47 protein-coding genes, 1 tRNA gene, 2 pseudogenes and 1 CRISPR repeat array are annotated in these 43,374 nt (G+C 53.8%); of the genes and pseudogenes, 22 read left to right on the top strand and 28 right to left on the bottom strand.

What is annotated here, in order from left to right; genetic code table 11:
- Nucleotides 1-42 precede the first annotated feature (42 nt).
- Nucleotides 43-551: a CRISPR direct-repeat array (repeat unit 28 nt; unit sequence TTTCTAAGCCGCCTGTGCGGCGGCGGAC).
- Between the two features lie 131 nt (nt 552-682).
- Genes cas6f through NP590_RS20610 form a run of 8 tightly spaced genes read right to left on the bottom strand, consistent with a single transcriptional unit; the run spans nt 683 to nt 7,396 of the window.
- Entirely contained in the window at nt 683-1,321 is a 639-nt protein-coding gene (cas6f, locus tag NP590_RS16730) for a type I-F CRISPR-associated endoribonuclease Cas6/Csy4 (protein ID WP_256603782.1), read from the bottom strand.
- Between the two features lie 8 nt (nt 1,322-1,329).
- A complete protein-coding gene (gene cas5fv, locus NP590_RS16725) occupies nt 1,330-2,346 on the bottom strand; it encodes a type I-Fv CRISPR-associated protein Cas5fv (RefSeq protein WP_256603780.1) in 1,017 nt (338 codons plus the stop codon).
- Between the two features lie 8 nt (nt 2,347-2,354).
- Nucleotides 2,355-3,335: a type I-Fv CRISPR-associated protein Cas7fv gene (gene cas7fv, locus NP590_RS16720; RefSeq protein ID WP_256603779.1), complete on the bottom strand. Its 981-nt coding sequence runs from the start codon at nt 3,333-3,335 to the stop codon at nt 2,355-2,357.
- Nucleotides 3,336-3,361: 26 nt separating this feature from the next.
- A complete protein-coding gene (locus tag NP590_RS16715; RefSeq protein WP_256603778.1) occupies nt 3,362-3,757 on the bottom strand; it encodes a type II toxin-antitoxin system VapC family toxin in 396 nt (131 codons plus the stop codon).
- Complete coding sequence (locus NP590_RS16710; RefSeq protein WP_256603777.1) at nt 3,757-3,987, bottom strand: hypothetical protein; 231 nt, start codon at nt 3,985-3,987, stop codon at nt 3,757-3,759. Before NP590_RS16710 ends, NP590_RS16715 begins: the two co-directional genes overlap by 1 nt.
- A 37-nt stretch (nt 3,988-4,024) precedes the next feature.
- On the bottom strand, nt 4,025-6,994 hold the full coding sequence (locus NP590_RS16705; RefSeq protein WP_256603776.1) for a CRISPR-associated endonuclease Cas3'': 2,970 nt from the start codon (nt 6,992-6,994) through the stop codon (nt 4,025-4,027).
- Between the two features lie 49 nt (nt 6,995-7,043).
- Complete coding sequence (locus NP590_RS16700) at nt 7,044-7,274, bottom strand: hypothetical protein (RefSeq protein WP_256603775.1); 231 nt, start codon at nt 7,272-7,274, stop codon at nt 7,044-7,046.
- Complete coding sequence (locus tag NP590_RS20610) at nt 7,271-7,396, bottom strand: hypothetical protein (RefSeq protein WP_371927315.1); 126 nt, start codon at nt 7,394-7,396, stop codon at nt 7,271-7,273. The genes NP590_RS16700 and NP590_RS20610 overlap by 4 nt, the downstream gene beginning before the upstream one ends.
- 225 nt (nt 7,397-7,621) lie before the next feature.
- Here NP590_RS20610 and NP590_RS16695 point away from each other — a divergent pair, with 225 nt between their 5' ends.
- Both NP590_RS16695 and NP590_RS16690 read left to right on the top strand, forming a co-directional pair.
- Nucleotides 7,622-7,876, top strand: a complete 255-nt coding sequence (locus NP590_RS16695; RefSeq protein ID WP_256603774.1) for an AbrB/MazE/SpoVT family DNA-binding domain-containing protein — start codon at nt 7,622-7,624, stop codon at nt 7,874-7,876.
- Nucleotides 7,863-8,285 carry a type II toxin-antitoxin system VapC family toxin gene (locus tag NP590_RS16690; protein ID WP_256603772.1) on the top strand — a complete coding sequence of 141 codons (423 nt, stop codon included), beginning with the start codon at nt 7,863-7,865 and terminating at the stop codon, nt 8,283-8,285. Before NP590_RS16695 ends, NP590_RS16690 begins: the two co-directional genes overlap by 14 nt.
- A gap of 15 nt (nt 8,286-8,300) precedes the next feature.
- Here the strand turns inward: NP590_RS16690 and cas1f are convergent, their stop codons facing one another.
- From cas1f to trxB, 5 genes are all read right to left on the bottom strand, one after another.
- Nucleotides 8,301-9,260, bottom strand: a complete 960-nt coding sequence (cas1f, locus tag NP590_RS16685; protein WP_256603771.1) for a type I-F CRISPR-associated endonuclease Cas1f — start codon at nt 9,258-9,260, stop codon at nt 8,301-8,303.
- Between the two features lie 349 nt (nt 9,261-9,609).
- Complete coding sequence (gene efpL / locus NP590_RS16680) at nt 9,610-10,176, bottom strand: elongation factor P-like protein EfpL (protein ID WP_256603770.1); 567 nt, start codon at nt 10,174-10,176, stop codon at nt 9,610-9,612.
- 3 nt (nt 10,177-10,179) lie between these two features.
- Nucleotides 10,180-10,899, bottom strand: a complete 720-nt coding sequence (locus tag NP590_RS16675; RefSeq protein ID WP_256603769.1) for an arginyltransferase — start codon at nt 10,897-10,899, stop codon at nt 10,180-10,182.
- Nucleotides 10,896-11,588 carry a leucyl/phenylalanyl-tRNA--protein transferase gene (gene aat / locus NP590_RS16670; RefSeq protein ID WP_256603768.1) on the bottom strand — a complete coding sequence of 231 codons (693 nt, stop codon included), beginning with the start codon at nt 11,586-11,588 and terminating at the stop codon, nt 10,896-10,898. The genes NP590_RS16675 and aat overlap by 4 nt, the downstream gene beginning before the upstream one ends.
- Nucleotides 11,589-11,633: 45 nt before the next feature.
- The gene (trxB, locus tag NP590_RS16665; protein ID WP_256603767.1) at nt 11,634-12,590 is read right to left on the bottom strand and encodes a thioredoxin-disulfide reductase; all 957 of its coding nucleotides are present in this window, start codon (nt 12,588-12,590) and stop codon (nt 11,634-11,636) included.
- 173 nt (nt 12,591-12,763) lie between these two features.
- On the opposite strand from trxB, the gene NP590_RS16655 reads away from it, so the two are divergent.
- From NP590_RS16655 to NP590_RS16605, 11 genes are all read left to right on the top strand, one after another.
- A complete protein-coding gene (locus tag NP590_RS16655; protein WP_305888723.1) occupies nt 12,764-15,076 on the top strand; it encodes a DNA translocase FtsK in 2,313 nt (770 codons plus the stop codon).
- A 6-nt stretch (nt 15,077-15,082) separates the two neighbouring features.
- Nucleotides 15,083-15,277: a hypothetical protein gene (locus NP590_RS16650; protein ID WP_256603766.1), complete on the top strand. Its 195-nt coding sequence runs from the start codon at nt 15,083-15,085 to the stop codon at nt 15,275-15,277.
- Between the two features lie 11 nt (nt 15,278-15,288).
- Nucleotides 15,289-15,555, top strand: coding sequence for a SemiSWEET transporter (locus NP590_RS16645; RefSeq protein WP_256603765.1), 267 nt, complete (start codon nt 15,289-15,291; stop codon nt 15,553-15,555).
- A 13-nt stretch (nt 15,556-15,568) separates the two neighbouring features.
- Complete coding sequence (locus NP590_RS16640; protein WP_256603764.1) at nt 15,569-16,831, top strand: cobyrinic acid a,c-diamide synthase CobB; 1,263 nt, start codon at nt 15,569-15,571, stop codon at nt 16,829-16,831.
- The gene (gene cobO, locus NP590_RS16635) at nt 16,828-17,364 is read left to right on the top strand and encodes a cob(I)yrinic acid a,c-diamide adenosyltransferase (RefSeq protein WP_256603763.1); all 537 of its coding nucleotides are present in this window, start codon (nt 16,828-16,830) and stop codon (nt 17,362-17,364) included. The genes NP590_RS16640 and cobO overlap by 4 nt, the downstream gene beginning before the upstream one ends.
- A 65-nt stretch (nt 17,365-17,429) precedes the next feature.
- Nucleotides 17,430-17,840 (top strand): ketosteroid isomerase-related protein, encoded by a 411-nt coding sequence (locus NP590_RS16630; protein WP_256603762.1) that lies wholly within the window; start codon nt 17,430-17,432, stop codon nt 17,838-17,840.
- A gap of 134 nt (nt 17,841-17,974) precedes the next feature.
- A complete protein-coding gene (locus NP590_RS16625) occupies nt 17,975-18,337 on the top strand; it encodes a hypothetical protein (RefSeq protein ID WP_256603760.1) in 363 nt (120 codons plus the stop codon).
- A 365-nt stretch (nt 18,338-18,702) separates the two neighbouring features.
- Complete coding sequence (locus tag NP590_RS16620; RefSeq protein ID WP_256603758.1) at nt 18,703-19,032, top strand: cold shock domain-containing protein; 330 nt, start codon at nt 18,703-18,705, stop codon at nt 19,030-19,032.
- 51 nt (nt 19,033-19,083) lie between these two features.
- Nucleotides 19,084-20,163, top strand: coding sequence for an AI-2E family transporter (locus NP590_RS16615; protein ID WP_256603757.1), 1,080 nt, complete (start codon nt 19,084-19,086; stop codon nt 20,161-20,163).
- Nucleotides 20,160-20,936, top strand: coding sequence for a DUF3530 family protein (locus NP590_RS16610; protein WP_256603756.1), 777 nt, complete (start codon nt 20,160-20,162; stop codon nt 20,934-20,936). Before NP590_RS16615 ends, NP590_RS16610 begins: the two co-directional genes overlap by 4 nt.
- Nucleotides 20,937-20,964: 28 nt before the next feature.
- A complete protein-coding gene (locus NP590_RS16605; protein WP_256603755.1) occupies nt 20,965-21,201 on the top strand; it encodes a TIGR02647 family protein in 237 nt (78 codons plus the stop codon).
- Nucleotides 21,202-21,209: 8 nt separating this feature from the next.
- Here the strand turns inward: NP590_RS16605 and NP590_RS16600 are convergent, their stop codons facing one another.
- Complete coding sequence (locus tag NP590_RS16600; protein ID WP_256603754.1) at nt 21,210-21,611, bottom strand: DUF6164 family protein; 402 nt, start codon at nt 21,609-21,611, stop codon at nt 21,210-21,212.
- 45 nt (nt 21,612-21,656) lie between these two features.
- Between NP590_RS16600 and NP590_RS16595 the strand changes: the two genes are divergently transcribed.
- The 3 genes and pseudogenes from NP590_RS16595 to NP590_RS20680 form a co-directional block, all read left to right on the top strand.
- Entirely contained in the window at nt 21,657-23,363 is a 1,707-nt protein-coding gene (locus tag NP590_RS16595) for a SpoIIE family protein phosphatase (RefSeq protein ID WP_256603753.1), read from the top strand.
- Between the two features lie 166 nt (nt 23,364-23,529).
- A pseudogene (locus tag NP590_RS20685) lies at nt 23,530-24,010 on the top strand (ISNCY family transposase); the annotation flags it as partial.
- 5 nt (nt 24,011-24,015) lie between these two features.
- Nucleotides 24,016-24,264: pseudogene (locus tag NP590_RS20680) on the top strand (ISNCY family transposase); the annotation flags it as partial.
- 214 nt (nt 24,265-24,478) lie between these two features.
- Here NP590_RS20680 and NP590_RS16585 read toward each other — a convergent pair.
- A complete protein-coding gene (locus NP590_RS16585) occupies nt 24,479-25,279 on the bottom strand; it encodes an arylamine N-acetyltransferase family protein (protein WP_256603752.1) in 801 nt (266 codons plus the stop codon).
- A 525-nt stretch (nt 25,280-25,804) separates the two neighbouring features.
- Between NP590_RS16585 and NP590_RS16580 the strand changes: the two genes are divergently transcribed.
- Complete coding sequence (locus NP590_RS16580; RefSeq protein WP_256603751.1) at nt 25,805-25,975, top strand: hypothetical protein; 171 nt, start codon at nt 25,805-25,807, stop codon at nt 25,973-25,975.
- Between the two features lie 74 nt (nt 25,976-26,049).
- Here NP590_RS16580 and NP590_RS16575 read toward each other — a convergent pair whose 3' ends face one another.
- Entirely contained in the window at nt 26,050-26,457 is a 408-nt protein-coding gene (locus tag NP590_RS16575) for a PepSY-associated TM helix domain-containing protein (RefSeq protein WP_256603750.1), read from the bottom strand.
- The gene (locus tag NP590_RS16570) at nt 26,405-27,097 is read right to left on the bottom strand and encodes a class I SAM-dependent methyltransferase (protein ID WP_256603749.1); all 693 of its coding nucleotides are present in this window, start codon (nt 27,095-27,097) and stop codon (nt 26,405-26,407) included. The genes NP590_RS16575 and NP590_RS16570 overlap by 53 nt, the downstream gene beginning before the upstream one ends.
- Before the next feature lie 72 nt (nt 27,098-27,169).
- On the opposite strand from NP590_RS16570, the gene NP590_RS16565 reads away from it, so the two are divergent.
- Both NP590_RS16565 and NP590_RS16560 read left to right on the top strand, forming a co-directional pair.
- Nucleotides 27,170-27,246, top strand: a tRNA-Asp gene (locus tag NP590_RS16565).
- 140 nt (nt 27,247-27,386) lie between these two features.
- Nucleotides 27,387-27,815, top strand: a complete 429-nt coding sequence (locus tag NP590_RS16560) for an Hsp20/alpha crystallin family protein (RefSeq protein ID WP_256603748.1) — start codon at nt 27,387-27,389, stop codon at nt 27,813-27,815.
- A 143-nt stretch (nt 27,816-27,958) separates the two neighbouring features.
- Here NP590_RS16560 and NP590_RS16555 read toward each other — a convergent pair whose 3' ends face one another.
- Nucleotides 27,959-28,459 carry an NUDIX hydrolase gene (locus NP590_RS16555; protein ID WP_256603747.1) on the bottom strand — a complete coding sequence of 167 codons (501 nt, stop codon included), beginning with the start codon at nt 28,457-28,459 and terminating at the stop codon, nt 27,959-27,961.
- Between the two features lie 69 nt (nt 28,460-28,528).
- Here NP590_RS16555 and NP590_RS16550 point away from each other — a divergent pair, with 69 nt between their 5' ends.
- Nucleotides 28,529-29,158, top strand: a complete 630-nt coding sequence (locus NP590_RS16550; protein WP_256603746.1) for a TetR/AcrR family transcriptional regulator — start codon at nt 28,529-28,531, stop codon at nt 29,156-29,158.
- Here the strand turns inward: NP590_RS16550 and lplT are convergent.
- The 6 genes from lplT to NP590_RS16520 all read right to left on the bottom strand — a co-directional run bounded on the left by lplT (nt 29,100) and on the right by NP590_RS16520 (nt 38,582).
- A complete protein-coding gene (gene lplT / locus NP590_RS16545; RefSeq protein WP_256603745.1) occupies nt 29,100-30,272 on the bottom strand; it encodes a lysophospholipid transporter LplT in 1,173 nt (390 codons plus the stop codon). The two genes, NP590_RS16550 and lplT, sit on opposite strands and share 59 nt — an antisense overlap.
- 6 nt (nt 30,273-30,278) lie before the next feature.
- On the bottom strand, nt 30,279-32,432 hold the full coding sequence (locus NP590_RS16540) for an AMP-binding protein (protein WP_256603744.1): 2,154 nt from the start codon (nt 32,430-32,432) through the stop codon (nt 30,279-30,281).
- Between the two features lie 203 nt (nt 32,433-32,635).
- Nucleotides 32,636-33,718: a VPLPA-CTERM sorting domain-containing protein gene (locus tag NP590_RS16535; protein ID WP_256603743.1), complete on the bottom strand. Its 1,083-nt coding sequence runs from the start codon at nt 33,716-33,718 to the stop codon at nt 32,636-32,638.
- Between the two features lie 121 nt (nt 33,719-33,839).
- Nucleotides 33,840-35,909 (bottom strand): IPT/TIG domain-containing protein, encoded by a 2,070-nt coding sequence (locus tag NP590_RS16530; RefSeq protein WP_256603742.1) that lies wholly within the window; start codon nt 35,907-35,909, stop codon nt 33,840-33,842.
- A gap of 268 nt (nt 35,910-36,177) precedes the next feature.
- Nucleotides 36,178-37,959, bottom strand: a complete 1,782-nt coding sequence (tfpB, locus tag NP590_RS16525) for a type IV pilus assembly ATPase TfpB (protein ID WP_256603741.1) — start codon at nt 37,957-37,959, stop codon at nt 36,178-36,180.
- Nucleotides 37,960-38,027: 68 nt separating this feature from the next.
- Nucleotides 38,028-38,582: a response regulator gene (locus NP590_RS16520; RefSeq protein ID WP_256603740.1), complete on the bottom strand. Its 555-nt coding sequence runs from the start codon at nt 38,580-38,582 to the stop codon at nt 38,028-38,030.
- A 45-nt stretch (nt 38,583-38,627) separates the two neighbouring features.
- Here NP590_RS16520 and NP590_RS16515 point away from each other — a divergent pair, with 45 nt between their 5' ends.
- Nucleotides 38,628-39,350: a DUF6901 family protein gene (locus NP590_RS16515; RefSeq protein WP_256603738.1), complete on the top strand. Its 723-nt coding sequence runs from the start codon at nt 38,628-38,630 to the stop codon at nt 39,348-39,350.
- Here NP590_RS16515 and NP590_RS16510 read toward each other — a convergent pair.
- Both NP590_RS16510 and NP590_RS16505 read right to left on the bottom strand, forming a co-directional pair.
- The gene (locus NP590_RS16510; protein WP_256603737.1) at nt 39,328-40,146 is read right to left on the bottom strand and encodes a hypothetical protein; all 819 of its coding nucleotides are present in this window, start codon (nt 40,144-40,146) and stop codon (nt 39,328-39,330) included. The two genes, NP590_RS16515 and NP590_RS16510, sit on opposite strands and share 23 nt — an antisense overlap.
- 233 nt (nt 40,147-40,379) lie before the next feature.
- Nucleotides 40,380-40,847 (bottom strand): hypothetical protein, encoded by a 468-nt coding sequence (locus NP590_RS16505; protein ID WP_256603736.1) that lies wholly within the window; start codon nt 40,845-40,847, stop codon nt 40,380-40,382.
- Between the two features lie 383 nt (nt 40,848-41,230).
- Here NP590_RS16505 and NP590_RS16500 point away from each other — a divergent pair, with 383 nt between their 5' ends.
- A complete protein-coding gene (locus NP590_RS16500) occupies nt 41,231-41,779 on the top strand; it encodes a Slp family lipoprotein (RefSeq protein WP_256603735.1) in 549 nt (182 codons plus the stop codon).
- Nucleotides 41,780-41,893: 114 nt separating this feature from the next.
- On the opposite strand, the gene NP590_RS16495 is transcribed toward NP590_RS16500, so the two are convergent.
- Together NP590_RS16495 and NP590_RS16490 are read right to left on the bottom strand one after the other, a co-directional pair.
- Entirely contained in the window at nt 41,894-42,547 is a 654-nt protein-coding gene (locus NP590_RS16495; RefSeq protein WP_256603733.1) for a pyridoxamine 5'-phosphate oxidase family protein, read from the bottom strand.
- Between the two features lie 37 nt (nt 42,548-42,584).
- Nucleotides 42,585-42,992, bottom strand: coding sequence for a DUF805 domain-containing protein (locus NP590_RS16490; protein WP_256603731.1), 408 nt, complete (start codon nt 42,990-42,992; stop codon nt 42,585-42,587).
- Between the last annotated feature and the right edge of the window lie 382 nt (nt 42,993-43,374).

The raw sequence follows: 43,374 nt of genomic DNA, 5'->3' as shown, positions 1-43,374 counted from the left end.
GGCGGCGGACGGCAACAAATAGCTTCGCCATCAAAATATACCTTTCTAAGCCGCCTGTGCGGCGGCGGACGGACTCGGCCAAGTCCTCGGGAAATAAGGAGTTTTCTAAGCCGCCTGTGCGGCGGCGGACTGGGTTATTTTGCTGCATGCCTTGATAATAAATTTCTAAGCCGCCTGTGCGGCGGCGGACCGATGGATTGGCGGATATCGAATCCGGCATGCTTTCTAAGCCGCCTGTGCGGCGGCGGACTCGATCGCGGCCATTCAGCCGCCAAAGCGCTGTTTCTAAGCCGCCTGTGCGGCGGCGGACATAGCGGGCGGCAATGACAGCAGCGGTAGAACTTTCTAAGCCGCCTGTGCGGCGGCGGACCGGCTCACGTTAAATGATTGGTTATGCACTGATTTCTAAGCCGCCTGTGCGGCGGCGGACTCGGGTTGACCGACGGATTATGGTGCGTCACTTTTCTAAGCCGCCTGTGCGGCGGCGGACAGCCCTGGAAGAACTCAAACAACCCATCAAATTTTTCTAAGCCGCCTGTGCGGCGGCGGACTGATTATAAATAAACGGGAAGCCGGCTGCGACAAGGGCTGCGGCTGGATAAACCCATTTTTACCATCCGCAAAACCCTTGGTCGTAACCGGCTGATTTAGTTCGTATTGTTAAAGAGCAAAAAAAATTGGGTCAAAATTCGGGAACGGTGGCAACGCTGCTCAGGCCGTAGGCGCTGAAACTGCCGGCCACCGGCGCGGCGGCGGCAGTTTTGGCTATCCACAAACAAAAGGTCTGGCCGCCGCTCTTGCTTTGCAAGCGAATGAACGGCCAGGGCACGGAAGGCTTGAGCATGTCGCAATAGCGAAATGACAGCGGGTAAGCGGGATTCTCGCTCGCCGCCCGCAGTTCCACCGTCATGTTCAACGCGGTCGCCAAATCGACGCCGTGACGCTTGGCGTAGCGCCGGGCCAGCCGCTCGGGATTGGTCTTGGGCTGCACCCGCCGGTAAACCGCATACCCCAGCAGCTTGTCCGGCACTGGCCGGATGCCGGTGCAATGCACGTAGTCGCTCAGGCGCGCCAGACGTTGCGGGGCGTTAAAGCGTTCCAGTGTGGCTTGGTCGGCGGCGAACAGGCGGATTTTGTCGCCCAACACGCCATATTTGTCGCCCATTTTGTATTCCGGTAGCGATAAGCCAATTGGAACACGCTTGTTTTCGTCTTGATTTTCCACGAAGCCAAGATGGAGTTGTTCGAATACTCGGGACCAAAGTTTGAAAAGATTGAAATCAGGGGCAGGCAATAAAGTGAGCTCAATGTAGTGTTTCATAAGTCCCCTTAGATGCGAATATCTTCGACATAGGCCAAGCCTTTTTTGCCCAAGTAAAAACTGGAAACCCCTGCACAATCGATTTTTTCTTGCAGGTCTATGGCATCTGCTCTTGAAATATTGAGGTTGATTTCTAGGACACCACTCGCTTTGGTAAGTAGTTTGGTCACTTCGCCTTCGCCCTGGATGCGTTGTTTTAATAGATAAGGATTGCCAAAAATGATTTTTTTATGACCTGTGGTATACCGATCCATAAAATCTTTTTTGGTAAATCCCCGTTTTGAAATGCCACTTAAACCACCCGATTTTGTGACAACATTTCCCAAATCAAATGTTGCAGCCAGTTGTTCTAACTGAAGGTATAAGGCCGAGGTGTAAAAGGTAATGGGCGGCATTTGTCCTTTAGCGGTCAATTTATAATCCACATCTGGAAATTTGGTCTTCAGACGAGTTAAAACTGCTTGGCATTTTTCATCTAACTCAACCGGTTTTAAGCTGTTAATCTCTTCTAATTGACCAATCACCACGATAGGATCAAGTTCTACCTCGGTATCTGCGCCTATGTGTGGATTTAGGCAGAATTCCAACAGATCAGGAAAATCCAAAAATAATACGCCCCATAATTGACTGGAAAACTCGGAATTAAACGCGGCATCTTGGGCTTTAATCATTCCGGTAAATGAGTTTTGGTCATTACTGCCAGTTATATTGCGGATATAAACCAATTCCTGGGTATTTTCTGGTATGTCTTTAATACTGTCTTCCGTTAATATGCGTTCAATTTCCCTGAAATAATAATCGTCAGAACTTCTTGCTTGATACAGTTTGCGTTGCTCGCCGATTAATCGGTTTAGTATGCCCATGACGGTGTCTTTGCTGATTTGCCTGTCTTTGTAATTGCCGTCTTTTTTTAATTCCGTCATGGACGCAATAAATTTTCTGCCGCCCTGGGGAATCGGCTCATTATTCGAGCCGTCTAAAAATGAATTGCGCCATGAGGCTTCGTGGCGAATTTTGATAAACATAAATCACCTCAAACGCCTTCAAAATAAACGGCGTAATCGCTTTGCGGCGTAGGAGAGGTGTTACCAGCTTCGGCGCGTTTGATTCGCATCATTTTATGGCTGTCGTTGTAATCCACTTGTACTTCATCCACGTACATATAGCCTTTGGCTTGCCTGATACTCAATTCACTGATCATGCGTAGCGTTTCTTTTACCAAAATATCGATGGCTTCGTTGTCTAACAGAATGCCGCATTCGCCATCCTTAAAAATCGTGCCTCTGCGGACATAGTTTTTGTGAAAGGTGGCTTTGGGGTTACGGCTGGGGTCTATGCTTTTAATAAAGTCTTCAATGGCTTGGGCAACACGTTCGCCATCGCCTTCTTTAATGACCATGGCAGGGCGGTCAAATTTTTTATCCAGCGCGATAAATTGAAGCTGCTCGATGCTGATTGAGCCACAGCCGTAATACTTGGTTTCGCCAAAAGTGGTTTTGGAAAAGAATGAAGTGCTGGCAACGTCTTTACCCTTTTCATCGACGCCTTTTTCTTTGGTGCCAGAGCGCCCCATTTGCTCAAAATTGCCTTGTTTAAAAGTGTCAACAAAATCTTCTAACAACAAAGCACTAGTACGCTTGCATTGATCGCCTTGAGGGATCACATAGCCACGAACAAGCCCTGTCATGGAAGCAAGCAACTCGATGAGATTTTTGTTGTTAGCAAAGTGCAAATCAAACGCTTGATCTCTAAATAGGTGATGTGGGATACAATTTTGACTGATATACATGGGGTTTTTGTCAAAATCGATTTCTGATGGGTCTTTTTTGAGTTTGTAACCTTTTTCGCTTTCTTTGCCCGTCAAGTTGGTATATCCCCGGAGCTTGGGCATCGAATGGTTATCGATAATGCGCCCATCGCTTTGTAATGTCGTTGGCCCGTTCCAGTTAACCACGCCATAACCTAAGGCGGTAATTTTGAAATCTACGCTTCTAATGCCGGTAATTTTATTCATTGCTTTCTCCTTGAAATTAAATTGTGTCAGTTAAACCAATCTTCTAGCTGCAAGCCATCAATGCGCGAAAATTCTTTGGTATTGTGCGTTACCAAGGTGGCCTGATTAGCCAAGGCAATTCCAGCAATCATCATGTCCAGCGGGCCAATAGGGGTGCCCGCTTTTTCTAAACTGGCCCTGATTCGAGCGGTAATGGCGGCTTCATGTTCGGTAAACGGCAATACGCGCACGACCGTGAGTAATTCATTCAGTTGGTTGCTCCGTTTTTCGGGTGAACTTGATTTGGCAATGCCGACTTGCAGTTCATACAAAACCACCGCAGGCAAGGCGATTTCATGAGGCGGCAAGCTAAATAAACGGCTGGCAACCTTGCCTATGCCTTTAAAAAAATAAATCACGGTGTTGGTGTCGAGGGCAAACATCAAAAATCTTCCCTGGCAATATCTTGGCCTTCAGCCGCGCGTAATTCCTCCGCGAAGGGGGCATCTTGCCACGTCCCGGCTAACGCCTTAATGGACTTTGGCCAGCCGGTCGCCGTTTTTTCATCAATTATCCGGCGTAACCATTGCTGGGTAGAGAGCCCCGCTGTTTTGGCGGCGGCGTTAATTTTGGCTTCCGTGGTTTCGTCGATTTCTAGTAACAGTTGTTTCATGATGACCTCGGTATTTGTCGATAAATTTGGGTATAGCTTAATCCTCATTCGAGGTTAACTGCTTGATGGAAATTGCGCCGATAGGCTGTTTGTCGCATTCGGCATAATAAATTGCCCAGGGATGCCGACCTGTTTCTCTTCCAGCGTTGTCCAAGTCTTCCTTCGTGTAGCTTAGGTAAATTGGACTTTCCGGGTCTCTGGCTTCATTCAAAAGCATGAAATCCTTGAATGGCGCTTTTCCTCCCATGATTTGATGGTGCTTTTTAGCCATGTGCGCGAGCAAGCTTTTTTCGCTATTACCGTAGCCTTCAATCAGTTCTTTCTTGGCAGTGATGTTATCTATCTGCTCGTTATCGCTGATTGGCATTTGATAGGCGTAGCGATTTTCGAATTGGTATTGGTCAAGCCCACTCACAGAGCATACCGCCAATTGCACAAAACGATTATCGCCACGCAAGGAATTTTTGCTGATTTTGCCGCGTTTGTTAGCTGTCTCCTTTTTATTTTGGAACAAGCGGATAGGGTCAATGACTCTATCGCTAATTAAGCTAACGCTTTTTTGTATCGCTTTTAGCAAGTCGTTCTCGATTTCTTTTCTGGTGGTTTCATTGAAGTGAAACTCACGATAAAACTCATAAATTTGCGGCAGACGTAACGGCTTTTCTACCATCAATTTGGCTTCCAGAAATTCACGCCATGCCTTAGCTGAGGCGAAGCTGTTCATGCTCGATAAAAATTTACCGACACCGTTCGTCCCTTTGAATTGGGTGGGTATAGCAATTAGATAACGGTTGACGGCGGCGTTTTCGCCAAAGCGGTCTAAACGCCCCAACCGTTGCAAACAATCTTCGGCGCTGCAAATATCGCTAATCATTTCGTCACAAGTAATATTGAGCGATGCTTGCACAATCGGCCCGCTACGCAGGACATCGTAGGACTTGGTGCCGCCTTTTTTGAAGGAATCGTAAACTGCCTCGAACCACTTTTGCTTGTCGCTCTTGATAAATTTGGAGTGGTATAACACCGCATTTTCTCGGTCCTGATCATTTTCATGCTTCAGATTAAAAATAAAGCCTTTTTGCGCTTTTAGTGCGGTGTTACTAATGACAAAGGTATTGCCTGAGCGCGGCTTATAAAATGGATTGTTATCGTCGATTTTGGCTTCGTCATACGTTACAAAGTCAATTTGATATTGGCTAGTGTTGAACGATTCCATGGGTTTTACATCGTGACGACTATCGAATGGTCCAAGAGGGGCTTCGCCAAATAAATTATCAATAAAGCAATAATGCGGAGTAGCGGAAACCAATAGGGTATTTGCACTGCTGCCTTTTAAACGTTTGCCGTGTACCAATTCGGCAAAAAACAAATTAAAGGCAGGCATGTTGATATATTCGTGGTATTCGTCAAATACGACGTGGGCATCCAGGAAGCTGATTAAACTATCCGCTTTGGTGTGGGTAATAATGTTATTTAGCACTTGATCCATTGTGGTAATAACAATATCTCCTCTAAAATAACTATTATCCGAAGTTTGCTGTCCCCATTTCTTTGTGTATTTATATTCGCCGGTGAAGATTTCGATATTGGCTTCGGGCAAATAGTGCTCCAAAATTAACTCGTCAAATAAGCCTTGGCAAATTTGTACCCGCGGACACACCCAAATTATTTTTTGGGCATTTTTTAATTTCGCCCATTCCAAGGCAATTTTGGTTTTGCCGCAGCCCGCAGGGCCGGCTAAAACCGCAATATCCCGGCACTGCGTTAATTCTTCTGCAATTTCACTTTGCTTGGTACTACGGTCGCCGTTAAAACTGGGGTGTTTCAAACATTGCTCGATATGACTGCTAAGTGTGCTATTGGGCAACAAACATTGGTCTATCAAAAAATCAAAGGATTGTTTTTTAATGCATTCTTCCATGAGCTCATTAGCAGGAAGTGAGGAAATCAGCCTATCGGCTGTAATGACGCAGGCACGAAAGATGTTATTTAAGGCATTAAAAGCAATATCGCTTTGGTAATCTCTCAATTTGGTTTTATTCTCATAGTACTTAAAAACGGGCAACGGTGTGCCATTTTTGAGATTTTGCACTTTATCTTCATCAACTGTTTTCTGGTAACTCTCAGATAAACCGGCTTTTTTATCGAAAGCAGCTTTTTCCTCAAGCTTTAGCACTCTCGATAAAGTATCTATTACACTTGCAATAACCTGAGCAAAATCAAGCGACGGATTATTGCCGATAAATTTAGAGTAAATATCCCAATAAGTGACAAAGCCTTTATCCTTGTCTTTACGAAACGGCTTGGCATGATGCCAATAGATCGTGTGACGAATAGTCCTCTTGATATCTGGGTCTAGCGTATTTAATGTGGTATTACCAAGTAGTTCATACAACAAAACCGAAATCTCGTTATGTCTTGGATATTTATCAAAGCTGAATTTGGCAACATCAATATGTTGCCCATCTTCGGGAATGTATTCCTTACGCTTAGGGTCTCGCACCCAGCGTTGAAATTGTGGGTCTATCTTGCCAATATCATGCAAACACCCGGCAATAAAAACGGCTTTGCTATGGCCGGATTGTTCTGGAAATAATGTTTGATGTATTCGCATCGCTAAATAACCAACGGCAAACAAATGTTCCGCTAGTGGCTGCAAGTGAGTGTTGGCGTATAAAACATTTGCCAGAGGCTTGTCTGTTGCAATATCCATGATTAACTCTTTACTCGTTGTGTTTACAGGAACAATTCCAGAATGATTAAACTGACTGCGATTACCGACTATCCACACCAACTCACTCCGACTCCTGGACCTGAGCCAATGGCAGGCGACGGCGGTGTTTTTAGTGGCGGTTTTGCGCAGCAGGGTTTTGACCGCGATCAGGCCTTCTTCGGTAATCACCGTTTGCCAGGTGTTGTCGCCGATGCGGTTGGCGAAGGCGTCGAGGACGCGGCGGGTGCGGGCCAGGGCTTTTTTCTGGCACTGGCTAACGAAGGTGACCATCATTGATGGTTACCCGAATATAATTTTTTTGTTATTGGCTGTGGCATAGATATTAAAACTTCTCCCTTAAAATATTTTGTCCTTCATCTGCGCGTAACTCCTCTGCAAAAGCTATGTCTTGCCATGTCCCGGGTAACGCCATTATTGAGTCTGGCCAAGTTGAGACGGTCTTTTCATCAATGATTTGTTTTAGCCATTGCTGGATAGAAAGTCCTGCGCTTTTCGCCGCAGCGTTTATTTTGGCTTCAGTGATTTCATCTATTTCTAATATCAGTTGTTTCATAAGGCCTCAATAGCTGTTGTTCTAGGGGGAGTAGTGAAAACAGTCTGCCAAGTATTGTCGCCGATGCGGTTGGCGAAGGCGTCGAGGACGCGGCGGGTGCGGGCCAGGGCTTTTTCTGGCATTGGCTGACGAAGGTGACCATCATAAGGTTGCCTCTCCATTTTTTGTTATAGCTTGTGCCTGGGGACTCAAGTCTGTCATCACGACTCGTCTGATTCGCTGAACCGTCATTGAAACCCAGCGGTTGCTTTGCTCGCCTTTGTGTCTAAGCAATTTTTTTCCCATCGATTGACCCCCGAATATTAGCCGTATTACTATTAAAACATCGTAATACACCGAGATTTCCCATGCATAAAATCACCAGTAAACGCCAAGTCACGCTGCCGCAAGCGGTGTGCAACGCCATTGCCTTGCAGCCCGGCGATTATGTCGAAGTGTTTGCCCGCGACGGTGTGGCGCATATCGTTAAAATGAAATCCGATAGCTTGGCCGGTCGGTTTGCCGATTTGACCGAAGGCAAGGCGTTTCCAACCGACGAGGAAATCGACAAGGCTTTAAGGATGCGCGCCGCGAAAAAACTGCTTGCCGATGATCGCGATTGATACCAACGTTCTGTTGCGCTATTTGTTGCAACCGCTCGACGCCCGAAATCCGCAATGGCAAGTGCAGCGGGCAGTCGCGCTGATCGATGCCGCCGACAAGGTGTTTGTCTCGGCCATTGTGATCGCCGAAATCGAATGGGTGTTGGAAAGCGTGTTTCAATGCAGCCGCCAGGAAATTCATGCCGTCATCCGCGAATTGTCCTGTAACACTCGCTTTCAATTCGAAGATTGGTCGGTTTTAAGCTGCGCTTTGCTGGATTACCTGGAATATCCGGCGGTCGATTTGTCGGATTGCTTGATTGCCAGAACCGCGCAAAAGGCCGGAGCAATGACGCTTTACACCTTCGAAAGCGACAAAAAACTGGGTGCGTTGCCGATGGTGACCAGTCTGCGTTCGGAACCATCATAGGTTTATCCCCTCACCCTAGCCCTCTCCCTGAGGGAGAGGGGATTGAATAGCTTGTTGCTTTACCTGCTCAAACATGAAATCCAGCGCTTTGTGCTCGGTGAATTTTTGCAGGATTTGTTGGCGGAACTCCTGCTCGGTCATTTTTTCCTTGGCGCAGACAAAGGCCCAGGGCAGGACGATGGCGTCTTTGACCAGGTCGGCGACGTCGAACACCAGCGCGCCGCGCCGGGTTTTGCCGTGCATCACCGCGAAGCCGTGCGGGATGCCCAGCACCCACAAGGTGGTTGCGGCCAGGCCGTAAGCCAGGTAGTTGCCATGGTTCAAAAAACCATTGGCGAGATCGCTGGCGTCGTGGTCACGGCTGAAATCGACATGCTGGGTGGCTTTGGCGGCATAGCGGTAGAGTTGTTTGGTCAACAGGGCTTCGCGTTGCAGCAGGTCGCCGGTTTTGCCGGCTTGCTCGATTTGCGTGGCGTAACCGTCCAGCGCGGCGGCCATGGCGCTGTCGTCGGCGAAGATGTTTTCGGCTTGCAGGTCGCGGTCCTTGCTCCAGACCTTACGGATGTAGTCGACGCGGGCTTGTTGAAAGGTTTTGGCGACGGCCAAGCGCCGATCGTCGTCGAACCAGAACTTCAGCCAGCCTTGCACGTACTCGGTGGGGCGGTATTCGCTTTGCGGGGTCAGCCATTCGATTTCGCAGCCGCTAAACAAGGGCGTACCTCCGCCGCCGCAAAAGCCGACCAGCACGCCGGCGCTGGCCAGCATGCGCATCGCCGCCTGGGTGATCGAGGTGCCGGTGCCGAGCAGGATCACCGTGGTATTGGCAATCGGGATGTTCCAGTAGTAGTTTTCGTCCTTGGCTTCGGTCAGATACAGCACGCGGCCGTCTTTTTGCATGACCCGGCATTTTTCCAGGTAGTAAATGTTGGCCCGCTTTGAGTGCAGGATGGCTTTCAAATCGGTTAATTGATCCATTGTTTGGCTCACGATTTTCAGTTGACGGCTTTTGGGGGGATTCCGTTCCCTTAGGTTTGCTATCCCGCTGTAAATGGCTTTCCCTCGCTGAACTGGCGCCCACCGGAAGGCCGATCAGTCCCTTCTATCGCCGGGAGAATTGGGATGAGGGTAAATAACAAGGCAATGCGTTGATTTTCATGCCCTCACCCGACCCTCCCGGAGGGAGGGTTCTGTTATGGCTTTTACGACAGCCGCCGAAGGGGACTGAATGCGGAAGATATTTTGAGCGGCTTCCTTAACGGCATTGCCTCCATTGCGTAGGGAGTTATAGCTGGGCCGCCGATTGGGTGGGCGATTGGTCTATCGCTCAGGCCCGCGAGGAAAACTCGCCGGTTTCGGTGTTGACCTTGATCATCTCGCCGGATTCTATGTATTCCGGTACCTGTACTTCCAGGCCGGTACTGAGTTTGGCGGTTTTGGTGCGTTTGGTGGCGCTGGAGCCTTTCATGGACGGTGGGGTTTCGACGATTTGCAACGTGATGGTGGTGGGCAACTGGATGCCGAGCGGGGCGTCGTCCATCAGCAGCATGATAATGCCTTCCAGGCCGTCGCTTAAATATTCGGTTTGACCTTCCAGGTCTTCGGCGGACAGCGCGTATTGCTCGTAGGTTTCGCTGTTCATGAAATGGTAGGTGTCGCCGTCCTGGTAGGAAAATTGCACGTTGCAGCGCGAGCAATCGGCGGCCTTCAGCATGTCGTCGCTCTTGAAGGTTTCGTCCAGTTTTTGCCGGGTTTTCATGTGGGTGAAGCGGACTTTATACAAGGTGGTGGCGCCGCGCGAAGTCGGGTTGCGCACGTCGATTTTTTTGACCACATAGGGTTCGCCGTTGATTTCGATGGCGGTTCCTTGCTTGAGTTCGTTGGCTTTGGGCACTGCTTATTCCTCTCGGGGCTGTTGAAAGTGGATGTCTTGCCACTGGCCGGCCGTCAAGCCTTGCAGGGGCTGGTATTGGTTTTTGTAACGCATTTTACGGCAATCCGCTATCCAGAAACCCAGATAAACGAATTCCAGTTCCCGCCGCTTGGCCTCCTCGATTTGCCATAACACCGCAAACACGCCGGGGCTGTAGGCGTCGAAATCCGGATCGAAAAAGGTGTAGACCGCCGACAGCGCATGGTCCAACGCGTCGACCACGGCGACGGCCGCCAGCCGGCCTTCGATCAGGAATTCGACGAACCAGGTTTCGCACCAGTGGCTGGTCAAAAAATGCAGGTAGTCTTCGCGGCTGATGGCGGCATCCGGGGGGTTCTGGTGACGGGCCCTCTGATAGCGGCGGTATAAATCAAAATGCCGTTCGTTGAATTCGGCGGTTTTAATAATAACCTGGGTATGTTGATTGCGGCGGGCGCAACGGCGTTGACCGCGGTTGGCCCTAAAGGCGGCGACCGGGACGCGGGTAGGTACGCAGGCCTTGCAATGTTGGCAATGGGGCCGGTAGACCTGATCGCCGCTACGGCGGAAACCTTGTTCGATCAAGCGGGAATAAAACGCGGTATCCAGGGGGAAATCGGGCTGAACCACCGCCGATCGAGCCAGTTTGCCTTCCAGATAGCTGCAATCGTGTTCGGCGCTGAGCCAAAGGGGGATGGAAATCATGGTCGCCACGCCGTCGGCTCGGGTTGCGAGGGGCAAAGCCGTTCGAGCAGTTTGGCGAAGGCGTGGCGGGGAATTTCCTCGGCCCCCAGGCTGAATAAATGCTCGCTGCTGACTTGGCAGTCGATCAATTGATAACCCCAAAGTGTCAATTGTTGAACCAGGTGGGCAAAGGCGGCCTTGGAGGCGTCGGTTTTGCGCTGAAACATGGATTCGCCGAAAAACACCCGGCCCATGCCTATGCCGTATAGGCCGCCGACCAATTGTCTATCCTGCCAGGCTTCCACGCTATGGGCATAACCCAGTCGGTGCAGTTGCAAATAGGCTTGCTTCATGTCCTGGGTAATCCAGGTGCCGCTTTGCTTCGGACGGGGGGCGGCGCAGGCGGCGACCACCTGTTCGAAGGCGCTGTCGTAACGTATCTCGAACACCTGTTGGCGCAAGGTTTTTCGCAGGCTGCGCGAGACCTTGAGCCGCTCCGGAAACAATACCAGCCTGGGGTCGGGAGACCACCAGAGGATGGGTTCGCCGGGATTGAACCAGGGGAAAATGCCGTGCCGGTAGGCGTTGAGGATACGTTGCGGTGCCAAGCAGCCGCCCACGGCAATCAAGCCGTTGGGTTCGTCCAATGCCTTGTCGAGCGTGGGGAACGCTTGATGGGGGTTCAGAGCGTCGAGAACGGTGAGCCGCATTGCGGAGAAGGCGGGAAACGGCGGCGGGCCGTTTCCGCCAAACCTTTAGCCGGTCAGTTCGTCCAGAAACTTTTCCGCGTCCAGCGCGGCCATGCAGCCGGCGCCGGCCGAGGTGATGGCTTGTTTGTAGACCGAATCCATCACGTCGCCGGCGGCGAATACGCCGGGTACGCTGGTGGCGGTGGCGTTGCCCTGAATACCGCTGTTGACGACGATATAGCCGTGCTGCATCTCCAGCTGGCCGGTAAAAATATCGGTATTAGGCGTGTGGCCTATGGCAATGAAGACGCCGTGTACGTCGATATCCTTGGTCGAGCCGTCCTGGCTGTTTTTGATGCGGATGCCGGTCACGCCCATGTCGTCGCCCAGCACTTCGTCCAGTTGGTGGTTCCATTCGATGCGCACATTGCCGGATTTGGATTTTTCCAGCAGTTTGTCGGACAAAATTTTCTCCGAGCGGAATTTATCGCGCCGGTGCACGACGATCACTTCGGAAGCAATATTGGCCAGATACAGCGCTTCTTCAACCGCGGTATTGCCGCCGCCGATCACGGCCACCGGTTTATTGCGATAGAAAAAGCCGTCGCAGGTGGCGCAGGCGGATACGCCGCGACCCTTGAAATCTTCCTCGGATGGCAGGCCCAGGTATTTGGCCGAAGCGCCGGTGGCGACGATCAGCGCATCGCAGGTGTAGGCGCCGCTGTCGCCGGTTAAAGTAAAAGGCCGCTTGGACAGGTCGGCGGTATGAATGTGGTCGAAAATCACCTCGGTATTGAAGCGCTCGGCATGCCGCAGCATTCTGTCCATTAATTCAGGGCCTTGCACGCCTTCGACGTCGCCGGGCCAGTTGTCGACTTCGGTGGTGGTGGTCAGCTGTCCGCCTTGTTGCATACCGGTAATCATCACCGGATTCAGATTGGCGCGCGCCGCGTAAACGGCGGCGGTGTAACCGGCCGGGCCGGAACCTAGAATTAACAGTTTGCAATGTTTTGCGGCGGCCATCGAGGCAGTCTCCAGAAGTCGGGTTGAGGTGGGAAAATTATACGGGCAATTGACGGGCGATAAAACCGTAAAGGCGACGATGTTTGGGCTTTCAAGCGCGTCAGCTAATGTGAAATCTGTTTTTATCATCTATAATCCTGTTTTATTGGGCTTTATTTTGCGGGCATTTAGTCATGGTAGCTGTTGTGGAAGAGAGAACTTCGAGAGGTTTTCGAGAAATTGCATTACTGGGTTTTTCCTGCTGCGGACTGTTTTTGTTGATCGCCTTGTTGACCTTCGATTCCAACGACCCGGGCTGGAGCCATAGCTCGTCGTTTCAGGAACTCAACAACGCCTGCGGTTTATTGGGTGCCTGGTTGGCCAATTTCGTGCTCTATTTTTTCGGCTTGATGGCTTACCTGATTCCGCTGATGGTGTTGGGTTGCGGATATATGCTGTATGCCGCCGACGGCATGCCGGCTAATCGTTGGTTGTTGTTGTCCCGTAGCGGCGGCTTCATGATTACCATGATTTCCGGTTCGGCCATTTTCTTTTTGCATCTGCATTTTTTAAGAACCAAGGTGGATTTGCCGGAAAGTCCCGGTGGTATCCTGGGCCGGGAAATCGGTGAAGTGTTGGTGCATTTGTTGGGTAATTCCGGTTCCACGCTGTTGTTGCTGGCGGGATTCATGACAGGCGTGACCCTGCTGACCGGTCTGTCCTGGTTGAGTGCCATGAACTGGGTGGGTAAATTCGCCCTGGGTACCGTCACCGTGGTGGGGCGGCGGGCCATTGCGGCGCCGGCGCGTTATCGGGCGGATAAGCCGCAGAGGCAGGCCGTGCCGCTTAACAAAAAGTCTCGTCCGTCCAAGCCGGAAACAGTCGAGGAAGATGAGGCCGCGAAAAAACCCAAATTGCAAATTCTAAAGCTGGCGCCGGAGGCAAAAGCGGAAAAGCCCGCCACGATTAAGCCGCAGCGTAAAAAGGACGGCAAAATCGAGGATTTCGGTCCGGATATTTATCTGAACGCTTTACCGCCCTTGACCTTGCTGGATAAGCGCGAGGTCAAGGTCAAGCGTTATTCCAAACTGGAGCTGGAGGAAATTTCCCGTCAGGTTGAAGAGGTGTTGCAGGATTACGGTATCTCCGCCGAAGTGGAGGCAGTGCTGCCCGGGCCGGTAATTACCCGTTTCGAGTTGCGCTTGGCGGCCGGCGTCAAAGTCAGCCGCATCAGCACCTTGGCCAAGGACTTGGCGCGCGGCTTGTCGGTGACCAGCGTGCGCATCGTCGAAGTGATAGAAGGCAAGTCGGTCATCGGCCTGGAAATTCCCAATCAGGAACGCGAAATGGTTTCGTTGCGCGATTTGCTGGTGTCCGACGAATTCGAACGTTCCAAATCCAAACTCAGCATTGCCATGGGCAAGGATATATCCGGTACGCCGGTGGTGGCCGATCTGGGCAAGATGCCGCATGCGCTGGTGGCCGGTACCACCGGTTCCGGTAAGTCGGTGGCCATCAACACCATGATTTTGAGCCTGTTGTACAAAGCCAAGCCGGATGATGTGCGGCTGATCATGATAGACCCGAAAATGCTGGAGCTGTCGGTTTACGAAGGTATTCCGCATCTGTTGACGCCGGTCGTCACCGACATGAAAGATGCTCAGAATGCCCTGCGCTGGGCAGTGGCGGAAATGGAGCGCCGCTATAAGTTGATGTCCAAGGTCGGCGTGCGCAATCTGGCCGGTTACAACCATGCGGTGCGCGAGGCCGAAGCCGCCGGCAAGCCTATCCGCGATCCCTTGTTCCGCCCCGAAACGCCGGTGGCGCTGGAAGATTATCCCATGCTGATGACCTTGCCCAGCATCGTCATTGTGATCGACGAACTGGCCGACATGATGATGGTGGTGGGCAAAAAGGTCGAGGAATTGATTGCCCGTCTGGCGCAAAAAGCCCGGGCGGCCGGCATCCATCTGGTGCTGGCGACCCAGCGGCCGTCGGTGGATGTGTTGACCGGCCTGATCAAGGCCAACGTGCCGACCCGGATTTCCTTTCAAGTTTCCTCGCGCATCGACTCCCGCACCATTATCGATCAGGGCGGCGCGGAAGCCTTATTGGGTAACGGCGATATGTTGTTTCTGCCCTCGGGCACCAGCATCCCGTTGCGCGCCCACGGCGCCTTCGTCGACGACCATGAAGTGCATAGAGTGGTGGAGTTTTTGAAGAAAACCGGCCCCACCAATTATCTTGATGAAATTACCCAGGAGCGCACCGATAGCGGGGACGTGGCCGGGGCCGATGGCGAAGACAGCGAGAGCGATGCCTTGTACGACGAGGCCGTGGCTTTTGTGACCGACTCCCGCAAAGCCTCGATTTCCAGCGTGCAACGGCGTTTTAAAATCGGTTATAACCGCGCCGCCCGCATCATTGAAGACATGGAAAATGCCGGCGTGGTCAGTCCGGCCGAAACCAACGGTTCCCGCGAGGTGTTGGCGCCACCGCCGCGTTGACGGTTTATGAGCGTGGCGATTATTGCGCTATTGCTGGTGATGCTGATTTCCACGCTTTGCGGTTGGTGGATGATCAGACGCAAGACTCAGGACACGCCGGTGAAAATCATGATGTTCATCGGTTATTTCTGGTTGCTGACTTTTCTGCAATTGTTTTTGTTGGCCGCTTACTATTTTATCGGTCAGCGATTTTCCCCTTGATCACCCCCCCCATGAACATGATTCCCGATCTGATCGGATACCTGGCGGCCACGCTGACCACGCTGTCGTTTTTGCCGCAAGCCATTCTGACCCTGAAAACCCGCGATACCGATTCCCTGTCGCTGGGTATGTACAGCCTGTTTACCAGCGGGGTGTTGTTGTGGTTGATATATGGCATTTATTTGTCCAACCCGGCCATCATTGCCGCCAATGCAGTGACGTTTTTGCTGGCGGCTTTAATATTGGGTTTTAAAATCCGAAATTCACTGCGCAAATAGCCGTCACGGAACCATGAAAATCGCTTTGCTGGCCGGTACGCATTCCGGCTGCGGTAAAACCACCGTAACGCTGGCTTTACTGCAATATTTGACCAAGCAAGCGCTCGGGCCGCGCGCATTCAAGGTCGGACCGGATTTTCTCGATCCACTCTGGCATGCGGCCGTCACCGGCTCGCCTTCCTATAATCTCGACACCCAGATGGTGGGCATAAGCGAATCCCGCCGCCTGCTGAGCCGTTTGACCGGCGCCGCGCGCTACGGCCTGATTGAAGGCGTGATGGGTATGTTCGACGGCCGCTCCGGTGTCGGCTTGGCCGGTTCCAGCGTCGATTTGGCCGCGCAACTCGAAGCGCCGGTCATTTTGGTGGTCGATGCTCGCGGCATGGCCGGTACCATTGTGCCGCTGGTCAGCGGATTTCGCGATTTTGCCCGCCGGCGCGGGGTGGAAATCGCCGGTATTGTCGCCAACCGGGTCGGTAGCGAGTTTCATGCCCGCCTGCTGTCCGACTGTTTGGCGGACCACGCATTGCCGCCCGTGCTGGCTTGGCTGAATATGGAGGCGCCGGGTCTGGAGGAAAGGCATTTGGGCCTGACGGTTCCCGATCCGACCCAAATACCCGATTTTCAAGCGGCCTTGCATGTCGAGCATGCCGCCTTATTGGCGGCGTTTGCCGAGTTTACGCCCACGGAGCTTAGCGAAAGTCAGGCTGGGCCGCTGCAAGGAAAAACCATCGCCGTGGCCAGGGACGCAGCCTGTTGTTTCATTTATCCCGGTAATGTCGATTGTTTGCTGGAGCATGGCGCGCGGCTGGCTTGGTTTTCGCCGCTGGCCGGCGAGCCGGTGCCGGACTCCGATGCTTTATGGCTGCCGGGCGGTTATCCGGAACTGCATGCCCGGCAACTGTCAACTTCCGCCAGTCTGGCATCGATAAAAGCCTTCATCGAATCCGGCAAACCGGTGTTGGCGGAATGCGGCGGCGGCATGCTGCTGGGCGAGGCCTTGATAGACAGCCAGGGCGAGCGCTGGCCGATGGCCAATGTGTTGCCGTTCGATTCCTGCATGCAAGGCAAGTTGGCGGCCCTGGGTTATCGCGAGGAAGCTTCGGGCATGCGCGGGCACGAGTTTCATTATTCGGTTCGGGAATGCCGGCGGCGGCTGGCACCGGCCTTTGACTGCGACGGCGATCGGGGCGCGCGCTATAAAAATTTACGCGCATCCTACAATCACTGGTATTTTTCCAGTGCCGATCAGGCGATTACAGAGTGGTTGACATGAAAACGAGAGAGAGAAGACAAGGCGTGGTGTTGGTGCATACCGGCGAGGGCAAGGGCAAATCCTCCAGCGCCTTCGGCATGGTGTTTCGCGCCGCCGGCTGGGGTATGAAGGTCTGCGTGATCCAGTTCATCAAGGGCCAATGGCAAACCGGCGAGCAAAAAGCCGCCGAGCGTTTCGATAATATCGAATGGCATGCCTTGGGCGACGGCTTTACCTGGGATACCAAAAATCCCGAGCAGGACATTAAAACCAGCCGGGAAATCTGGGAGTTCGGCAAACAAAAGATTTTGTCCGGAGAATTCGATCTGGTGCTGCTGGACGAAATCAATTATTGCTGCGGTTACGGTTGGATCGGCGGCCGGGAAATCGCCGACTTCATACAAAACGAAAAACCGGCTTGGCTGCATTTGGTGTTGACCGGCCGCAACGCGGCGGCGGAAGTGATAGAGGCGGCGCATACGGTCACCGAAATGACCCGGGTCAAGCATGCCTTCGAATCCGGCATCAAGGCCGAGCAGGGTGTTGAATTTTAAGCTGAAATATTTTGCCGATTCTGGCAGAATTGCCGCCTTTTTTAATCATTCCGGTGAACGCAAGCATGCAACAACAAGCGAAACAACTTATTGAAAATTACTATCAGGCTTTCAATAACAACGATATGGAAACTTTCCTGAGTTTGCTGACCGACGACGTGGTGCATGACATCAACCAGGGCGATCGCGAACAAGGCAAGGCGGCCTTCGCCAAATTCATGGATAAAATGAATCACCATTACCGCGAGCAGTTGGTCGACATGGTCATCATGGCCAACGAAGACGGTAGCCGGGCCGCGGCGGAATTCGTGGTGCTGGGCGAATATTTGAATACCGACGAAGGTTTGCCGGAAGCCAACGGCCAGAAATACCGCCTGCCGGCCGGAGCGTTTTTCGATATCCGGGACGGCAAAGTGGCGCGCATCACCAATTATTACAATCTGGGCGACTGGATTGCCCAGGTAGACCCGCAATAAGCCATTCGCGGAATCTAGGGTGATTCCGGTACTTTCCGGAATCATCAATTGCCGGCATGGGTGACATGGCTTAGAATCGGAATCGGCAACTATTCGGCATTGCCAAACATAACTATAACGAGAGGAGAGTTAGCATGGGCGAATCACAAAAGTTGATGCTCGCGGTTGCGGGCGTGTTTGCGGCGGGATTTATCATGGTTGGCGTCAACAAGGAGCAGTCCAACGAGGAAAAAGAGGCTGCGGCGCAAATTCGTACCTTGGTCGCCATGCAGGAAATGGCCAATACCAAATGTCCCAAACTGATCCAGAACAAGACCGGAACCCAGGTCTATTTTCCCTCCAAGACAGACACGGACAAGGAAACCTACGTCACCTTGGAATGGGTTGGCGAACAGGGGGATAACTTCAAAACGGCTTCATGCACCCTGCATCAGCAACTGGGTGGCGTGTCTAAACTGGTCATTGACGGCCAAGTACTGATAGACAAGAAATTCTAAATCAATCCGGCGTTTCCGCGCAGGCGGTAACGCCTTGTTTCCGAGGCTGTCAGCCTTGCGATCAAGGCGTTGCCGTATCCTCTAATCAGCCCTCTCCCTGTTGATGCCGCCCCGCTTTGTTCTTGGGCTAGGCCGCAATGCGCGCATCCCGCGATAACATCGGTCCCCCATCAATCCGGAATGTCATGAGTTTGTCGAGGTCTGCTATGATGCCGGCGACGCCAAGGAGATGCTTGTCATTCAAGCTAACGCGCGGTTGGCCGCGGTAATTGGAATGATTTTAAGGCCGACCAGGGGGCGCGGAACCGCGGCGGATCGACAAGGATAGTTTTGCGACAATAATAAGTAAGACAGAGGTAAAGACAATGGCGGAGACACTTGAAAGGGGTATTTTAAAAACCTGGAAGGATGACAGAGGTTTCGGCTTTATCCAGCCGGACAATGGCGACAAGGATATTTTCGTGCACATTTCGGCCTTGAAAGGCATGGCGCGGCGGCCGGTACGCGGCGACATATTGTTTTATCAGGTCGATCACGATGCGGGCGGCAAATTCAAGGCCGTCAATGCCCGTATTGAGGGCGTCGAAACGCTAGCCGCGGCGGGAAAAATCAGCAAAAAATGGCTGTGGTTGCTTGCGGCCGCCTTGGGCTTGGTGAGCGCGGCCGTGGCCGCCTACGCCTATTTTTCGGCTTAAGCGGTTTTATGCGGCCGCAAACCCATCGGTTTTTCGGAGCAATTTAATCTAATGAATGATTCGCGCAAATGGCTGGCGTTGTTCTTCGTGGCGGGTCTGGGCTGGCTGGTGTACTTGCTGGCTCCGATATTGATGCCGTTTGCGGTGGCGGCGACTCTGGCTTATCTGGGCGATCCCTTGGTGGATAGGCTGGAAACCCTACGCTACAAGAACTTCCGCTTGAATCGCACGCTGTCGGTGGTAACGGTTTTTTTCGGCATCAGCATAGGCGCCACCGCCATTTTATTGGTTATTATTCCGACCATCGAATACCAGATCGGCGAGTTCATCGATAAACTGCCGTCATATCTGCAATGGTTGAACAAGTCCGTCATTCCGAGCTTGCAAAAATATTTGGGTAAGGGGATTAGGCCGATAAAAACCGATCAGTTGATCGGCATGGTGCGCGGCTATTGGCAGGACGGCTCGGCGGTCACGGAAAACTTGCTGCAATCGGTTTCGCATTCGGGCGCGCTGATATTGGGTTGGTTGATGAATCTGGTGTTGATTCCTGTCATCACGTTTTACCTGTTACGGGATTGGGATGACTTGGTGGTCAGGGTGCATGATTTGTTTCCCAGGCGCATGGCGGGCACGGTCGGCAGATTGGCCGCCGAGGCGGACACGGTTTTGGGGGCTTTTCTGCGCGGCCAGTTTTATGTGATGTTGGCCCTGGGTCTGATTTACAGTATCGGTCTGTTGCTGATCGGCCTGGACTTGGCCTTGCCCATAGGCATGACTGCCGGCCTGATCAGTTTCGTGCCTTACATGGGTGCGGTCGTGGGCATCGGCATGGCCTGCATTGCGGCGATGCTGCAATTTCAGGATGGCATGTATCTGGTGTCGGTACTGATCGTGTTTGCGATCGGGCATAGCCTTGAAAGCATGCTGTTGACGCCCTGGCTGGTAGGCAACAAGATTGGCCTGCATCCGGTGGCGGTGATTTTCGCGGTACTGGCCGGCGGGCAGTTGTTCGGTTTCCTGGGCGTGTTGCTGGCTTTGCCGGCGGCTTCGGTCGTCATGGTATTGCTGCGGCATATCCATGAACGCTATACCTTTAGCGGCTTTTACAGCAACGGTTCCAATTTGTGAAGTTTTTGCCGGCCGCTTGCTTGCTAATGTCTCTTTGGGCGGGAACCCCGCAAGCCGGCGGCTCGCAACGCGAACTGGATTACGCCGATTACCTGCGGCAAACCGTCGTCATGGGGCAGGGGATTTGGCTGGGCGAGGGCGGGCAGTCTTTTTTCGCGCTATTGACCGAAGCGGAAAAATCCGACCATGGCCGGGCCGTGCTGTTGCTGCACGACATGGGCGAACATCCGGATCAACAACCCGTCATGCATGGCTTGCGCGTCGTGTTGCCGCAACACAATTGGACGACCCTGTCGATACAGTTGCCGGTGCGGGAAGCGGGTGCCGGCCGCGCGGATTACTACGGCCTGTTCGACGAGGCCCACGGACGCATTCAGACGGCCGTCGGCTATTTGCGCAAGATAGGCGCCAAGGATATTGCCGTGGTCGGCCATGGCATGGGCGCGGCCATGGCCGCCTATTCTCTCAGTCTCGATCCCAATGGCCTGGCCGCCTTGGCGCTTGTGAGTCTGGCCGTGCCGGACAGCTCATTGCCGCAAGCGCAAACAGGCCAATTCATTAAAAACATAGCGCTGCCGATTCTGGATTTGTACGCCGAATTCGATTTGTCCGAGGTGGTCGATACCGCCCGCCGTCGGCGCATGCTGGGCAAAGACAATCCGGTTTACAGGCAAGTCAGGATTAACGGCGAAAACCACGCTTTTGCACAGGATCCCAATTTGCTGATCAAAAGGATATACAGCTGGTTGGCGCTAAGCCTCGGGCCCAATTAAATTACTAAACACCATCAGGAGCAACGCAATGCGCATAAACGACGACACAGTCGCGGAAATTCATTTGTTATCATTATTTAATTTGGCCAGTCATCAGGAAGGGGTAAAAGTCCACCACGATGCCGAAGCACATTTGATAGGCGCGGCCAAACGCCTGTGCGAAAAGGGCCTGACGACACAGCCCGACGGCGGTTATCTGACCGACCTGGGGATAGAAGTCGCCGAAAATGTACAAAGGATGTTGACTATTTTAAACGCCAACTGAGCGCTCTATCATGGGCTTAGGCCGATTACCCATTGGCTGGATAAATAGATCACCAGCAGCGAGGCAACACAGAGGGCAATAAATCGAAGCGGATGTTGCAGGTTGTGGCGGAAAAAACCCGCTTGCCGACCCTGCCGCAGCCGTTCCCGGTACAAGGCGCGTTGCTGTTCGGCGCGCTGTTGTTGATAGGCATCGAACAATTGGCGGGCAAAGGCTAAATCGTCCGGCCTTTGCAGCCAGATAGCCGCCAGCGAAATACCTAACAGGCCGGCCGAGGTTTCGTAAAATGCGATGTCGTTGGCCGAAAGCAGCTCGCGTACCTCGTCGGCCTCATCGGCTGGTACGCCCCTTAAATTGAAAAACAGTATGGACATGGACAACATGAGCAAGAAATTGACGGGTTCGCCCATTATAAAATGCCTGCCTCTTCCAGCGGCGTTTTAATCCTTCTTTAAATGAGCGCCATGCACCCAAGCACGCCAACGCCCGCGCAGCCGGAAATGATTCTGTTGATTTCCGATGAAATGACGCAAGACCAAGGCTTGTTGCAATTGCTGCTAGACGCCGGTTATTGCGTTCATGCGGTCGCTTCGGCCTGCGAAGCCGTGGATTTCATCGGAACGGAAACCGGGGTTGGCCTATTGTTGGTCGCCACCCAGGCTTGTTTAAGCGCCGATATCGAACGTTTCAGGCAGATTGTGGATGACTATTTGCCGGTGATCGTTATCAGCCGGATCATTGATGACGAGTTGATGGACCGCTACCAGGATGCCGATATCGATAGTTATATGGTCCGGCCGGTCAATTTCCGCTTGATGCAAACCAAAATCAAATCCGCTTTCAGGATGCGTCGGCTGTATCAACACGAGTTCAATCTGCGCAAGCAATTGATCAGCTATTATCAGAACGTGGAGATTGAGCAGGAACTGGCGGCCAAAATCTACAACACCGTGTTTCAGGGTAATTTGCTGCGCACCGAGGCCGTTAATGCCGTGATGTCGCCGCTGGCCCTGTTTAACGGCGATGTGTTGCTGGTGGAAAAAACCCCGGATAATCAGCTGTATCTGTTTTTGGGCGATTTCACCGGCCACGGCCTGTCCGCGTCGGTGGCGGCTATGCCCGTGGCGGATATTTTTTACGGCATGGCCCGCAAGGGCTTTGCCCTGCCGGATATCCTCCGGGAAATCAATTCAAAGCTCTACGGCATATTGCCCACCAACATGTTTTTGGCGGCGACGGCGGTCGGGTTTTATCCGGATTCCCAAACCCTGAGTTTGATTACCTGCGGCCTGCCGGAACACTTTATCGTCAATGTGCGGGATGGCTGGCATACCACGGTCAAGGCCAATAACATTCCGTTGGGAATTACCGAACAAATCGATCTGGAGCTGAAAAATTTCAGCGTGGATAAACACCATCGTTTGTTTCTTATGACCGATGGCGTATTTGAAGCCGAGAATCCTTTGGGCGAAGCCTTTGGCGGCGAGCGGGTTCTCGACGCCATCAAACAAAATCCGAACGATGGAATTGCCGCCCTGCGGGCGTCATTGCATCGGCATACCCGGGGCTTGAATCAGAAGGACGACATTTCCCTGGTCGAATTGGTGTGCGATGTCGATAAAATTCCCCGAGAAAGCAGCAAGGAGAAACAAAGCGAGCATCAGCCGGCGGCCTTGCATTGGAAGAGTTCGATGGAGTTCGGTATTGACGCCCTGCGTATCGTCAATCCGGTGCCGGTATTGGTGAATTCATTGATGGAAATTCAAGGTTTAAAGCGGCACCGTCAGGCGATTTTTTTGATTATCAGCGAACTGTTTGCCAATGCCCTGGATCATGGCGTGTTGAAGCTGGATTCCAATATCAAATCCACCTCGGACGGCTTTATGCGTTTTTACCAGATGAAGGAAGATAGGTTGGCCAACTGGGGACAGGGCGGGATAAGGTTGTCGGTGAGCCACAGACCCACGCCGGAGGGCGGGCAGTTGACCATCAAGGTCATGGACAGCGGGGATGGATTCGATTGGAAAATGCGCCATCAAACCCTGGATTGTAACGAAGGCTTTTGCGGACGCGGACTCAAACTGGTGGAAACGCTGTGTTCGAGCCTGACTTATCGGGGTAAGGGCAATCGGGTCACAGCAGTATTCAACTGGAAAAAATAAGATAACTAGTGTCTGACCGTAAAACAATAAAATCGATATTAATCAATATGATATAGTTGTTTCGCGACACGAGGATATGTTGCGCCGACATGGGTTTCCCCCAATATTCGGCCAAAATCGGCCTGTAACTGCCTAAAAAGCCAAAACCTTCGTTCGCCGAAAGCGCATGCGCACCGTCATTCAGCCACAACTCCAATTCGGCGAAACTCAGATTACCGACATTGTCATTGATCCCAAATCACGCGATGACAATCCCCAACTGTTGCGTGGACTGCAATACATTTATACCGAGGAGGGGTTGCGTCGGCGGGTATTTGCCCTACTGGAAGAAGTGATGCCCGCAAGAGCCGACGGCAAAGGCAAGGCCAGCCGCCAAACCGGGCGGCCCGGCATGGAGCAATGGAAGATCCTGGTGTTGGGCGTATTGCGCTTAGGCCTCAATGCCGATTACGACCGGATTCAAGAGTTGGCCCACCAACACAAGACCACCCGGCACTTCTGCCCTTTAGGGTAGATGCTTGGGGCATAGCGACTGGCTGGACGAACAGGCGTACGAGGTGCAGACGATTCGGGACAACGTCGCCTTGTTTACGCCCGAGCTATCGGACCGCATCAACCGGGAAGTGGTGAACGCCGGGCACCCACTGTCAAACAGCGCCTGGAACACGTGATATTGCCGAAAAAAGGCCGATTATCCGAAGCCGGCAAAGCCCGCGAATCCGCCCCGGAATTTGTCTGCCCGCGCCGTCAACACTCAGCCGTCGAATCGGCGATTAATGCACTGGGTGTACATGGCCTTGACAAATGCCCCGATCATGGCCTTAACGGCTTCAAACGCTACGTGGCACTGGCCGTTGTTGCCCGCAACATTCTGCGCCTGGGGGCCGTCTTGCGCGAACAAGCGCAACCGGAAGCCGATCGACGACGAGGCCCGTACAAAAGCCCGAAGCACAGGAAGGGCGCATCCAAAATTCGCCCTGAAGGACTGATTGGTATCGTTGCGTACAACGCAATAAGAAAAAATGCCGGCCTACGCCGAAAAACGGCTAGCGCTATGCTGAGTAAGTCGGCAGGATTTTGAAAAAAGCGAGTTTCCTGTCAAGCACAACATACATTCACGCCAAATTCAAACGTTTGGCGATGCCGCTTACTTCGGCGTCTGTAACCGTTATGCCGAAATCGTTGCGAACCAGGCCGCTCAATTCCTCGGCGGTTTCGACGGTACGGCTGGTTTGCACGCCGGCGCGGAATTCGGAGAAGTTGCTGTTGAACAGCTGGATTCGGCCGAATTCGGTATTGCGGCATAACAGCAGGTTTTGCGATAGCAGCGATTGCTCCCAGGTGGCGCACACCAGATTGGCGGCATCCAGGTCGCAACGCCGCACGGCGGCCCGGTCGAAGCTGTAGAGGGCGAACCAGTCGTCGTCCTGCTTGCGCTCCAATACGGTTTCGCCGCTATGCGCCTCCTGGCGCAGGCGGAAGATGTCGTGCCCCTGTTGCTGGGGTTCTGCATGCAGACGCAGGGGGTGAAAGTGGCTGGGGCCGCCGAAGCCGACATCCATCAACCAGGATTCGCCTTCCGCTTCGACGATGTAGGCCAAATGCAGCCGAGGACCGCCCTCGCTATTGCCCATTCGGACCCTGGCCATAATGGATTGATAGTCAAAGCCGAGTTCATCCAATGCCAACCCCAGCAGGCCGTTCAATTCGAAACAATATCCGCCGCGTCCGTTGGCCAGGATTTTGTCGACCAGGGCCGGGGTTTCCAGATTAGGCAATACGCCCAGCAGAGGGTTGATGTTTTCAAAGGCAATGGCGTCCAGTTGCGCCTGTTGTAATTGCGCCAGACCGGCGGCGGTCGATTCGGGCCTGGCGATGCCGATGCGGGCTAAATAATCGTTTATGCTGAATGTCATGTTACCAATGGATGCTGAGCTGAATTGAAAGGCGTGTGTATATTTTTTGCGCGGTCATTATGTCGAATTCGGGCCGAGCCGCAAGTTTTTAGCGGCGGGAGTCGTTTATTGGGCAAGTGTGTTAAGGAACAATCAGCTTAGGATTCCGATCTCGCCAGCCTAAGAAAGCAGCGTTAACAAGGCGCGATTGCTTGCCGGACAGGACGTCGTGAATACGTCCGTGTATGTTCGAAGGCGGCATCCTTACCGCCAACGCCTGTCCGACAAGCAACAGCACCCTGTTACGTTCAGAGTAACGTTCATGAAGGCCGGGCGATCGCCCCGGCAAATGAAAGTAGTGCAGCTGGGCACGGTTCCTCGCCGGACAGGACGCCGTAAATACGTCCGTGTAGGCTCGTCGGCAGCATCCTTGCTGCCGACGCCTGTCCAACAAGCAACCGTACCCGCTCGATTTTTTACTTTCAGAGTAATAACTTCACTATTGATATCCCTAGCCCTCCCGGAGGGAGATGGAACAGAAGGCGGATGTATATTCCTTGGCCGGCAAACGGCATCGTTTTGCCGAGATATGAAACAAGCCATCTATTGCGGACGCATATCAAGACCCTGGCTGTGAATGCCATCGTCAACGCCGCCAATAATTCCTTGTTGGGCGCCGGCGGCTGCGAATGCGTTTCCCGCCGACCGGACTATTGAACGAACGCTTTCGAATCATCGGTCAGGCTTGAGCGCCGAAATTTGATGAGCGCCGGATATGTTCCGGACACCGCCTAACCGTGGCTATGCCGCTTGACTGTCTGTTTTTGCAACCAACGCAGCAGGCCGGTAACGAATAGCAGCGGACAACTCAAGCCCGTCAACAGCACCAACAGCCGACCCGGCATATCGAACGCTTCCCCGCTGTGCAGGGGATGTAGCCAATGAATAAAGGTATCGCCGGCGCTAAAATCAACTGGATCATGCGCAAGCAGAATATTGCCGGAATATTGGTCGACCCAAACATTGGTTTTGGGAAAACGCCGACTGGGTTCGCCAGCCTGACGCAGATTGATGCGGAAACTGCCGTGTGCATCATGCGGGGTTTCTATCCAGCGTAACTCGGCTTGCGGAAAAACCGTCCGCGCGTTATTTACAGCCTGATCGATGCTGATAACCGATGAAGTTGCCGATGGCGGCATCGCTAGGCGTAAAAATGATTACGTCTTTGCCGATGAATTCCAGCCGGCATCGATAGCTTTCCGCCAGCCATGCCATCGTGTCCGCCGAATAAAAGCCGATATGGGTAGGGTCGTTTTTGTAGTGCCAGCGGCTGAAGGCGTCGGCATCCAGCACCAACTTGGTCATGATGCCCAAGTGACCCTTGGGTTTCAGCAAGCCGAACAGGCGCTGAAATTCCCGCCTTGGCTGGCGAAAATGCTCCACTACCTCGGTGCAGGTGACAAAGTCGTAGCGGTTTTGCAGCGTGTCGGGCCGGTTGGCATAGATTGGGTCGAAGACGCGCATTACATGGCCGTGTTCGTTAAACATTCGGGCCAGCAAGGGGCCGGGGCCGCAGCCGTAATCCAGGCCGTTGGCCGAGGCCGGCAGTCTTTCCAGCAAGGGTTCCGCCAGGCGCGATAAAAATTGCCGGTAACCGGCGTCGTCGAGCCGGTTTTGGTGTAAATCGTAAACCGCTTGTTCGGCTTCGGCGGACAGATGCCAAGGCGGCGGGACAAAAACCAACTGGCAGTGTCGGCAGCGTAAGTAGTCGCGCTGTTTATCCGCGAAAAAACGGGCGGTTTCGGTGCCGAGGCAAAGCGGGCAGGGCGTATTTGGCATGAATTTTGGCAAATTTGATGATTGAGCTTGACGCTATGGGGTTTTGCTGTAGAATGCGCGGCTTCCAACTGCGGAGCGGTAGTTCAGTTGGTTAGAATACCGGCCTGTCACGCCGGGGGTCGCGGGTTCGAGCCCCGTCCGCTCCGCCACACGCGTTTTTGTTGTAAAACCTTCCTTGCAGTCCTGTCGATGATTTCTAATCGGCGCATCCGGCCTTGAAATTTGGCTTTTAGCCACCATAATCTCCCCGCGCTCAAAATTTTTTATCACAACGCAGAGGAGAAATGTCATGGCCAACATCAGTCCATTTGTAAGTCGCGGTCTGTTTGATGAATTGTTTCGCGACGTCAACCCCGGTTATTTTATCAAGCCTTTACACGGCGATGCGCTGCCGTCCCAGATTAAGGTCGATATCAAGGAAAATCCCGGCGAATATATCGTCGAGGCTGAAATTCCCGGCACCAATAAAGAGAATATCCACGTCAACATAGACGGGAATGTCGTCAGCATTCGGGCCGAAATAAGCCAGATGGATAGCCAAACCAAGGACGATAAACTGTTGCGCAGCGAACGTTATTACGGCGAGGTATCCCGTAGCTTCCAATTGCCGGCCGATATAGACGAGGTCGCCAGTAAAGCCCGCTACGAAAACGGCGTACTGACGCTGAATCTGCTGAAAAAACAAAAACAGGCCGGCCAACGTATGGCTATCGAATAAGGATTCCGGCCCTAATAACTTCCCTATTTATACCCCTCACCCTAACCCTCTCCCGGAGGGAGAGGGTTAGGAATGCGGAAGTTATTTCGGGCGGAATCCTAACACGGCGGAACGGGGTATCCGCCATTAGCCGGCTACCCCGTTTATCCATGCAAAGTTCGATAATGCCGCCAAATGATCTTGAAGGTTTCGGTCAGCGCGGCGTCGTCGCCATTCACCCGATTGTCCACCTCGTCCAGCCGCAGCCACTGCAGTTCGTCTATTTCCTCGGCGGCGAAGCTAAAAGGCCCGTCATGCCGGCATTGGTAAACCCGGATAAACTCCATGCCCAATTCGGGGCAGGCTTCCAATTTAAATAAATCGGTCAGGGCCGCGTCGATGCCCAACTCTTCCCGCAGTTCCCTGGGCGCGCAATCGGCATAATCCTCGCCCTGGTCGACGTGGCCGGCGGCGGAGCTATCCCACAGGCCCTGGTTGAGGTCTTTATTCCGCGAACGTTTTTGCAATAACAGTTGGCCGTCGCGGTTGAAAACCAGAATGTGCACGGCCCGGTGGCGTAGGGACAAGGCATGAATTTCCCGGCGCGGGCGGTAGGCTATGATGCGGTCGAGTTCATCGACGACGGCAAGCGGTTCATTCGGCATTTTGGGTATCGATTCCGGCTCAAAGGTCGTGTATGGTATCGCCTTTTGAATGCACCTCGCAGAGCAATTATGGCCAGAAGAAGTGAACATACTCAGGAACAAATCCGGGAAATGGTGCTGAACGCGGCGGAAACTATTGTGGTTGAAGAAGGTTTTCATGCCCTGACGGTGCGCAAGGTGGCCTTGGAAATTGGTTACACGGTCGGCAGTATCTATATGGTGTTCGCCAACATGGACGATGTGGTCATGCACGTGAAGGGCAGGGCGCTGGATGAATTGGCCGGGCAGTTGCGGCAACTTGAGCCTTGCGAATCCGCCGAACAACACATTCTGGCCCTGGCCGAGGTTTATCTGCAATTCGCCCACCAACATTTCAACCGCTGGCGAATGATTTTCGAAGCCATCAAGGATGCGCCGGTGCCTGAGTGGTATCAACAAAAAACCCGCGAGATGTTTTCGATAGTCGAACAGCCGTTTTGCCGCCTGCTGCCGGACCCGGCCGACCCGGAGCAGGCGCATCTGGCGGCCCAGGCTTTATGGAGCGGGGTGCACGGAGCCTGCGTGCTGTCATTGAACGGCAGCCTGGGCCGGGTCGGCGCGGAAAACGCCCAGGCGACCGTGGCCATGCTGGTGACAAATTTTATTGCCGGCTGGTCGCAACCGCGGAATCCGGCAAGCGCAACACCACCCAGAAAGTAGCCGCGAACAGCAGGCCTCCCAAGCCCAACAGGGCGGCAATCGGGCCGACTTGCTGGGACGCGGCCAAGGTATACGATCCCACCGACAGCAGCATCGCCGCATTCTGAAAAAAGTTCTGCATGGCCACCGCGCCGCCGCTGCCTATGCTTTGTTGCCCCAATTCCTGCAGGGCGGCGTTGATGGGCACGATGAACATGCCGCCGGCGGTGCCCATTAGCAGCAAGACGACACGGGCCGACCATAAGTCCTGGGTGAAACTCAGGCCCATGATCATTGCCGCCATCGCATAGGCCGGGATGCGGGCCCGGCGCAAATGTTCCAGCGGAATCAGATGCGGCACTAGGGCCGAGCCGACGATGATGCCGATTGCCAGGAACAGTGTCAGGTTGGCGATGTCGCTGGCATTATGCGACAGCAGTACCAGCGGAGCCCAGGCAATGATGATGACCCGCACGCAGGCCGCCGCCGCCCAGAATAACGAGGCGCCCAAAACCGCAAACCGCGAGCGCGGGCTGGTTAAAAAGCTGCGCACTTCTCGGTAAAACAACAGAATTTTGGAACCGGTAACCGGTGCTCGGCTGACTCTGGCGGGCAAAAACAAGGTCGTGGCGGCGGAAATCAAAAATAAAACCACCGTGCCGCTCAGGGCCCAGTTGATCGAATAGTCGGCGACTTTGGCCCCTACCACCATGCCGGTCAGAATGGCCAGTATCGTCGAACCCTCTATCCAGCTGTTGGCCTTGACCAGACCGTCGTGGCCGGCCAGTTCCGGCAAGATGCCGTATTTGGCCGGACTGTAAAGCGCCGCGCCGACGCCGACCAGACAATAGGCGATCAAGGGTTCCACTTTTAACAATAACAGACTCGCGCCGGCGGCCTTGATCAGATTGGCGATGATCAATACCCGCGATTTGGCGTGGCTGTCGGCGAACGTACCCACCCAGGGCGCCAGCACGACAAAGGCGATCAAAAACACGCTTTGCATGGCCGGAATATACCAGCCGGCCGGCTGCGCGCTCTGCATGACCAGGGCGATTACGGTAAACAAAATCGCGTTGTCGGCAAAGGCGGACAAAAACTGGGCAATCAGTAAAGGGTATATGTGCTTGCTCATCTTGATTTATGCCTCTGCGTTGACAAGGGTATCCGCCAACTGGGTTGCCGTAAGGTAGTCGGTTTTGCCGGTGGGCAGCACCGGAATTTTGTCCACTACCTGAATTCTTTTCGGCAGGGTAATGGCGGCGACGCCGGGCGAGGCTTCCGCCAGCTGTTTGGGAGTGGCGGCGGTTTGGGTGGTGAGTAAAATTACCTGTTCGCCCTTTTTGGCGTCGGGCAGACTGACCGCCGCGTGTTGGGCGCCGGGCCAGGCGTGAGCGGCCAGTTGTTCCACCGCCGTCAGCGACACCATTTCGCCGCTGATTTTGGCGAAACGCTTGCTGCGGCCCTGAATGTGGATGAAACCGTCTTCGTCGACATGTACGATGTCGCCGGTGTCGTACCAGCCTTCGCCGTACAGCGAACAGGGCGGTACCAGCCGGCCGGGATTGTCGGGCAGTAAATAGCCTTTCATGATGTTGGGGCCGGCCACGTGCAGTTTGCCGCCGTGTTCGATGCCGGGGACGGGTTCCAACTTGTACAGCATGTCCGGCATCAAACGTCCGACCGAGCCGGCCTTGTAGTCCATCGGCGTGTTGACCGATGTCACCGGCGCGGTTTCGGTGGCGCCGTAACCTTCCAATACCCGAATGCCGAATTTGTCCAGCCACATGGAACGGGTGCTTTCCTGCAGTTTTTCCGCCCCGGCCACCACATAGCGCAAGCTAAAAAAATCGTAGGGGTGGGCTTTTTTGGCATAAGCCGCCAAAAAGGTATTGGTGCCGAACATGATGGTGGCGCCCACTTCGTAGGCCATTTCCGGTACCACGGCAAAATGCAGCGGCGAGGGGTAGAAGAAGGCGGTCATGCCGTTCAAGACCGGCAGCAGCGTACCGACGGTAAAGCCGAAGGAGTGAAACATCGGCAGAAAATTCAACACCACGTCGGTGGGGTTGAAGTCGATACGGGCCTTGATTTGCTGGTGATTGGCGATGATATTGGCATGCGACAACACCACGCCCTTGGGCGCGCCTTCCGAGCCGGAGGTAAACAGCACCACGGCGGCGTCATCGGCATCTTGCGCCTGGTTTTTATACCAGTAATCGGCGGTTTTGGCTTGCAGCAAGGCCGCGACTTTATCGCGCATGCTCAGCGGCGCGGCCAAATCCTCCAGATATACCAGCTTGACATGTTGCGACAATGCCTCCGCTTCGTGTTGCAGATGCGCCATTTCAATAAATTTCCGCGAACTCAGCACGATGTTGACCTGGCCGGTGGCGCAGGCCGAAGCCATCCCCGCCGAGCCGATGGAATAATTCAACATGGCCGGCACCCGCCCGTATAACTGCAAACCCAGAATTGCGCAGAGGGTTTTGGTGGAGTTCGGCAACAGGACGCCGACGTTCTCGCCAGGCGCCGTCAGCGGTTTAACCAATTTGCCCAGGATAATGGCTCGGGTTATCAAAGTGTCGTAACTGAGCGGTCGGCGTTCCAGATCCTCGGCTACCGTGTGCTTGCCGCCATGAATTTTGCGGGCTTCCAGCAGGGCGGCAAACAGGGTTTGCCGGTAATGGCTGGTGGCGAACATCATTTCGGTCATGATATCGGTCAGAATATGTCCGCTTTGCTTGCGTCTGGCCTTGCCGGTGAAGGCGCCATGGGTATCGATGAGGGTCGGCGGCATGATATGAATGGTAATGGCCGGTAGCCAGCGCAAACGCACGATGTTTTTCAATTTGGAGAAGTGACTATATTCCGCGCCCTCGATGCGAATCGGCAAAATGGTTGCGCCGGATTTGTCCGCCACCATGCCGGTGCCGTCGTAAATTTTCATCATGGAGCCGGTCACGGTGATACGGCCTTCCGGAAAAATCACGGTTTTGGTGTCGTTCTGTAAATGATGGATCAGAGCCTTCAGCGATAGCGGATGGGTAGGATCCATCGGAAATACTTTCGATAAACGCAGGAAGGGTTTTAACCACCAGCGTTCGGAAATTTGGGTGTTGATGGCAAAAGTAATGTCGTCGGGAAGAAAAACCCCCAGCAGCAACGGATCCAGAAAGGATACGTGATTGGCGACGATCAACACCCGGTCGCCGGCTTGCCGATAGTTGTCCAGGCCGATGATTTTGACTCTGAATAGCAGTGTCAACAGCCAGTGTAGAAATTTCTTTAACATGGTATGCCTCCTGGGGCGCATCTTAGCAGACGGATTGCGATTTGCAGGCGATACTATAAAGATAAATTAAACAATGTTCAATTAAAAACCGTTTTTCCCCGCGAAATTTTTCAGCATCATTTAGCGGGGAGGATTTTGGCGGAGGAGAGAGCGGAGAGGCAAGGACATGCCTCTCCGTGTGGTCGCTAAAGACCGTGGGCGGGTTATTTGCGGCGAGACATACCTATAAAGCCCGCCAAAACCGAGCCAAACAGCCATGCCGCGCCCGGCAGGGGAACTTGCCCGGGAAATACGATGGGGCCGTTAAGGTTCGCCGCCACCATTTGTTGGCCCAATAAGCGGCCGACATACAGGGCGACATTGTTTGGGTCGGCTTGCAGATCGTCTTCGCACGAGCCGGTTTTGACGCATTTGGCCTCATGTTCTTCATCGTAGGTACCGGTAAAGGCGAAAAATTGATAAGTTCTCAATACCTGTTCCGCGTTGGCGCCGGCGGCCTGTAAACCGCTATCCAATTTGTTGTTGACGCCATCGGGGTCTTTCAGACGCCTTTGCAGCAGTTTCCACTCCACTTCGACACCGTCGTTTTGGGCGTCGGCAATCTTATCCGGATTATCGGCCATCAAATCGTTCAGGTTGGCCATGTGTTCCAGGTCCAGCTCGGTTTTGATGACTTTGACCCAAACCGCATCGGAAAATTTTTGATTGGCATTGGGTACTTCGGGAGCTTCGGGCGCTTCCATGACAAATTGGACTTGCGGAGCCGGGGCCGGCGCGCCCGGCACGGGCGGTTCCGGTTGCACAACGTTAATGATGGGGGCGCCGATCAGGTTGACCGCCGTACTGCGATTGCCGGCCTGATCCAGCCAGTAATAACGCGAAGCCGTGGGGCTGCCGTTCAGGGCCAAGCCGAAATGCTCGCAACCTTCAATGGTGATACAGGAATGGCCGCTGATGTTGGTGATGGGAGCGGTATAGGGCGCCGTGTTGTTCGTGCCGCCGTCGTAATAACGCACGATGGTTTTTCCGTTCGCGGTACTGACCTGGCCGGAGCCGTAGTGCCAGTTATAAAATGTGTAGTAATTGCCGTTGTAGTTGGCAATCGCGGAGGAATCTATACCCTCCAGTTCTATTTCAAATCCGTAGTAGCTATTGGTGCTGGAGTCGTTGAAAACATCGAAATTGCTCAAGGTACCGAAGACCGTGCTGGCCATCGCCGCATTGGCGCCAATTATGCCGGCGGCGCCCAGTAGTAGTCGGGCGATCTTAAGATTATGGTTATGCATAAATTTCCCTCGTAAGTAAAAGTGTTCTAAAGGTCTTGCCTGGAACTTGAATGATCCCGGATTGTTTCGGCATGCGATTGTCCTTTCCGTACATCCCTGTACGGCAAAGCATGATTCCTGATCAGTCGCCATCGGGTCCGTTGTGGCAGGTGTAACAGCCAACCGGTTGGCCTTTTTTGATCGATTTGCTTCCCCATTCCGTCCGCCAGTTTCTGTCGGCTCCGGCTCTTGATAGTGCCGTACCTCTTAAATCCGCGCCGTGGCAAGCTTTACATTCCGTCGGGTTGCTTTTGTAAAATGCCGGGTGGCCGTGTTCGTCTCCCCATCGAGTGTCTCCGACATTATGCATGCCGTGCGGGCCGCCCAAGGTCAGCGGAAGACTGCCGGCTTTATGGCAACTGGTGCATTCGGCAATGGTTCCGGCGTGGCCTTGCAGGTCGGTGGGCGCAATATCGTCGTTGGGATGCTCGCTATCGCCGGGCCATATGGCATGGGTGCTGCCATGGCAACCCTCGCAGGCAATACCGCCATGACCCTTGCTGTGGCGAAACAGCTTGCTATCGTTTTCCGCGAAACGCTTATTGCCGGCCAGGAAGGGCGAGGCTGCCGGATCGTTAAGATCAAAAGCATGAATCAGGCGAATGCCGTCGCTTGCCAGGGTGGCTCCGGCCGGCGTCAAATGCTTGACTGCGTCGCCGGTATGGCAGGATTGGCAACGCGGTTCGTCGGTCCAGGCCTTGCGGCTTTGATCGGCGCTCGGGTTGATCTGCTCGGTTGGCCCGTAAGCGCGTAGTGCGTGCGCACCGCCCACCGCCGCCATGTTGCCGTGACAGTTTTGACAGGTTACGGTTTCCGTCATGGCTCCCCTCAGGCATTTGGTTTCGCTGCCGGGGTGACATTGATAACAGCTTTGCTGGTCGGCCGGCGGAACGCCATTCAGGCTGGCATCAAGCCCCCCTACCGGGGCGGGGCTGTCGAACAGGGGTTTGCCGTTGACGGCTGACATTTTGTCGGCGTGATAATCATGCATCACCCGAGACATCCATTTGTGCCCAACCTGATCCCCGGTGGGTTGACCATTGCCGGCTAAATCCAGCGCGGGGGAATAATGGCAGCTGGCGCAAAGCACCGGTTTGTGATTTATCAAGTCGGTGTTTTCAGAGTAATCGTGGAGCAGTAATACATTGTTGCGGGATTGCACTTCGATATCCGGACTGCTTGACCAATTTACAGCGGCTTTATTCGCGGCGACTTTTCCGCTGGCGTGACAATGACTGCAGGTGGTTTCATCGGAAACCGGTACAACGACATCGGTATGCGCCAGTTCCACGCTGGGGTTTTTAGCGTCGAATGCGCTGATTCTCAACATGGGATATGGGTTGTAAAGTTGTTGGTCGTCTATAGGAAAAATGGGAATCCCTTCGGCGGCAAATAGCCCCATGCCGGCATTCCAGCTAAACGTGCTGTTAACCGGGCTTGGCGCGTCGGCGGGCATATACAGATTTTTGATGCCCTGGCCGGGAGCCAGTTTGGCGCCGAACAATTGTTCCGCAAAGGATTTGTTGTTGACAGGGTCGACGTCCCAAAAATTGCTTTTGCCGAGTGAGGTGGAATTGATCGAATTGCGGCTGTCCGGGATAGGCGAATAGCGCAGAATCACGGCGCTTTTATCTACCAGTTGCGGTTTGCCGTTGGCATCCTGACCGATTACTTGAGCGTTGATGACGTTATAGGGCGGTAGAATCGAAAATACCGAAAAATCGTCATCCACGCAGTGCATGCCCAGATCGTTATTGGCAAGTACCTTGAAATTGCGCAGAAAACCAGTGTCGGGGGCGCTGCCGTCAGAGCCGTATTTGAACGTCAGTTTATTGCTCCTGAGGCCCGAGCCTGTTTTCAATTGCACACTAACCTGGCCCGTACCTTTGGGGATTATTGTGCTGACGCTGGTAGTGCTCCATGCGGCAATTTTGTCCCCGCTGAGCTCCGTGTTACCGAAATAAACCTTGCCTTTCCGGCTGCCGAAATTTGTGCCTGTCAGCGTGATTTTTCCGCCTTGTAAACCGCTGGACGGCGATAAGGACGACAAGACCGGATTTGCCGCGCGGGTTTCGGCCGACAGGGGCAAGCCGATCAATAAAAACCAGGCTATCAGCCAAACGGCCCGCGAATTGGGGGGTGACCTGTCCATAGCAATCTCCAGCAGAGTTTTAGTGTATTCTGATTGTCTAGTCTGGAGCTCGCGGGGGTCAAGTTAAAATCACATTAAAAATTATGGTTATTTTAACTATATGAAATTTATAGAATTTACTAGGATTTGACTTGGGTATTTGCTCCGAGAGATATGGTGGGAGCGACGCATGGTCGCGATTCGTAAGGCCATCATCGCGACGAGGGCGTCGCTGCTACGAGACTGTCTTTCATTTGCCGGGGCGATGCACCGGCTTCACAATCGTTAGTTATAAGTCTATCCGCTCCGGTGCCACCCGCATCACTTCTTCGATGGTGGTCAGGCCGGCGGCGACTTTTTCCGCGCCGCTCAGACGCAAGGGACGCATGCCTTCCTTGATGGCCTGCTTCTGCAACTGATTGACATCGTAGCCATCCACGATCATTTTCTGCAGGGCGGCGCTGTTTTCGAAGATTTCATAGATGCCGATGCGGCCGGAAAAGCCGGTGTTGCGGCATACTTTACAGCCGACGGCTTGATAGATGGTTTTCGGAGCTGCGGCCTTGAACGGCGCCACCAGGGCTTGCCATTGTTGCTCATTGACGGGCGCCGCCGCTTTGCAACCGCATAACACCCGGATCAGGCGTTGCGCCATGACGCCCAACACGGTTTGCTGGATCAGGTAGGCAGGCACGCCGATATTCAACAGGCGCGTCACCGCCGCCGGGGCGTTGTTGGTGTGCAGGGTGGAGAAGACCAGATGACCGGTCAGCGAGGCCTGCACGGCCATTTCGGCGGTTTCCATGTCGCGAATCTCCCCCACCATGATGATGTCCGGATCCTGCCTCATCAATGTACGGATGCCGCTGGCAAAGTCCAGGCCTATGCTGGGCTGAACCTGCATTTGATTGAACGCCGGCTCGATCTGTTCTATGGGATCCTCGACGGTGCAGAGATTGATTTCCGGCGTGGCCAGTCTCTTCAGCGTGGAATACAGCGTGGTGGTCTTGCCGGAACCGGTCGGGCCGGTGACCAGAATGATGCCGTGACTCTGGCTGGTCATGTGGTTCCAGATCCGCAGTTCCTGTTTGTTGAATCCCAGCTGTTCGTAATCGCGCAACAACACTTCCGGGTCGAAAATCCGCAGCACCAGTTTTTCGCCGAAGGCGGTGGGCATGGTGGACAAACGCAATTCGATTTCCTTGCCGGCGGTATTCTGGGTTTTGATGCGGCCGTCCTGCGGCAGGCGCTTTTCGGCGATATTCATCCGGCCGAGGATTTTCAAGCGGCTCAATACCGCATTCATGATGTTCTTGGGTAATTGATAAACCTGGTGCAACACGCCGTCGATACGGAACCGCACATTGCTTTGCAGGCGGCGCGGCTCGATGTGGATGTCGCTGGCGCGCTGATCGAAGGCGTATTGGAACAGCCAATTGACCAGATTGACCACATGCTGATTGTTGGCGTCCAGGTCGGCGGTTTTGCTGAGCTCGATCAATTGCTCGAAATTCTGCGTCGCACCGCTTTCCGGCTGACCGGTTTGATTGCCGGCGCCTTTCAGGGAGCGGGAAAAATTATAAAACTCGTCCAGATAGCGTTTGATTTCTTCCGGATTGGCAAACACGCAGCGGATGGTGCCGCTGTGCATTTTGGCCAAGTCCTGTTGCCAGGAACGCACGAAGGGTTCGGCCGTGGCGACGACGACTTCCTCGTCGCTGATTTTGATCGGCAGGATATTGTAGTTGCCGGCGTAGGCCTTGCTGAAAACCGTGGTAACGTTGGCCACGTCGATGCGCAAGGGGTCGAAGTAGTAATAGGGCAAATCGAGCTTCCTGGCCAGCCATTGGGTCAGGTCTTCCAGGGTCAGCAATTTGCCCAGTGCCGATTGGTCGCCCAGTTCGCATTCGGCCAAGATTTTTAGCGGATGTTTGTGTTTGTTGATGCCGGCTACGGCGTATTGGCGGCATTTAGCCAAATCCGCCGCCGACAATATGCCGTCGTTTTCCAGCCAGCCGATGATTTGTTGAATGTCTAGTTTTCGGTCGTCGGTGGTGCTTTGTTCACGCATCGGGCAGCATTATCGGAATCGGGTTTTGTCAATGGGAGGTGTCTAGCCTGGGGCGGCGGCGAGGATTGTTAAAACTTGATATCGTCATCCAGTTCGGATTCATCCAGAATGATGGAGCCGTCCGGCGCCCAATTGACCTTGGTGATGCCGGGTTCTTCCGCTTCCAGGGCTTTTATGATGGCTTCCTGCTCGTTCAACCTGGCCTGTTGCTGTCTCACTTGGTCGGCAAGCGCCTTGTTTTCCTGTAATATCCTTTTTAATTCCAGGCCTTTTTCCACGGCGTTGATAATCTCCAGGTTATTCCAGGGTTTGTTGATAAAACGGAATACGCCCAGGGTATTGATGGCGTTTTGAGCGGCTTCCAGATCGGCATACCCGGTCACGATGATACGAATGGCGTCCGGTTGCATGGCCATGAATTTTTCCAGAAACGTAATGCCGTCCATTTCGGGCATGCGGTAATCGGAAATGACGATGTCGAAATTTATCGCCAAGGCTTGCGCCAGTGCCTCGGCACCGCTATTGGCGATGGTAATAGAATGATTCTTCAATATTCTGCCCAGCGATTTCAGTATATTGGGTTCATCATCGACGAGCAGAATATGGGCGGTTTCATGGTTCATGGTGGCGGCTTGTCTGTTTTTTTATAACTTATAGCATAAATTAAAATGACGACTTTGGAACATTCCGACCCACCGAGCTGGGTGTTTTTGTACAAATTATCGTTTGCCGACGATAAGCGCCTGGAATTTCCGATACACATCGACAAGGCCAGCAACAGCTTTATTCCCGCCAGCCCCGGCCATGCTCCCGCCTGGGTCGCGCTGGATTATCAGCAATGCGGTAATTGTCCGCTGTCGGTAAAGGAGACTCCGCTGTGTCCGGTGGCGGCCAATCTAGTGCCGCTGATCGATTTATGCGGGTCGATGAAGTCCTATCAAACCGTCAGCCTGGAGGTCGTAACACCGGAGCGTAGCATCAGCGGCGATACCACCGTGCAACGGGTGATCAGTTCCATTCTGGGTTTGGTCATTGCCACCAGCGCCTGTCCGCACACGGAATATTTCAAACCGATGGCGCGTTTTCATTTACCGCTTGCCAGCGACGAGGAAACCCTCTACCGCACTACCTCTATGTTTTTGCTGGCGCAATATTTTTTGCACAAGGATGGCAAACCGTCTTCGCTGGAGCTGGATCAACTTACGCAAATCTACAAGGAATTACAGATTATAAACCGGGCCCTGGCGCGCAGACTGAGGGCCGCCATCAGCGAGGATGCCGCAATCAACGGCATCATTCTGCTGGATTTGCTGACACAATCGGTTACATGGTCCATCGAAGAAGGTTTGGAGGGCATGCGTTATTTGTTCAAACGGTACGGGGTGGAATAAGCCAGCGGCGAAAAAGTTTTGCCAGGCGCCTTCTTCGCGCCCGGGCTTGCAACGCCAGCCATAGGATGCCGATTCCGGCCAGCGGCAGACTGCCGGGTTCGGCCACCGTCGCGGTCGGCTCGCCGCCACCGGTTCTGAAGTCGAGGAGGGAGAAAGATGCGCCGTTCGTCACCAGCGGGCCGCCAATGTACAAATCGATGCGCAGGATGTCATCGAAGGCATTGGGCATGGCACCGAAATCCGAGAAGGCAAAGGCATATGTGCCGGCGGCGCTTACGGTTTTCATTGCAAGCTGTCCGATTATCGACGAGTTGATCAGCGAATAGATGCCAATGTGCATGTTTGTCGGTTGCGTTACGCTACCCAGGGTCACCAGGAACGCACTGCTACCGTCGGCCGTCAGGTTTTCATGCAAATTCATGCCGCTGCCGTATGTCAGCTGCAAAAAACCGCTGACGCCGAGATTGGAGTTGGGTGAGGCCAACATGTCGATAGCGATGCCGTCGTCGCCGAGGTTGCCGGAAAGCAGGGTGGCGCTAATAGTGCCTATACCGCCGTTCTGCACCACCTGGGCTCGCCGCTCGCCGCCCAGTACTTCGCTGGTGGCCAAGCCGGTTTCCACGCTGAAGGGGTCGTTGAATTGGTCGGCGACCAGGCTGAAACCGCCAAGCTCGAAATTGTCGATGGTTAAGGCCGACGCCGGCACGGAAAACAGCGCCGCGCCGCTTAGCAGGACGTGGGCCGCCCAGCGGCGGAAAACAGGGGCGATAGATTCGGTATGTCTGTGATGGATCATGAAATACTCTCCAATGAAAATCTTCTGGTTGTTCCGTGGCGGACGAATAAGCATAAAACCTGGCGCCGAAGTTAGTGCTTATGCACGGGATTCCCACCCGCCGCCTCGCGCGGCGGAAAGGCGCGCGGACTTCTTGGGATTCCGCCCAAAATTACTTCCGCATTCTGTCTCCTCTCTACCCCGGAAGGGGGCTAGGGTGGTGGATATGAATTGGGAAGTCAGGGGCGGACTTCTTAGTTCCGTGTTTTTGGCGGGTCCGGCTGTGGGTTAAAGCCGCGGATCATTCCGGGGTAAAGAACCAAGTCGATTCGTCCCGTAACGCTGTCGAACACTTCCAGGGTGGCGGCGACACTGCAATCAGACAGGCCGTCGGCATTGCCGACCGCTTTGATCAACGGCCTGATGCCGCGTCTGCGTTCGATGGTATCGACGATTCCGCTCGCATCCAGCTTAAACGACACCGACTGATTCGGTTCCAGTTGTACCGCCGGTAGCGCCTTGATCACTTGTCCCTTGCGGTCCAGGTAATATAGCTCCAGCAGACAGGGATCGCCTGTTTCGCCGGTCACGGTCACGGCGTTCAATTGCGCGGTCTGGCCGGGAACGATACCCAACAAGCCGAAATCCAGCTCCGCGGCCTGGACTGAGGCAGCGCTTACGGCGGCCAGCAAGGCGGCCTGTAATAAGTGTGTGCAATTCATGGCATTCTCCTTTATTTGAGATTAAGTTTAAATGCCGGACGGGAAGTCTTTAAGGAAGCGCAATCCCTTACGGCGGGAGCAGTATCGGCGGTCTTTGTAACGCGGATATTTCCGAAAACCGGCCGATTTGTTTCAATTGTTTCATTGACCTTGAAAAAATCGGTTTTCAGCTCTGCCGGGCGGGCGAGGCCCTTGCTTCAAGTACCCGTGTGGCATTGGCTTGCGGGCGAATTTCGTATGCGCCGATACTGTTCACGCGCTGTACGATGTATACTTCGTCGGCATCCGGTTACTCGGCGGCACCCGAGCCGGAGTCGCGAGCATGGATATGGGGGCCGAGAGACGCAGGTCCTTTTCAATCAACGTAGCGGGAGGCACGGATCATGAAATTCTACACGCTGTTTTTGGTGCTTTGGCTGATATCGGGTTGCGCCAGCCAAGTGCCCAAGCTCATCTCGCAAGAGCCTGTACCCGACATTCGGATTACTGAAGTCATGCCCCAGACGGAGGCCTTTAACGGCAGGAATGTGCGCTGGGGCGGCAGTATTCTGACGGTCACCAATCGCCCCGGCGATACGGAGATCGAGATTCTGGCCAGACGCTTGAATCGTTCGGGGCGGCCTGTCGAGGGCGACGAAACCCAGGGACGATTTCTGGCCCGCGTCGCGGGTTTTCTGGATCCCGCCGTATATGCGCAAGGCCGCTTGTTGACCGTTTACGGCACCGTGGCGGGCAGTTTGTCCAAGCCCATCGGTGAAAAACCTTATACCTATGTCAAGGTAGAAGCCCAAACCCTGTATTTGTGGCCCCCGGAGCCGGTGTACGCCTATCCGGCTTATCCGTATGACTATTATCCGCCTTACGGTTACGGCTTCTATCCGTATCGGCGACGTATCGGCTTCGGTTTTGGATACGGCCGTTTCGGTTGGTAAGCATCTAACAGCGTAACGCCCGTTCCGGCGCTTAGGGGCGGCGTTATGCCCAGGCAAGGTGCATTCTGAAATCCATGCCGATCCAACAACAGGTCAACGGTTTGGGGTGCGCCATCACGCCTTGCCCTTCATGACCAGCTCGCCGTATTGTTCCGGCGTAATCGTGCCTTGTTGCCGGGCGATGGCACGTTCCCGTTCCGATAGCACGTCCTGTATGGCGTCGATGCGTTTCCATTGCGCGGCCGGCGTTTCCAGCCCGGCTTGAGGGGTGTATTTCGAGCTTTCCATTCGTTGGTATTTATGGATATAGCGCGGACAATTGACGAAAATTTCGGTGACGGTCACTCGCGCGATCAATGCGGCGCCGGGGAATTCGCCCATGAGCGGATCTTGTTTGTCGATGCCGGCGCAGCCGTGAATTCTGACCCGGTGCGGGGTTTCGAAGTCGATCAACAACATGCCGATTTTGTTATTGGCCTGAATATTACCCAGCGACAGAAACATGCCGTTACCGTCGTAACTTGGAAAAGCCAGGGTTTTGTTGTCCAGCACTCTCAGAAAACCCGGCGCGCCGCCTTTGTATGAGCAGGTGGGGTAACCGCGATGATCGACCGTGCTTAGAAAGAACATGTCCCGGCTTTCGATAAAGGCCTTGTGTTCGTCGCTTATTTCCGCCAATACGATCATTTCTCCGACTCTGTCGGCCAAGGCCGTCGTTTCGAATTCCTGTTGCAGCAGCCTGTGTTGTTCTCCATAAAGTTCGCTCATTTTGCCTCCGCGAGGTGATTGTTTTGGGGATGATTTGTTAAAGAATACGGGCGGTAAATGCCAGCACGAACCAACTACAGATGATGAAAAATAGAGTCCAAAACCACTGTTCGGCCGATGCGGGCGGGGGAGGCGGGCCATGGCGATTGGCCGTCGGCTGGCCCTGGGCGCAGGCCAAATATATAATCAATAGCGGGGCGACCGGGCCCATGCCGAGGGCAATGGCAATGAGCCAGCCGGACCAGCCCAGGTCGCGGCCCCTGTTGACGGCGGCGTATAAAAATACCAAAAGACACATGGCTGCCAGTGCAATGACGACCGGCACGGAACTCTCGCCGCCACCGCTACCTGTCGAAAGACTCAGGCCGTACAGCAACAGGCCCGCGGCATTTGCGGCGCTTAACAAGCCCAACACCAAAAAACTGGAACGGCTATGGCGCGGCATGCTTGTCGCCGGTGCGTGGACAATCGAAGCCGAAAGGCTTGGTTTGCCGGATATGCTTCGCGGAAGCGGCATAAAACGCCGCCGGCCCGAACCGCGGTTTTTTGTTCGCCGCCGAAATAAAACACGCTTGCGATTTGGATGTGTTGATCGTCATTGTCTCAATTCCTTACCGCATTTTGCGGGTTAAATCTCCCGACTCTGCGATTGACGTGGCTTGATACTGATTGGCCGGTAAGCAAAAACCGCGGTATTCGCGCCAATAGCTATTAAAGATAGCTTAATTCTACTTTGTCATGCGCCGTGAAAAGGCACTGTTTTTCAGCGGGTGCGAATTCCGCCCGGTAACTTTCGCTCCGACCGGTAGCAACTGGAGCGTTTCGTC

It is taken from the genome of Methylomonas subterranea (assembly GCF_024505185.1).
Taxonomy (GTDB): domain Bacteria; phylum Pseudomonadota; class Gammaproteobacteria; order Methylococcales; family Methylomonadaceae; genus Methylomonas; species Methylomonas subterranea.
The sequence above is the reverse complement of the archived record's forward strand: the minus strand, read 5'-3'. Positions and strand labels throughout refer to the sequence as shown.

Excerpts from the sequence above, each read along its gene's own strand:
- NP590_RS20610 (WP_371927315.1), bottom strand. The coding sequence starts at position 7,396 with ATGCCAGAAAAAGCCCTGGCCCGCACCCGCCGCGTCCTCGACGCCTTC.
- cas1f (WP_256603771.1), bottom strand. The coding sequence starts at position 9,260 with ATGGATCAATTAACCGATTTGAAAGCCATCCTGCACTCAAAGCGGGCC.
- cas6f (WP_256603782.1), bottom strand. The coding sequence starts at position 1,321 with ATGAAACACTACATTGAGCTCACTTTATTGCCTGCCCCTGATTTCAAT.
- NP590_RS16570 (WP_256603749.1), bottom strand. The coding sequence starts at position 27,097 with ATGCCAAATACGCCCTGCCCGCTTTGCCTCGGCACCGAAACCGCCCGT.
- NP590_RS16625 (WP_256603760.1), top strand. The coding sequence starts at position 17,975 with ATGGGCGAATCACAAAAGTTGATGCTCGCGGTTGCGGGCGTGTTTGCG.
- trxB (WP_256603767.1), bottom strand. The coding sequence starts at position 12,590 with ATGGCCGCCGCAAAACATTGCAAACTGTTAATTCTAGGTTCCGGCCCG.
- NP590_RS16690 (WP_256603772.1), top strand. The coding sequence starts at position 7,863 with ATGATCGCGATTGATACCAACGTTCTGTTGCGCTATTTGTTGCAACCG.
- NP590_RS16630 (WP_256603762.1), top strand. The coding sequence starts at position 17,430 with ATGCAACAACAAGCGAAACAACTTATTGAAAATTACTATCAGGCTTTC.
- NP590_RS16645 (WP_256603765.1), top strand. The coding sequence starts at position 15,289 with ATGAACATGATTCCCGATCTGATCGGATACCTGGCGGCCACGCTGACC.
- NP590_RS16500 (WP_256603735.1), top strand. The coding sequence starts at position 41,231 with ATGAAATTCTACACGCTGTTTTTGGTGCTTTGGCTGATATCGGGTTGC.
- NP590_RS16655 (WP_305888723.1), top strand. The coding sequence starts at position 12,764 with ATGGTAGCTGTTGTGGAAGAGAGAACTTCGAGAGGTTTTCGAGAAATT.
- NP590_RS16510 (WP_256603737.1), bottom strand. The coding sequence starts at position 40,146 with ATGATCCATCACAGACATACCGAATCTATCGCCCCTGTTTTCCGCCGC.
- cas5fv (WP_256603780.1), bottom strand. The coding sequence starts at position 2,346 with ATGTTTATCAAAATTCGCCACGAAGCCTCATGGCGCAATTCATTTTTA.
- NP590_RS16520 (WP_256603740.1), bottom strand. The coding sequence starts at position 38,582 with ATGAACCATGAAACCGCCCATATTCTGCTCGTCGATGATGAACCCAAT.
- NP590_RS16640 (WP_256603764.1), top strand. The coding sequence starts at position 15,569 with ATGAAAATCGCTTTGCTGGCCGGTACGCATTCCGGCTGCGGTAAAACC.
- NP590_RS16600 (WP_256603754.1), bottom strand. The coding sequence starts at position 21,611 with ATGGGCGAACCCGTCAATTTCTTGCTCATGTTGTCCATGTCCATACTG.
- NP590_RS16715 (WP_256603778.1), bottom strand. The coding sequence starts at position 3,757 with ATGTTTGCCCTCGACACCAACACCGTGATTTATTTTTTTAAAGGCATA.
- NP590_RS16580 (WP_256603751.1), top strand. The coding sequence starts at position 25,805 with ATGTATATTCCTTGGCCGGCAAACGGCATCGTTTTGCCGAGATATGAA.
- lplT (WP_256603745.1), bottom strand. The coding sequence starts at position 30,272 with ATGAGCAAGCACATATACCCTTTACTGATTGCCCAGTTTTTGTCCGCC.
- cobO (WP_256603763.1), top strand. The coding sequence starts at position 16,828 with ATGAAAACGAGAGAGAGAAGACAAGGCGTGGTGTTGGTGCATACCGGC.
- NP590_RS16490 (WP_256603731.1), bottom strand. The coding sequence starts at position 42,992 with ATGCCGCGCCATAGCCGTTCCAGTTTTTTGGTGTTGGGCTTGTTAAGC.
- NP590_RS16515 (WP_256603738.1), top strand. The coding sequence starts at position 38,628 with ATGACGACTTTGGAACATTCCGACCCACCGAGCTGGGTGTTTTTGTAC.
- NP590_RS16695 (WP_256603774.1), top strand. The coding sequence starts at position 7,622 with ATGCATAAAATCACCAGTAAACGCCAAGTCACGCTGCCGCAAGCGGTG.
- cas7fv (WP_256603779.1), bottom strand. The coding sequence starts at position 3,335 with ATGAATAAAATTACCGGCATTAGAAGCGTAGATTTCAAAATTACCGCC.
- NP590_RS16605 (WP_256603755.1), top strand. The coding sequence starts at position 20,965 with ATGCGCATAAACGACGACACAGTCGCGGAAATTCATTTGTTATCATTA.
- NP590_RS16705 (WP_256603776.1), bottom strand. The coding sequence starts at position 6,994 with ATGATGGTCACCTTCGTTAGCCAGTGCCAGAAAAAAGCCCTGGCCCGC.
- NP590_RS16505 (WP_256603736.1), bottom strand. The coding sequence starts at position 40,847 with ATGAATTGCACACACTTATTACAGGCCGCCTTGCTGGCCGCCGTAAGC.
- NP590_RS16575 (WP_256603750.1), bottom strand. The coding sequence starts at position 26,457 with ATGCCGCCATCGGCAACTTCATCGGTTATCAGCATCGATCAGGCTGTA.
- NP590_RS16530 (WP_256603742.1), bottom strand. The coding sequence starts at position 35,909 with ATGGACAGGTCACCCCCCAATTCGCGGGCCGTTTGGCTGATAGCCTGG.
- NP590_RS16495 (WP_256603733.1), bottom strand. The coding sequence starts at position 42,547 with ATGAGCGAACTTTATGGAGAACAACACAGGCTGCTGCAACAGGAATTC.
- tfpB (WP_256603741.1), bottom strand. The coding sequence starts at position 37,959 with ATGCGTGAACAAAGCACCACCGACGACCGAAAACTAGACATTCAACAA.
- NP590_RS16710 (WP_256603777.1), bottom strand. The coding sequence starts at position 3,987 with ATGAAACAACTGTTACTAGAAATCGACGAAACCACGGAAGCCAAAATT.
- NP590_RS16675 (WP_256603769.1), bottom strand. The coding sequence starts at position 10,899 with ATGATTTCCATCCCCCTTTGGCTCAGCGCCGAACACGATTGCAGCTAT.
- NP590_RS16595 (WP_256603753.1), top strand. The coding sequence starts at position 21,657 with ATGAGCGCCATGCACCCAAGCACGCCAACGCCCGCGCAGCCGGAAATG.
- NP590_RS16550 (WP_256603746.1), top strand. The coding sequence starts at position 28,529 with ATGGCCAGAAGAAGTGAACATACTCAGGAACAAATCCGGGAAATGGTG.
- NP590_RS16620 (WP_256603758.1), top strand. The coding sequence starts at position 18,703 with ATGGCGGAGACACTTGAAAGGGGTATTTTAAAAACCTGGAAGGATGAC.
- NP590_RS16555 (WP_256603747.1), bottom strand. The coding sequence starts at position 28,459 with ATGCCGAATGAACCGCTTGCCGTCGTCGATGAACTCGACCGCATCATA.
- NP590_RS16650 (WP_256603766.1), top strand. The coding sequence starts at position 15,083 with ATGAGCGTGGCGATTATTGCGCTATTGCTGGTGATGCTGATTTCCACG.
- NP590_RS16540 (WP_256603744.1), bottom strand. The coding sequence starts at position 32,432 with ATGTTAAAGAAATTTCTACACTGGCTGTTGACACTGCTATTCAGAGTC.
- NP590_RS16700 (WP_256603775.1), bottom strand. The coding sequence starts at position 7,274 with ATGAAACAACTGATATTAGAAATAGATGAAATCACTGAAGCCAAAATA.
- NP590_RS16560 (WP_256603748.1), top strand. The coding sequence starts at position 27,387 with ATGGCCAACATCAGTCCATTTGTAAGTCGCGGTCTGTTTGATGAATTG.
- aat (WP_256603768.1), bottom strand. The coding sequence starts at position 11,588 with ATGCGGCTCACCGTTCTCGACGCTCTGAACCCCCATCAAGCGTTCCCC.
- NP590_RS16615 (WP_256603757.1), top strand. The coding sequence starts at position 19,084 with ATGAATGATTCGCGCAAATGGCTGGCGTTGTTCTTCGTGGCGGGTCTG.
- NP590_RS16585 (WP_256603752.1), bottom strand. The coding sequence starts at position 25,279 with ATGACATTCAGCATAAACGATTATTTAGCCCGCATCGGCATCGCCAGG.
- NP590_RS16535 (WP_256603743.1), bottom strand. The coding sequence starts at position 33,718 with ATGCATAACCATAATCTTAAGATCGCCCGACTACTACTGGGCGCCGCC.